At 65.9% G+C, this 57,671-nt stretch carries 47 protein-coding genes (2 of these 47 running past the window's edge); 33 read left to right on the forward strand and 14 right to left on the reverse strand.

Annotation, left to right across the window (positions count from 1 at the left end; translation table 11 throughout):
- The 4 genes in view from ACODSM_RS04155 to ACODSM_RS04170 are tightly spaced (at most 38 nt apart) and all read left to right on the forward strand, a layout consistent with a single transcriptional unit that may run on beyond the window.
- Positions 1–263 carry the 3' portion of a hypothetical protein gene (locus ACODSM_RS04155; RefSeq protein ID WP_488804409.1) on the forward strand. 316 nt of this gene lie to the left of the window's left edge, so 263 of the gene's 579 nt are visible here — the last part of the coding sequence; the start codon falls outside the window, past its left edge; the stop codon is at positions 261–263.
- On the forward strand, positions 260–1,381 hold the full coding sequence (locus tag ACODSM_RS04160) for an efflux RND transporter periplasmic adaptor subunit (protein ID WP_488804410.1): 1,122 nt from the start codon (positions 260–262) through the stop codon (positions 1,379–1,381). The genes ACODSM_RS04155 and ACODSM_RS04160 overlap by 4 nt, the downstream gene beginning before the upstream one ends.
- Before the next feature lie 9 nt (positions 1,382–1,390).
- Complete coding sequence (locus tag ACODSM_RS04165; RefSeq protein ID WP_488804411.1) at positions 1,391–4,510, forward strand: efflux RND transporter permease subunit; 3,120 nt, start codon at positions 1,391–1,393, stop codon at positions 4,508–4,510.
- A 38-nt stretch (positions 4,511–4,548) separates the two neighbouring features.
- Positions 4,549–4,947: a hypothetical protein gene (locus ACODSM_RS04170; protein ID WP_488804412.1), complete on the forward strand. Its 399-nt coding sequence runs from the start codon at positions 4,549–4,551 to the stop codon at positions 4,945–4,947.
- 238 nt (positions 4,948–5,185) lie between these two features.
- Here the strand turns inward: ACODSM_RS04170 and ppsR are convergent, their stop codons facing one another.
- Positions 5,186–6,007 (reverse strand): posphoenolpyruvate synthetase regulatory kinase/phosphorylase PpsR, encoded by an 822-nt coding sequence (gene ppsR / locus ACODSM_RS04175; RefSeq protein ID WP_015013375.1) that lies wholly within the window; start codon positions 6,005–6,007, stop codon positions 5,186–5,188.
- A 265-nt stretch (positions 6,008–6,272) separates the two neighbouring features.
- Here ppsR and ppsA point away from each other — a divergent pair, with 265 nt between their 5' ends.
- The 4 genes from ppsA (at position 6,273) to ACODSM_RS04195 (ending at position 11,812) form a co-directional block, all read left to right on the forward strand.
- The gene (ppsA, locus tag ACODSM_RS04180; RefSeq protein ID WP_343734326.1) at positions 6,273–8,663 is read left to right on the forward strand and encodes a phosphoenolpyruvate synthase; all 2,391 of its coding nucleotides are present in this window, start codon (positions 6,273–6,275) and stop codon (positions 8,661–8,663) included.
- A gap of 76 nt (positions 8,664–8,739) precedes the next feature.
- Positions 8,740–9,084: a DUF4212 domain-containing protein gene (locus tag ACODSM_RS04185; RefSeq protein WP_108626949.1), complete on the forward strand. Its 345-nt coding sequence runs from the start codon at positions 8,740–8,742 to the stop codon at positions 9,082–9,084.
- The gene (locus ACODSM_RS04190) at positions 9,077–11,173 is read left to right on the forward strand and encodes a VC_2705 family sodium/solute symporter (RefSeq protein WP_422849187.1); all 2,097 of its coding nucleotides are present in this window, start codon (positions 9,077–9,079) and stop codon (positions 11,171–11,173) included. The genes ACODSM_RS04185 and ACODSM_RS04190 overlap by 8 nt, the downstream gene beginning before the upstream one ends.
- A 123-nt stretch (positions 11,174–11,296) precedes the next feature.
- The gene (locus ACODSM_RS04195; protein ID WP_015013379.1) at positions 11,297–11,812 is read left to right on the forward strand and encodes a hypothetical protein; all 516 of its coding nucleotides are present in this window, start codon (positions 11,297–11,299) and stop codon (positions 11,810–11,812) included.
- A gap of 143 nt (positions 11,813–11,955) precedes the next feature.
- On the opposite strand, the gene ACODSM_RS04200 is transcribed toward ACODSM_RS04195, so the two are convergent.
- The 3 genes from ACODSM_RS04200 to ACODSM_RS04210 form a co-directional block, all read right to left on the reverse strand.
- Positions 11,956–12,315 (reverse strand): FKBP-type peptidyl-prolyl cis-trans isomerase, encoded by a 360-nt coding sequence (locus ACODSM_RS04200; protein ID WP_056061897.1) that lies wholly within the window; start codon positions 12,313–12,315, stop codon positions 11,956–11,958.
- A 155-nt stretch (positions 12,316–12,470) separates the two neighbouring features.
- Positions 12,471–12,779: a winged helix-turn-helix transcriptional regulator gene (locus ACODSM_RS04205; protein WP_015013381.1), complete on the reverse strand. Its 309-nt coding sequence runs from the start codon at positions 12,777–12,779 to the stop codon at positions 12,471–12,473.
- Between the two features lie 205 nt (positions 12,780–12,984).
- Entirely contained in the window at positions 12,985–13,887 is a 903-nt protein-coding gene (locus ACODSM_RS04210) for a LysR family transcriptional regulator (RefSeq protein ID WP_110959241.1), read from the reverse strand.
- Positions 13,888–14,006: 119 nt separating this feature from the next.
- Between ACODSM_RS04210 and ACODSM_RS04215 the strand changes: the two genes are divergently transcribed.
- The 3 genes from ACODSM_RS04215 to ACODSM_RS04225 all read left to right on the forward strand — a co-directional run bounded on the left by ACODSM_RS04215 (position 14,007) and on the right by ACODSM_RS04225 (position 17,342).
- Positions 14,007–14,984, forward strand: a complete 978-nt coding sequence (locus ACODSM_RS04215) for a hydroxymethylglutaryl-CoA lyase (protein ID WP_488804413.1) — start codon at positions 14,007–14,009, stop codon at positions 14,982–14,984.
- 24 nt (positions 14,985–15,008) lie between these two features.
- Entirely contained in the window at positions 15,009–16,226 is a 1,218-nt protein-coding gene (locus ACODSM_RS04220; RefSeq protein ID WP_488804414.1) for a CaiB/BaiF CoA transferase family protein, read from the forward strand.
- Positions 16,227–16,304: 78 nt separating this feature from the next.
- Positions 16,305–17,342, forward strand: a complete 1,038-nt coding sequence (locus tag ACODSM_RS04225) for a Bug family tripartite tricarboxylate transporter substrate binding protein (RefSeq protein WP_488804415.1) — start codon at positions 16,305–16,307, stop codon at positions 17,340–17,342.
- Between the two features lie 204 nt (positions 17,343–17,546).
- Here ACODSM_RS04225 and ACODSM_RS04230 read toward each other — a convergent pair whose 3' ends face one another.
- The 4 genes from ACODSM_RS04230 to dnaG all read right to left on the reverse strand — a co-directional run bounded on the left by ACODSM_RS04230 (position 17,547) and on the right by dnaG (position 25,250).
- Positions 17,547–19,121 carry a methyl-accepting chemotaxis protein gene (locus ACODSM_RS04230; RefSeq protein ID WP_488804416.1) on the reverse strand — a complete coding sequence of 525 codons (1,575 nt, stop codon included), beginning with the start codon at positions 19,119–19,121 and terminating at the stop codon, positions 17,547–17,549.
- A 49-nt stretch (positions 19,122–19,170) separates the two neighbouring features.
- Complete coding sequence (locus ACODSM_RS04235) at positions 19,171–20,199, reverse strand: Bug family tripartite tricarboxylate transporter substrate binding protein (protein WP_488804417.1); 1,029 nt, start codon at positions 20,197–20,199, stop codon at positions 19,171–19,173.
- 348 nt (positions 20,200–20,547) lie between these two features.
- The gene (gene rpoD, locus ACODSM_RS04240) at positions 20,548–22,926 is read right to left on the reverse strand and encodes an RNA polymerase sigma factor RpoD (RefSeq protein WP_488804418.1); all 2,379 of its coding nucleotides are present in this window, start codon (positions 22,924–22,926) and stop codon (positions 20,548–20,550) included.
- Positions 22,927–23,192: 266 nt separating this feature from the next.
- Positions 23,193–25,250 (reverse strand): DNA primase, encoded by a 2,058-nt coding sequence (dnaG, locus tag ACODSM_RS04245; protein ID WP_444825962.1) that lies wholly within the window; start codon positions 25,248–25,250, stop codon positions 23,193–23,195.
- Positions 25,251–25,308: 58 nt separating this feature from the next.
- On the opposite strand from dnaG, the gene ACODSM_RS04250 reads away from it, so the two are divergent.
- The 3 genes from ACODSM_RS04250 (at position 25,309) to ACODSM_RS04260 (ending at position 29,845) form a co-directional block, all read left to right on the forward strand.
- A complete protein-coding gene (locus ACODSM_RS04250; RefSeq protein WP_488804419.1) occupies positions 25,309–26,415 on the forward strand; it encodes an ABC transporter substrate-binding protein in 1,107 nt (368 codons plus the stop codon).
- Positions 26,416–26,428: 13 nt separating this feature from the next.
- Positions 26,429–28,096, forward strand: coding sequence for a diguanylate cyclase domain-containing protein (locus tag ACODSM_RS04255; protein ID WP_488804420.1), 1,668 nt, complete (start codon positions 26,429–26,431; stop codon positions 28,094–28,096).
- A gap of 102 nt (positions 28,097–28,198) precedes the next feature.
- Positions 28,199–29,845: an acyl-CoA synthetase gene (locus ACODSM_RS04260; protein ID WP_488804421.1), complete on the forward strand. Its 1,647-nt coding sequence runs from the start codon at positions 28,199–28,201 to the stop codon at positions 29,843–29,845.
- Positions 29,846–30,011: 166 nt separating this feature from the next.
- Here ACODSM_RS04260 and ACODSM_RS04265 read toward each other — a convergent pair whose 3' ends face one another.
- Positions 30,012–30,905 (reverse strand): AraC family transcriptional regulator, encoded by an 894-nt coding sequence (locus ACODSM_RS04265; RefSeq protein WP_488804422.1) that lies wholly within the window; start codon positions 30,903–30,905, stop codon positions 30,012–30,014.
- Between the two features lie 151 nt (positions 30,906–31,056).
- Here ACODSM_RS04265 and ACODSM_RS04270 point away from each other — a divergent pair, with 151 nt between their 5' ends.
- The 4 genes from ACODSM_RS04270 to ACODSM_RS04285 all read left to right on the forward strand — a co-directional run bounded on the left by ACODSM_RS04270 (position 31,057) and on the right by ACODSM_RS04285 (position 35,421).
- Positions 31,057–31,602, forward strand: coding sequence for a carboxymuconolactone decarboxylase family protein (locus ACODSM_RS04270; protein ID WP_422849635.1), 546 nt, complete (start codon positions 31,057–31,059; stop codon positions 31,600–31,602).
- A gap of 221 nt (positions 31,603–31,823) precedes the next feature.
- Complete coding sequence (locus tag ACODSM_RS04275) at positions 31,824–32,453, forward strand: pyridoxamine 5'-phosphate oxidase family protein (RefSeq protein WP_488804423.1); 630 nt, start codon at positions 31,824–31,826, stop codon at positions 32,451–32,453.
- Positions 32,454–32,636: 183 nt separating this feature from the next.
- Positions 32,637–33,392 carry a sulfite exporter TauE/SafE family protein gene (locus ACODSM_RS04280; RefSeq protein WP_056743307.1) on the forward strand — a complete coding sequence of 252 codons (756 nt, stop codon included), beginning with the start codon at positions 32,637–32,639 and terminating at the stop codon, positions 33,390–33,392.
- 79 nt (positions 33,393–33,471) lie between these two features.
- Positions 33,472–35,421, forward strand: a complete 1,950-nt coding sequence (locus tag ACODSM_RS04285) for a bifunctional diguanylate cyclase/phosphodiesterase (protein ID WP_488804424.1) — start codon at positions 33,472–33,474, stop codon at positions 35,419–35,421.
- Positions 35,422–35,567: 146 nt separating this feature from the next.
- On the opposite strand, the gene ACODSM_RS04290 is transcribed toward ACODSM_RS04285, so the two are convergent.
- The 5 genes from ACODSM_RS04290 to ACODSM_RS04310 form a co-directional block, all read right to left on the reverse strand.
- Positions 35,568–36,209, reverse strand: coding sequence for a hypothetical protein (locus ACODSM_RS04290; RefSeq protein WP_488804425.1), 642 nt, complete (start codon positions 36,207–36,209; stop codon positions 35,568–35,570).
- Positions 36,210–36,260: 51 nt separating this feature from the next.
- Entirely contained in the window at positions 36,261–38,108 is a 1,848-nt protein-coding gene (locus ACODSM_RS04295; protein WP_488804426.1) for a gamma-glutamyltransferase family protein, read from the reverse strand.
- Positions 38,109–38,372: 264 nt separating this feature from the next.
- Entirely contained in the window at positions 38,373–39,956 is a 1,584-nt protein-coding gene (locus tag ACODSM_RS04300; RefSeq protein ID WP_488804427.1) for an alkaline phosphatase D family protein, read from the reverse strand.
- A gap of 132 nt (positions 39,957–40,088) precedes the next feature.
- Positions 40,089–41,624, reverse strand: a complete 1,536-nt coding sequence (locus ACODSM_RS04305) for a GGDEF domain-containing protein (protein WP_488804428.1) — start codon at positions 41,622–41,624, stop codon at positions 40,089–40,091.
- A 159-nt stretch (positions 41,625–41,783) separates the two neighbouring features.
- Entirely contained in the window at positions 41,784–42,758 is a 975-nt protein-coding gene (locus tag ACODSM_RS04310) for an NADPH:quinone oxidoreductase family protein (protein ID WP_274109002.1), read from the reverse strand.
- Between the two features lie 183 nt (positions 42,759–42,941).
- Between ACODSM_RS04310 and surE the strand changes: the two genes are divergently transcribed.
- The 15 genes from surE to der form a co-directional block, all read left to right on the forward strand.
- Positions 42,942–43,730, forward strand: coding sequence for a 5'/3'-nucleotidase SurE (gene surE, locus ACODSM_RS04315; protein WP_015013404.1), 789 nt, complete (start codon positions 42,942–42,944; stop codon positions 43,728–43,730).
- Positions 43,730–44,512: a protein-L-isoaspartate(D-aspartate) O-methyltransferase gene (locus ACODSM_RS04320; protein WP_116749444.1), complete on the forward strand. Its 783-nt coding sequence runs from the start codon at positions 43,730–43,732 to the stop codon at positions 44,510–44,512. Before surE ends, ACODSM_RS04320 begins: the two co-directional genes overlap by 1 nt.
- 12 nt (positions 44,513–44,524) lie before the next feature.
- Positions 44,525–45,454, forward strand: a complete 930-nt coding sequence (locus ACODSM_RS04325; RefSeq protein WP_291441698.1) for a peptidoglycan DD-metalloendopeptidase family protein — start codon at positions 44,525–44,527, stop codon at positions 45,452–45,454.
- 5 nt (positions 45,455–45,459) lie between these two features.
- Positions 45,460–46,500, forward strand: a complete 1,041-nt coding sequence (locus tag ACODSM_RS04330; RefSeq protein WP_488804429.1) for an RluA family pseudouridine synthase — start codon at positions 45,460–45,462, stop codon at positions 46,498–46,500.
- Between the two features lie 148 nt (positions 46,501–46,648).
- Positions 46,649–47,398 carry an SMC-Scp complex subunit ScpB gene (scpB, locus tag ACODSM_RS04335; protein ID WP_488804430.1) on the forward strand — a complete coding sequence of 250 codons (750 nt, stop codon included), beginning with the start codon at positions 46,649–46,651 and terminating at the stop codon, positions 47,396–47,398.
- Positions 47,398–48,960, forward strand: a complete 1,563-nt coding sequence (locus ACODSM_RS04340; RefSeq protein ID WP_488804446.1) for a pseudouridine synthase — start codon at positions 47,398–47,400, stop codon at positions 48,958–48,960. Before scpB ends, ACODSM_RS04340 begins: the two co-directional genes overlap by 1 nt.
- 83 nt (positions 48,961–49,043) lie before the next feature.
- The gene (ndk, locus tag ACODSM_RS04345; RefSeq protein WP_015013410.1) at positions 49,044–49,469 is read left to right on the forward strand and encodes a nucleoside-diphosphate kinase; all 426 of its coding nucleotides are present in this window, start codon (positions 49,044–49,046) and stop codon (positions 49,467–49,469) included.
- Between the two features lie 90 nt (positions 49,470–49,559).
- Positions 49,560–50,672: a dual-specificity RNA methyltransferase RlmN gene (gene rlmN / locus ACODSM_RS04350; RefSeq protein ID WP_488804431.1), complete on the forward strand. Its 1,113-nt coding sequence runs from the start codon at positions 49,560–49,562 to the stop codon at positions 50,670–50,672.
- 34 nt (positions 50,673–50,706) lie between these two features.
- The gene (pilW, locus tag ACODSM_RS04355) at positions 50,707–51,543 is read left to right on the forward strand and encodes a type IV pilus biogenesis/stability protein PilW (protein ID WP_488804432.1); all 837 of its coding nucleotides are present in this window, start codon (positions 50,707–50,709) and stop codon (positions 51,541–51,543) included.
- Entirely contained in the window at positions 51,536–52,477 is a 942-nt protein-coding gene (locus tag ACODSM_RS04360) for a helix-turn-helix domain-containing protein (RefSeq protein ID WP_488804433.1), read from the forward strand. The genes pilW and ACODSM_RS04360 overlap by 8 nt, the downstream gene beginning before the upstream one ends.
- Positions 52,477–53,757: a flavodoxin-dependent (E)-4-hydroxy-3-methylbut-2-enyl-diphosphate synthase gene (ispG, locus tag ACODSM_RS04365; RefSeq protein ID WP_488804434.1), complete on the forward strand. Its 1,281-nt coding sequence runs from the start codon at positions 52,477–52,479 to the stop codon at positions 53,755–53,757. The genes ACODSM_RS04360 and ispG overlap by 1 nt, the downstream gene beginning before the upstream one ends.
- 154 nt (positions 53,758–53,911) lie before the next feature.
- A complete protein-coding gene (gene hisS / locus ACODSM_RS04370) occupies positions 53,912–55,174 on the forward strand; it encodes a histidine--tRNA ligase (RefSeq protein ID WP_488804435.1) in 1,263 nt (420 codons plus the stop codon).
- Positions 55,175–55,188: 14 nt separating this feature from the next.
- Positions 55,189–55,881 (forward strand): YfgM family protein, encoded by a 693-nt coding sequence (locus ACODSM_RS04375; RefSeq protein WP_488804436.1) that lies wholly within the window; start codon positions 55,189–55,191, stop codon positions 55,879–55,881.
- Between the two features lie 2 nt (positions 55,882–55,883).
- Positions 55,884–57,047: an outer membrane protein assembly factor BamB gene (gene bamB / locus ACODSM_RS04380; RefSeq protein ID WP_488804437.1), complete on the forward strand. Its 1,164-nt coding sequence runs from the start codon at positions 55,884–55,886 to the stop codon at positions 57,045–57,047.
- A gap of 13 nt (positions 57,048–57,060) precedes the next feature.
- On the forward strand, positions 57,061–57,671 hold the beginning of the coding sequence (gene der, locus ACODSM_RS04385) for a ribosome biogenesis GTPase Der (protein WP_295940017.1). The gene runs 733 nt beyond the window's last position; 611 of the gene's 1,344 nt are visible here — the first part of the coding sequence; its start codon is at positions 57,061–57,063; its stop codon lies off the right edge, out of view.

Here is a 57,671-nt window from a genome sequence, read left to right on the forward strand (position 1 = left end):
CCCTGGCTGCGCCGCTGGCCGAGGGCGTGAGCCCCGTCACCGCCACCGTGGCCGCAGGCACGGACACCGACCTGCTCGCAGGCGAGATCGACCTGCATCCCGCCGCCCACACCGATGCCGCCCCCTCGGGGCTGGCGCGCCGCACTACGCTGATGGCAGGCGCCGCAGCCGCTGTGCTGCTGGCGCTGGCTGCCGCATGGCGCCTGCGCCGGGGCCGCGTTGCCCGCATGGGCAACACCCAGCGCGTGGGAGGTGCCGCATGAAGCGCTTGCACCCCATGCCTTCCTTGCTGGCCCTGCTGATGGCCACCGCGCTCAGCGCCCCCCTGCCAGCCCTTGCAGGTCCCGGCCACGACCATGGCGAAGCGCCGCCCGCGCCCACCGGCAACGGCCCCAGCCGCCAGCCGGATGGCAGCGTGTTTCTGCCCAAGCCCGCGCAGCGCCAGTTGGGCGTGCGCACACTGGTGACTGCCGCCGGGCAGCATGCCAAGGCCTTTGATCTGGCGGGCACCGTGGTGATGGACCCCAACGCAGGCGGCAAGGTGCAGGCCGTGTTGGCAGGTCGGCTTGAGGCCGGGCCCAAGGGCCTGCCCGGTGTGGGCCAGGCCGTGCGCAAGGGCGAGGTGTTGGCCTATGTGGTGCCCACGGCGGGCGCCATCGAGCGATCCAACCAACTGGCCCAGCAGGCCGAGCTGCGCGCCGCCCGCGACCTGGCCGCCCGGCGCGTGGCGCGCCTGACCGAGCTGGCCGACACCGTACCGCGCAAGGACATCGAGGCCGCCGAGAGCGAGCTGCACAGCCTCACCCAGCGCCTGGGCGCCGTGGGCGCGGGCCTGGCCACGCGCGATGCGCTGGTGGCCCCCGTTTCGGGCGTGATCGCTTCGGCCAATGCCGTGGCTGGGCAGGTGGTGGATGCGCGCGAGCTGGTGTTTGAGGTGGTAGACCCATCGCGCCTGCGCATCGAAGCCCTTGCATATGATCCGGCCCAGGCCCACAGCGTGGCCGGTGCCACGCTGGCCGTGGGCGGGCAGCGCGTGCCACTGCGCTTTCTGGGCGCGGCGCGCAGCCTGCGTGATCAGGCGCAGCCGCTGCAGTTTGCGGGCGACTCGTCTGCGCTTGGCACCTTGGCCCTGGGTCAGCCGGTGCGGGTGTTCGTGCAGTCCACCGACAAGGTCGATGGCGTGCAAGTGCCCGCTGCCGCGCTGCTGCGCAACCTGGCCAACCAGACCATCGTCTGGGTCAAGGAGTCGCCCGAGCGCTTTGTGCCCCGGGTGGTCACGGCGGTGCCGCTGGATGGCGCCTCAGTGGCCATCACCTCGGGCCTCCAGCCCGGCGATCGCGTGGCCACGCAGGGCGCCACGCTCATCAACCAGGTCCGCTAAGGAGTCGCTATGTTCAAGTGGCTTCTAGAAAACAGCCTGACCAACCGGCTGCTGGTGCTCATCGCCGCCGCCGTGCTCATGGCCTATGGCGCCTTCACGCTTTCGCGCACGCCGGTGGACGTGTTCCCTGATCTCAACAAACCCACCGTCACCCTCATGACCGAGGCGGGCGGCATGGCTGCTGAAGAGGTGGAGCAGCTCATCACCTTCCCGCTGGAGACCACCATGAACGGCCTGCCCGGCGTGGAGAGCGTGCGCTCCACCTCCAGCGCGGGCCTGTCGTTCATCTACGTCACCTTCGACTGGAGCACCGAGATCTACCGCGCGCGGCAGATGGTGTCCGAACGCCTGTCGTCCATGGAAGAGGGCCTGCCCAGCGGCATCACGCCGCGCATGGGGCCCATCAGCTCCATCATGGGCGAGATCATGCAGGTGGCCATCCCCATCGACGCGGGCAAGACCACGCCTATGGCCGTGCGCGAGTACGCCGACTGGGTGCTGCGCCCGCGCCTCATGGCCATCCCCGGCGTGGCGCAGGTGATCCCCATCGGGGGTGAGGTGCGCCAGTTCCAGGTGCTGCCCGACACGGCGCGCATGGCGGCGCTGGGCATCACGCACGAGCAGCTCACGGGCGCGCTCAAGGGCTTTGCGGCCAACACCTCGGGCGGGTTTCTGGAGCTGGGCGGGCGCGAATACCTCATCCGCCACCTGGGCCGCACCTCGCGGCTCGAAGACTTGCAGAACATGGCCCTCACCGCCAAAAACGGCCAGAGCGTGCTGCTGCGTCAGGTGGCCGATGCCACCTTTGCCGCTGCTACGAAGCGCGGCGACGCGGGCTTTGAAGGGCGGGGCGCCGTCATCCTAGGCATCCAGAAGCAACCCACGGCCGACACCATTGGCCTCACGCGCAGCATCGAGGCCGCGCTGGTGGACCTGAAGAACTCGCTGCCCGCAGGCATGGAGTCGCCGCGCGTCACCTTCCGCCAGGCGAGCTTCATCGAGGCATCGGTCACCACGCTGCAGGGCAAGCTCATGGGCGCCTCGGTGTTTGTGGCGGTAATCCTGTTCGTGTTCCTCGGCACGCTCAGGCCCACGGTGATTGCGCTCACGGCCATCCCGGTGTCCATCTTCATCACGGCGCTGGTGTTCAAGTATTTCGGCCTGTCGATCAACACCATGACGCTGGGTGGCCTGGCCATTGCCATTGGCGGCCTGGTGGACGACGCGGTGGTCGATGTCGAAAACGTGCTGCGCCGCCTGAAGATGGACCGCGCCAAGCACCCCCACCACCGCCTGCACCCGATCGAGGTGGTCAAGCTCGCGTCCATGGAAGTGCGCTCGGGCATCCTGTATGCCACGGCCATCATCGTGCTGGTGTTCCTGCCGCTCTTTGCGTTGCCGGGCATCGAGGGGCGGCTGTTTGTGCCGCTGGGCATTGCGTTCATCGTGTCCACGCTGGCATCGCTGCTGGTGTCGGTCACCGTCACGCCGGTGCTGGCCTTTTACCTGCTGCCGCGCATGAAGAACCTCGACCACGGCGACACGCGCGTGGTGGCCTGGCTCAAAGCGCGCTACCGCAACGGGCTCTCGGCCGTGCTGGCGCGCCCGCGCACGGCCCTGGCCGTGAGCGCGGTGGCAGTGGCGCTGTCGGCAGCGGCGGTGCCGTTCTTCCCCACCACCTTCTTGCCGCCGTTCAACGAAGGCACGCTGCTCATCGGCATGCGGCTCAACCCCGGTGTCACGCTGGCCGAATCGAGCGCGCTGGCCCGCCAGGCCGAGGTGCTGGTGCGCCAGGTGCCCGAGGTCACACACGTGGGCCGGCGCAGTGGCCGCGCCGAGCTGGACGAACATGCCGAAGGCGTGCACGTGAGCGAGCTGGACGTGGGCCTGCTGCCTGCGGCCGAACTCAAGCGCAGCATGGCCGAGGTGCAGGCCCACATCCGCAGCCGCCTGGCACACCTGCCTGCGGCCATCGCCATCGGCCAGCCCATCTCGCACCGCATCGACCACATGTTGTCGGGCGTGCGCTCGCAAATCGCCATCAAGCTCTTTGGCGACGACCTGGACACCCTGCGCGGCCAGGCCGAGACCCTGCGCGCGCGGCTGGCGGGCATCCCCGGCCTGGCCGACCTGGAGGTGGAAAAGCAGGTGCTGGCGCCGCAGATCACCGTGCGCGTGGACTACGCCGCCGCTGCACAAATGGGCGTGCCCGCACCCCAGGTGCTGGCCTCGCTGCAGACGCTGGTGGAGGGCGAAAAAGTGGCCCAGGTGGTGGAAGGCAGCCGCCGCTTTGCGCTGGTTGTGCGCCTGCCCGACAGCGCACGCTCCATCGACGGCCTGGCGCGCGTGCTGATCGACACGCCCCGTGGCCCCGTGCCCCTGTCGCGCCTGGCCACCATCGAAGAGGGCGACGGCCCCAACCAGATCAGCCGCGACGATGGCAAGCGCCGCATCGTGCTCTCGGCCAACGCGCAGGGCAGGGCGCTGTCCGACGTGGTGGCCGACATCCGCCAGGCCGTGGGCGACACGCGCCTGCCTGAGGGCTACTTTATCACCCTGGGCGGCCAGTTCCAGGCGCAGGAAGAAGCCAGCCGCCTGGTGGGTCTGCTGGCCATCGTCTCGCTGGTGCTGATGTTTGTGGTGCTGTACACGCGCTACCGCTCGGCCACGCTGTCGGCGCTCATCATGGCCAACATCCCGCTGGCGCTGGTGGGCGCGGTGCTGGGGCTGTGGGTGTCGGGCCAGCCGCTGTCGGTGGCGGCGCTGATCGGCTTCATCACGCTGGCGGGAATCTCGGTGCGCAACGGCATCTTGAAGGTGAGCCACTACCTCAACCTGATGCGCGTGGAGGGCGAGCGCTTTGACACCGCCATGATCGTGCGCGGCTCGCTAGAGCGCCTGAGCCCCGTGCTGATGACCGCCCTGGTCACCGCCTTCGCCCTGGCCCCGTTGCTGCTGGAGGCCGAACGTCCCGGCACCGAAATCCTGCACCCGGTGGCGGTGGTCATCTTCAGCGGCCTCATCAGCTCCACGCTGCTCGACACCTTCCTCACCCCAGCAATGTTCTGGCTGTTTGGCCGCAAGGATGCCGAACGTCTGCTGGACGACAAGAACGCCGAGGCGTTCTGAGCTTTGCTTTTTTTCATCCACCCTTTGAAAGGACTCCCATGAAAACCACCCGCCATCTCTTCACCGCCCTGGCCCTTGCCGCTGTGACCACCACCGTCGCCCATGCCGCAGGCGACCACGGCGCGGGCCACGACCACAAGCCCCAACACGGCGGCATCGTCGCCGAAGCCAACGACATGGACTACGAACTCGTTGCCCAGCCCGACACCCTGACCCTGCACCTGCGCGACCACGGCAAACCCGCCAAGACCGAGGGTGTGAGCGCCAAGCTCACGTTGCTCAACGGCACTGAAAAATCCGAGGCTGTGCTGGCGCCTGCGGGCGAGGGCAAGCTCGAAGCCAAGGGCGCCTTCAAGGTGGCTGCTGGCACCAAGGTGGTGGCGCTGGTCACGCTGCCGGGCAAGAAGGCAGCGAATGTGCGGTTTGCGGTGAAGTAGGGCGGCGTGTGAAGAGGGGCGGTGGCCCATTGCACTGCCTGCCACCGCTGCGTCTTGCGGAACCTGCTGTTCTGCGTTGCAGCGGATTTTTACGCAAAAACGGGCGCAAGCGATAGTGCTACATGCGCCTGTAGCTATAAATTTGATGATAGTTGTAGCAGCATCAATGGAACCGTGAGCGCCGAGCCGAGGGGAAACACAGGCGCCGTGCTGAACCTGGCTGCAGTGCGCGCCAGGGTCAATACACCAGCCGCTCCGGCCGCACTTCCTGCAGGATGGTGGTGGCAATCTCTTCAATGGACTTGGTGGTGGTGGACAGCCACCGTATGCCCGCGCGGCGCATCATGGCCTCAGCCTCGGCCACCTCGGCGCGGCAGTTTTCGATGCTGGCGTATTTGGAGTTGGGACGGCGCTCGGCGCGGATCTCGGCCAGGCGGTCGGGGCTGATGGTCAGGCCGAAGATCTTGCTGCGAAACGGCACCAGGGCTGGTGGCAGCTGGCGGCGCTCAAAGTCCTCGGGGATCAGCGGGTAGTTGGCCGCTTTCAGGCCGCACTGCATGGCCAGGTAAAGGCTGGTGGGGGTTTTGCCGCTGCGGCTCACGCCCACCAGGATCACGTCGGCACCGGCCAGGTCGCGGTTGCTCTGGCCGTCGTCGTGGGCCAGGCTGAAGTTGATGGCTTCGATGCGGTCGGTGTATTCCTTGCTGCGGCTCACGTCGCTGAAGCGGCCCACGCGGTGGTGCGACTTGATGCCCAGCTCCTGCTCCAGCGGGTGCACAAAGGTGCCAAACATGTCCAGCAGCATGCCCTTGCAGCCGTCCTGGATCACTTTAAGCACCTCCATGTTGACCAGGGTGGTGAAGACGATGGGCTTTTTGCCCTCGACCTCGCCGGTGTGGTTGATTTGCCGCACCGCCTGGTGGGCCTTGTCCACGGTGTCGATGAAGGGCAGGCGCACATGGCGCGGCTTCATCTCAAACTGGGCCAGGATGGCGTTGCCGAAGGTTTCGGCGGTGATGCCGGTGCCGTCAGAGACAAAAAATACGGTGCGCGAGTGCATGGAGCCCCTTTTTTTTGGATGCGGCTTGCGCCAGCGGGGTGGACACCACAAAGAAGCGGCGATTCCCCGTTTTGCGTCAGTCGCGTGAAAGCGTCAGCCCGTTGCCAGAAGCTCGGGCCTACAATTGTCACAATTATCCAATTCTCACCATGCACCGCGTCGGCCCACAACCACAACGACAAAGCCTCAGGCCGTGCATGGCCGCCTGCCAGGAGCCATCCAGGGCCCGGCACGCAGACCCAGTTTCAACTTCTGGAGCTTTCCCATGTCTGCACTTTTCAGCCCGACCGCCCTGGTCGTACCGTTTGAAAACCTGAGAATGACCGATGTCGAGGTCGTTGGCGGTAAAAACGCCAGCCTCGGCGAGATGATCTCCCAACTGCCGCAAGGCGTGCGCGTGCCCACCGGGTTCGCCACCACCGCCCACGCGTTCCGTGAATTCCTGGCCTACGACGGCCTGGCCGACCGCATCAGCGCCAAGCTCAAGAGCCTGGACACCGAAGACGTGCGCGCCCTCGCGCAGGTCGGCGCCGAAATCCGCGCCATGGTCGAGGCCCAGCCCTTCCCGGCTGACCTGCAAAAGGCCATTGCGGACGAATTTGCCAAGCTGAGTGCTGGCAACCCCGCTGCCTCGTTTGCCGTGCGCTCGTCCGCCACGGCCGAGGATTTGCCCGACGCCTCCTTTGCCGGCCAGCAGGAAACCTTCCTGAACGTGGTGGGCATCGACGAAGTTATGCACAAGATGAAGGAAGTGTTCGCGTCGCTCTACAACGACCGCGCTATCTCCTACCGCGTGCACAAGGGTTTCGAGCACGATGTGGTGGCCCTGTCCGCCGGCGTGCAGCGCATGGTGCGCTCCGACCTCGGCGCTGCGGGTGTGATGTTCACCATCGACACCGAATCCGGCTTTGAAGACGTGGTGTTCATCACCAGTAGCTACGGCCTGGGCGAGACGGTGGTGCAGGGCGCCGTGAACCCCGACGAGTTCTACGTGCACAAGCCTATGCTCAAGGCGGGCAAGAAGGCGCTGATCCGCCGCAATCTGGGCAGCAAGCTGATCCAGATGGTGTTCTCCACCCCCGAGGAAAAGGCCGCCAGCGGCAAGCTGGTCAAGACTATTGATGTGCCCACCGAGCAGCGCAACCGCTACTCGCTGACCGATGCCGATGTGGAGCAACTCGCCCGCTACGCGCTGGTGATTGAGCAGCACTACGGCCGCCCCATGGACATCGAGTGGGGCAAGGACGGCACCGACGGCCAGCTCTACATCCTGCAGGCTCGCCCTGAGACGGTGAAGAGCCAGGCCAAGGGCCAGGCCGAGCTGCGCTACAAGCTCAAGGGCCACGGCACCGTGCTGGCCGAGGGCCGCGCGATTGGCCAGAAGATTGGCACCGGCCCCGTGCGCCTGGTACACAACATTTCCGAGATGGACAAGGTCCAGCCCGGCGACGTGTTGGTGACGGACATGACCGACCCCAACTGGGAACCCGTGATGAAGCGCGCCAGCGCCATCGTCACCAACCGTGGCGGCCGCACCTGCCACGCCGCCATCATTGCGCGCGAGCTGGGCATTCCGGCAGTGGTGGGCTGTGGCGACGCGACCGAGCGCCTGAAAGACGGCACGCTGGTCACGGTGAGCTGCTCCGAGGGCGACACGGGCAAGATCTACGACGGCCTGCTCGAAACCGAAGTGACCGAAGTGCAGCGCGGCGAGATGCCCCCCATCAAGACCAAGATCATGATGAACGTGGGCAACCCCCAACTGGCGTTTGACTTTGCCCAGCTGCCCAACTCTGGCGTGGGCCTGGCTCGCCTGGAGTTCATCATCAACAACAACATTGGTGTGCACCCCAAGGCGATCCTGGACTACCCCCAGATCGACGCCGACCTGAAGAAGGCCGTGGAATCCGTGGCCCGTGGCCATGCATCGCCCCGCGCGTTCTATGTGGACAAGGTCGCTGAAGGCGTGGCCACCATCGCTGCCGCCTTCTGGCCCAAGCCCGTCATCGTGCGCCTGTCGGACTTCAAGTCCAACGAATACCGCAAGCTCATCGGCGGCAGCCGTTACGAGCCCGAGGAAGAAAACCCGATGCTGGGCTTCCGTGGTGCGGCGCGCTACATCAGCGAAGACTTCGGTGAAGCCTTTGCGATGGAGTGCGAAGCGCTCAAGCGCGTGCGCAACGACATGGGCCTGACCAACGTGCAGGTGATGGTGCCCTTCGTGCGCACGCTGGGCCAAGCCGAGCGCGTGACCAAGCTGCTCGCATCGCACGGCCTGCAGCGTGGCAAGGACGACCTCAAGGTCATCATGATGTGCGAGGTGCCGAGCAACGCCATCCTGGCCGAGCGCTTCCTGGAGTTCTTCGACGGCTTCTCCATTGGTTCCAATGACCTGACCCAGCTCACCCTGGGCCTGGACCGCGACTCGGGCCTGGAACTGCTGGCGCAGGACTTTGACGAGCGCGACCCCGCTGTGGAGGCACTGATCCACCAGGCCATCAAGGCCTGCCTGGCCCAGGGCAAGTACATCGGCATCTGCGGCCAGGGCCCCAGCGACCACCCTGACTTTGCGCAATGGCTGGCCAAGGAAGGCATCTCGTCGATCTCGCTCAACCCCGACAGCGTGATTGCCACCTGGCAGCAACTGGCAGGCTGACGCACCGACCGGGCTGCCCTGTGCACCATGTGCCCACTGCACCACCCGCCATCGCGTCCGTGATGCCGCGCCCGTGATGCCGTTGCAGCAGCCCGCCAACCGCCCCGCCGACGCCGAGATGGCGGGGCCGTTTCCCCCCGATTTGCACGACGTGCGCCACCTGTGGCTCAAGGCAGGTTTGCTCCTGCTCTGGGCCCTGGTGTCATTTGGCGCCACCTACTTCGCCCGCGACCTGCAGGTGCTGGTGGTGGGGGGCTGGCCCCTGGGCTACTGGATTGCGGCGCAGGGTGCGGTGCTGGTGTTCATCGCCATCGTGGTCGCTTACGGCTGGGCCATGAACCACTTTGAGCGTCAGGACCAGCAGCAGCGCGAGGCGCTGGAGCTTTCCGCCCCTGCCGCAGAAGACCGCGCCCATGGCTGAGCGCAAGCCGGGCAGCGCTGCGGCGGACCGCGCCTATTTGTGGCGGTTGCACCGCATTCTGGCGCTGTACGTGGCGGGGGTGCTGGGTTTTCTGGCCCTGATGACCTGGGCCGAGCACCAGGGGCTGTCGCGCCACTGGATCGGCCCGATTTTTCTGTTCCTCACCGTGATGGTGTACGCCGGCATCGGCGTGTACGGCCGTACGACCGACCCCGAGGACTACTACGTGGCGGGGCGGCGCATTCCGCCCATGTACAACGGCATGGCCACGGCGGCCGACTGGATGAGTGCGGCGTCCTTCATCAGCCTGTCGGGCGCGCTGTACCTGCAGGGCTTTTCAGGCACGCCAGGGCAGGCCGGTGGTTTGGCCTATCTGCTGGGGTGGACAGGGGGCTTCTGCCTCGTCGCCATGCTGATTGCGCCGCACCTGCGGGCCATGGGGCTGTACACCATTCCCGATTTTTTCCATGTGCGTTTTGGCGGGCGCTGGCCGCGTGTGATTGCAGCGCTGGCGGCCGTGTTGTGCTCGTTCACTTACGTGGTGGCGCAGATTTATGGCGTGGGGCTGATTGCGTCGCGCCTCACCGGCGTGCAGTTCGAGATCGGCATCATGCTGGGCCTGGGCGGGGTGCTGCTGTGCTCGTTCCTGGGCGGCATGCGGGCCATCACCTGGACGCAGGTGGCGCAGTACGTGGTGCTGCTGCTGGCGTTCATGATCCCGGTGTCGTGGCTGGCGTACAAGCAGCTGGGCAACCCGCTGGCGCCGTTGGTGTATGGCGCGCAGATCAGCAAGATTGCCGACCTGGAGGCGCAGCTGCTCGACTCCCCGGCCGAACACCAGGTAGTACAGGCCTACCTGCAGCGCGCCAAAGACTTCGAGGCACGCCTGCAGGATGTGGAGGCTGCCCTGGAGCGCGAGCGCGAAAAGGGGCGTGAGCGCATCCGGGCGCTGCGTGCGCAGAACGCGGATGTGGGCCTCATCGTCTCCGCCAGCCGCGAGCTGGCCGCGCTGCCGCGCGATGCGGCTTCGGCCCGCGAGCGCTGGACCCGCGAGATGCGTGAGAACTACGAGCGCGCGCGCCCCCTGGGCGGGCTGCCCCCCCACAGCCAGGCCTACGCGGGCGACCCCCACGGCACCCCAGAGGAGCAACGCGACTACGAGCTCACCCGCCGCAACTTCCTCGCGCTGATGTTCTGCCTGATGGTGGGCACAGCCGGGCTGCCCCACCTGCTGACCCGGTACTACACATCGCCCACAGTGTCGGCGGCGCGCGCATCGGTGGGCTGGTCCCTGTTTTTCATTGCGCTGCTGTACCTCAGCGCGCCCGCGCTGGCGGTGCTGGTGAAGTTCGAGGTCATGCAGAACCTGGTGGGCAGCAGTTTCGAGGCCCTGCCCACCTGGATGGCCCAATGGGCGCGGGTGGACAGCTCGCTGCTGTCGGTCGAAGACGTGAATGGCGATGGCTTGATCCAGTTTGGCGAGATCCGCCTCGGGGCCGACCTCATCATGCTGGCTACGCCCGAATTGGGCGGGCTGCCCTATGTGGTGTCGGGCCTGGTGGCGGCGGGGGGTTTGGCAGCGGCGCTGTCCACGGCCGACGGTTTGCTGCTCACCATCAGCAACGCGCTGGTGCGCGATCTCTATTTTCAGGACACGCGCCGCCAGGCGTCGCCTGAGCAGCGCGTGATCTTGACCAAGTTCACGCTGCTGGCCGTGGCCTTGTCGGCTGCGTTTGTAGCAGCGCTCAAGCCGTCCGAAATTTTGCCCATGGTGTCGGCCTCGTTCTCGCTGGCGGCGTCGGCCTTTGTGCCGGTGATGGTCCTGGGCATCTTCTGGCGGGGCACCACGCGGCAAGGCGCGGTGGCCGGCATGCTGGGCGGACTGGCCATCACGGTGTACTACATGCTGTCGCATGTGCCGGCCATGCAGGTGCTGCCGCGTTGGCTGCTGGCCGACGGGTTGTGGTTTGGCATCCAGCCCATCTCGGCGGGGGTGTTTGGGGTGCCGTGTGGCCTGCTTGTGACCCTGGTGGTCAGCTGGATCACCCGGCCTGCGCCGCCGCTGCCCCGCATCCGCTCGGAGATGTGAGGGTGGGCACTGCGCGGGGGTTATGTGTAAACCCCGATTTGCAGAGGTGCCAAAACATGGGATTCTGGTTTGCGGGTGATAGCCTTGCGGCCTTCCCCACCCTTGCTCATAACTAGGAGACTCATGGTTCTCGTCAAAACCCCCGCAGGCCAGGAAGCACTCAAGGACCGCCACGGCAGCCTGAGTTCACGCCAGCGCTCGGCCTTCATTCTCTTTGACGGCAAGCGCACCACGGGGGAGATTTTGGCGGCCACGGCGGCCATGGGCATCACGCAGGACGACGTGCAGGCCATGATCGCCCAGGGGTTGCTGGCACCGGTGGGTGGGCAGATGCCTGCGGCAGCAGCCAACCCGGTGGCCGGCCCCGCCGCCGCTGCGTTGGCAGAGGCTCCCGCCACCGATCTGGGCACGGTGGCGTCGCCGGTTGAAGGCTCGGGACGCTCTCCCATGGAGCGCTACAAGGCGGCCTATCCCATCGCCACCGAGCTGACGGCGGGCCTGGGTCTGCGCGGTTTTCGCTTGAATCTGGCGGTAGAAGGTGCTGGCAGCTTTGAAGACCTGGCCGCCCTGGCCCCCAAGATCCGCGAGGCGGTGGGTGATGCCAAGTTCGAGCGACTGGACAAGGCGCTGTTTGATTGATGCTCTGGGATTTTGGCGCGCTCTGGCTGGATAGGAGCGTGGGGACTCAAACTCTGCAGACCGTTCGCCAGACAGGTGAGCATGAAAAAAGCGGCCCGAGGGCCGCTTTGTTTTTGCCGATGCAGACCGGAACGGCGCTGAGATCAGCGGCCCACCTTGAGCAGTTCCACGTCGAACTTGAGCGTGGCGTTCGGGGGGATCACGCCGCCCGCACCGCGTGCGCCGTAGCCCAGGGCGGCGGGGATGATCAGCGTGCGCTGGCCGCCGATCTTCATGCCTTGTACGCCTTCGTCCCAGCCCTTGATGACCATGCCGGCGCCCAGTGCAAATTCAAAAGGGTCGTTGCGGTCGCGGCTGGAGTCGAACTTGGCACCTTGCTCACCGTTGTTGTACAGCCAGCCGGTGTAGTGCACCGACACGTTCTGGCCCTTGGTGGCTTCGGCGCCTTCGCCCACGGTGGTGTCTTCGTATTGCAGGCCGGATGCAGTGGTGGTCAGTGCCATGGGAGTTCCTTAGTTGCTATTAAAAATATAGCTTCAGGCGCATGTTTTGATTGCGCTTGAAGCTATTTTGACCCTTATTTTAACGAAAGCCCCGCGCGGAGGTCCGGCGGGGCTTTTCCCTGCGGGGCAGGGCGAGCAGGGGGAGGGAAGAGGGCTCAGGCCTTCTTGGCGCGGCCTGCGACCCAGCGGGTGGCAAAGGCCTGCACGTCCGACAGACGCTTGAGCAGGTCAGCACCCGAGGGGGTGACGGTGTAGCCGTCGCTGCCATGGTCCACAAAACCGGCTTCGCGCAGCTCTTTGATGCGGGTGTTGAGCGTGTTGGGGGTGATGCCACCCACGCTGTCCTGCAGCAGGCGGAACGTCTGGGGGTGGCCGTCCTTCAGGGCCCACAGCACGCGCAGCGCATAGCGGCATTCAAGTTTCTCGAAAAGCTGGTTGATGGAAGCATTTTCTTTGGAGCTCATGGACGCTTCTCCTCGCGCAAGTGTTGGATCTGGATTCAGTGCGGGCGGCCGTCAACCGGGCCCGCTGATGCGCTGAGACTATAGCGCGGAACCCATTTTGCTACAAGTTTAGTAGCTCAGAACGCACAGCACACATGCGCTAGTGGCGAAAAATACAATGTTGCGTATCAAACTGTTGCGACAGGGCCACGGTTTTTGGCCCTGGTCAGGCACGCCCCAGCCCCGCCAGATGCCCCACCAGCAACTGGGCCGCAGGGGGCAGCCACTGGGCGCTGCGGTAGCAGATGGCAAAGCGCCGCTGGGCCCAGGGGTCGCTCAGCGGGACGATGCGCACCGGCGCCAGCTGGGCAAACGGCTGGGCCACTTCGCGCGGCACCACGCTGATGGCGAGGTTGGCGCGCACCACCCGCAGCGCGGCGTCAAAGTTGGACACCAGCACGCGGTGGGCCAGCATTTTCCCTTCCACGGCAGCGGCGCGCGCCAGCAGCACCTGCACCGCGCTCAGTGCGGGCATGCTGACGAATTCATGCTCCAGCACATCGGCAAACCGCACGCTCTGCAGCTGGGCCACGGGGTGCGACTCGTGCGCCACCACGGCCAGGTGGTCGCTGCGGTAGGCGCTGGTTTCCAGGCCCGACAGGTCGGCTGCGTCCCAGCAGATGCCGATGGACGCGCTGCCGTCGCGCACGCCTTGCACCACGTCCGGGCTCACGCGTTCTTCCAGGCTGATCTGGATATTGCGGTGCGCCGGGTCTTGCAAGAAGGCCGCCACATCGTCGGCCAGCGACTCAGCCATGACCGAGGCCGTGACCAGCATGCGCACATGGCCGCGCGTGCCGGTGGCGTAGGCCGCCATGTCGCGCTCGATCTGCCCCACGCTGGCCAGCATGGTGCGGGCGTGCTCCAGCAGCGTCTCGCCCGCCGGGGTGGGCACCACGCCCCGGCGCTTGCGCAGCAGCAGCGGCGTGCCCACGGTGTCTTCCAGCTGCGCCAGCCGCTTGCTGATGGCCGAGCCCACGATGGACTCCTGCTCGGCCACGCGCGCAATGCTGCGCTGCTCGCACACGGCGGCAAAGAGGCGCAGGGTCTGCAAGTCCAGGTCGCGCACGGCAAACCTCCAAGTGTTGTGATATTCCGTTTGGGAATGTTATGGCTTCCGAGATGTATTTTCTGATTCTTTTGGGAATTTTTAGAATCTTGCCCAGACCCACCCCAAAGAGACATCCCGTGCACACCTCCCCGATCCCGTCCGACCTGCAGCCCCCGGTGGCCCGCGCCATCGTCCGCGAAGTGGGCCTGCGTGACGGCCTGCAAAGCATTGCCACGGTGGTGTCCACCGCGCAAAAGATCGACTGGCTCAACGCCGCCTACGCCGCCGGCCAGCGCGAGATCGAGGTGGGCTCGTTTGTGCCCGCCCGCTTGCTGCCCCAGCTGGCCGACACGGCCGAGGTGCTGGCCCATGCCAAAACGCTGCCCGGCCTGATGGCCTCGGTGCTGGTGCCCAATTTCAAGGGCGCCGAGCGTGCGCTGGACTGTGGTGCCGACCTGATGGTGGTGCCTTTGTCTGCCAGCCACGCCCACAGCCTGGCCAACCTGCGCAAGACGCCCGATGAGGTGGTGGCCGAGGTGGCGCGCATCCGTGCGCTGCGCGATGCCAGCGGCCGCCGCACCGTGATCGAAGGCGGCGTGGGCACGGCCTTTGGCTGCACCCTGCAAGGCGAGGTGGCCGAGAGCGAAGTGCTGCGCCTGATGCAGGCGCTGCTGGACGCAGGCGCCGACCGAGTGAGCCTGGCCGATACCGTGGGTTTTGCCGACCCGGCCTCAGTGGCCCGGCTGTTTGAAAAGGCCCGCGCCCTGGTGGGCAACCGCTTGGCCTGCGCGCACTTCCACGACACGCGCGGCATGGGCCTGGCCAATGTGTATGCCGCCTGGCAGACCGGCATCACCCGCTTTGACGCCTGTCTGGCGGGTATCGGCGGCTGCCCACACGCGCCGGGCGCCAGCGGCAATGTCACCACCGAAGACCTGGTGTTCATGCTGGAGCGCATGGGCGTTGCCACCGGCATCGACGTGACCACGCTGCTCGCACTGCGCCAGCGTGTGGCCGGATGGTTGGCGGGCGAGACCCTGCATGGCACGCTGTGGCAAGCGGGGCTGCCGCAGAATGCCGCACCCGCCGCGCTGCGTGAAGCCGCAACGGCCTGAACCCTTTTTCGGAACGCCCTGAACATGAACGACCACACACCCGCTACCCCCTCGTCCCCCCGCCTGCCGCTGGAAGGCCTGCGCGTGGTGGAGTTCACCCACATGGTCATGGGCCCCACCTGCGGCATGGTGCTGGCCGACCTGGGCGCCGAGGTCATCAAGGTCGAGCCCGTGGATGGCGACCGCACGCGCCACCTGCTGGGCGCTGGCGCCGGTTTCTTCCCCATGTTCAACCGCAACAAGAAGAGCATTGCGCTCGACCTGCGCAGCCCCGAGGGCCTGGCGGTGGCACGCAAACTGGCCGCATCGGCCGACGTGGTGGCGCAGAACTTCAAGCCCGGCGTGATGACGAAATACGGCCTGGACTACGCCGCGCTGAGCCAGGTCAACCCGCGCCTCATCTACGTCAACCACACGGGCTTTTTGCCGGGCCCGTACGAGCACCGCACAGCGCTCGACGAGGTGGTGCAGATGATGGGCGGGTTGGCCTACATGACCGGCCGCCCCGGCGACCCGCTGCGCGCAGGCAGCAGCGTGAACGACATCATGGGCGGCATGTTCGGCGCGATTGGCGCCATGGCCGCGCTGATGCAGCGCGGCATCACCGGGCGCGGGCAGGAGGTGGACTCAGCCCTGTTCGAGAACAACGTGTTCCTGGTCGGCCAGCACATGATGCAGTACGCCGTCACCGGCAAACCGGCCGCGCCCATGCCCGACCGCATCTCGTCCTGGGCCGTGTACGACGTGTTCAGCGTGAAAGACGGCGGGCAGATCTTTTTGGCCGCCGTGAGCGATGCGCAGTGGCAGACCTTCTGCGACGCCATGGGCTACGCCGACCTGAAGGCCGACACCGGCCTGGCCACCAACAACGACCGCGTGCGCGCCCGCCCCACGCTGATGCCGGTGCTGCGCGAGCGCCTGGCGCAGCACACGGCTGACGAACTGGCGGCCATCTTTGAGCGCCACGGACTGCCGTTTGCGCCCATCCGCCGGCCCGAAGAACTGTTTGACGACCCGCACCTGCAGGCCACCGGTGGCCTCGCCGACATCACGCTGCCCGACGGCGAGCGCGCCGGGCAGACCGCGCAGATCACGCTGATGCCGTTGCGCATGGACGGCCAGCGTCTGGATGTGCGCTGCGACCCGCCGCGCCTGGGCCAGCACACGGCCGAGCTGCTGCAGGGCCTGGGCTACACCGCCGATGAAGTGGCCGCACTGCAGGCCAGCGGGGCCATTGCCTGATTTTTCCTTGACGACCGGGGCTCATCACGCGGCGCAGACCGCAGGCCCCGGATTCCAACCCCACCACCGGAGACAACCGTGCCCCAGCCCACCCCTGCTTTTGACTCGCCCCGCATAGCGCCTGCCCCGCACGGCCTGCCCACGCGTCGCCAGGCCCTGGCCACCGGCGCCGCCGCGCTGGCGGCTGCGGCCTGGGGCCTGCCGCGCGTGGCCCGTGCCCAGGGCGACGGCAAACCGCTGCGCGTGATCCTGCCGCTGTCGGCGGGCTCCGGGGCCGACGGCGCCATCCGCGCCATCAGCACCAGCCTGGCCAAGGCACTGGGCCAGCCCATCGTCATCGAGAACCTGCCGGGCGCGGGTGGCATCACCGGCACCACGCAGATCGTGCGCGCGCCCAAGGACGGCTCGCTGATCGGCGTGGTGTCCAACAACCACGTGGTCAACCCCAGCGTGTACAAGAACATCCCGTTCGACTCGCTGGCCGACATCACACCCATCACCATCCTGGGCGCCACGCCGTTTGTGCTGGTCGCGCACCCTGCGGTACCCGCCAAGACGGTGCAGGAGCTGATCGCACTGGCCAAGTCCAAACCCGGCGTGCTCAACTACGGCTCGTCCGGCAACGGCACCATCCTGCACCTGGGCGCGGCGATGTTTGTGGACCAGGCCAAGCTCGACATCAAGCACATCCCCTACCGGGGCATGGGTCCGCTGATGAACGACATCCTCGGCGGCCAGGTGCAGCTGGGTGTTGTGGCGGTGGCGCCGGCGGCTGCGCACATCAAGGCGGGCTCATTGCGCGCTCTGGGCGTGACCACGGCCACCCGCGTGGCGGCACTGCCGGGCGTGCCCACCATTGCCGAACAAGGCCTGCCAGGCTACGAGCTGGATGGGTGGATCGCCCCCGTGGCGCCTGCGGGCCTGCCCAAGGCCGAGCTGGCGCGGCTGTACAACGGCTTCAAGGCTGCCATGGAGATGCCCGAGGCCCGTGATGCGCTGATTGCGCAGGGCTACGAGATCAAGCTCACCCCGCCCGAGCCGGCCGCCGCCTTCTTCCGCAGCGAAGCAGCGCGCATGGCGCAGGTGGTGAAGAACGCGAACGTGAAGATCGACTGACGCAGCGCAGAGAGAGGCCGCCTGCGGCGTGTTTTTGCAGGGCGTCAGGCCGGTTTTGAGGGTTTTTCGGCGCATGCGCAAGTGCAATATGCCTGAGCAGCTATCGTATTAATAGCATTCGCGTGAACGCTAGGGCACTGCCTCCGCAGGCCTGCGGTGCCATCGCAGGTCAGCGTGAGGGGCAACTGGTCTGCGCGCCCGATGTCAGGCGCGCGGCGCGGGCAGTGCAGTGTGGGCGTGGCGCAGGCGGAACACCTCCACGGCCTCCACCAGTTGCTGCGCTTGCCCGCTCAGGCTGCCTGCAGCAGCGGCGCTTTCTTCGACCAGGGCGGCGTTCTGCTGTGTGGCCTCGTCCATGCGCACGATGGCCTGCGTCACGCGCAGCATGTCGCTGGTCTGCGCGGCGCTGGCCTGGCTGATCTCTTCCATCAGCGCGCTCACGCCCTGGATGGACGACACCACCTCGGCCATGGTGGTGCCTGCATTGCGCGCCAGATCCGAGCCGGCCTGCACGCGCTCCACGCTGGTCTGGATGAGCTGCTTGATCTCGCGCGCGGCGCTGGCGCTGCGGGTGGCGAGGTTGCGCACCTCGCTGGCCACCACGGCAAAGCCCCGGCCTTGTTCGCCCGCGCGCGCGGCCTCGACGGCGGCATTGAGCGCGAGGATGTTGGTCTGGAACGCGATGCCGTCGATGACGCCAATGATGTCGGCAATGCGGCGCGAGCTGTCCTGGATGCCCTGCACCACCTCCACCATCTGCGTGACCACATCGCCCCCCCGCTGCGCCACGGTGGCGCCGTTGCGCGCCAGTTCGTTCGCGCGCTGGGCGTTGGAGGCGTTCTGCTGCACGGTGGACTGCAGCTGCTGCATGGACGAGGTGGTCTCGTCCAGCGACGAGGCCTGTTCTTCGGTGCGATGGCTCAGGTCGGCGTTGCCCTGGGCGATTTCAGCGCTGGCGCTGGCCACGCCTTCGGCATTGCTGCGCACGCCGGAGACCACGTTTTCGAGGTTGTCTTGCATGGCCCGCAGGGCTTCCAGCAGGCGCGCGGGCTCATCCTTGCCCTCCACCTCGATGCGGGTGGTCAGGTCGCCCGCCGCCACCTTGTGCGCCACCGACACCGCCACACCCAACGGGCGCACCACCGACCGCGTCAGCAGCCAGCCCGCGCAGGCCCCCAGCGCCGTGACCAGTGCAAGGGCGACCAGACTGCTGAACAGTGCGCGCCGGGCGTCTTGCGCTGCCTCCTGGGCGATGGCCGCGCTGCTCGCTGCCACCTGCTGGCTCAGCTCGGTGAGCAGCTTGGCGGGGCCCTGGTCGATGTCGGCCACATCCGCATCGCCGGCCGACGGCACAAAGCCGAGCGACTGGAACACTTCAAAGCCTTTGCGGTAGCCCTGCGCCATCTGTGCGTGGGCCTGGGTGAACTTTTGCAGCGCGGCCTTTTCCTGCGCGTCGGTCAGCTGGGGCTCCAGCGCCTTGGCGGCATCGGCCACCCGCTTTTCACTGGCCTGGAACGCGTTCCAGTGCAGCTCGCGCTTGCGCGAGTCCTCGCCCCGCAGCAGGGTGTTCTTCCACTCCAGCACCTGGGTCTTGAACTCGCTTTCCATGCGGCTCACGGCACGCTCCTGCGCCACGCGCTGTTGCACCGTGGTGTCGTAGGTGCCCAGGGTTCGGTACAGGGCGGCAATGCCGAACAGCGCGGCCCCCAGCAACAGGGCCAGCACCAGACCCAGGGCCGTGGCCATGCGTGCGCCGATGGAGTAGTGGGACATTTTCATCAGAGGCTCCAAAGGTTCTGCAGTGGGCCCGGAGGGCCTGGTGGTGAGATCAGGCCTTCAGCTTGAGCAAATAGACCATCACGCGGGCGGTGGTGAGGTCCAGTTCCATGAACTCTGCCAAATCCTTGCCGGTGAGCCAAGAGGGTTCCCACCGGTTCTGCTTGAGCGTGCGCAGCCAGGATTCGTGGTGGGTGGCGGCCTCGACAGCAGCCAGCATCTCCGCCGCGCGCGCGGCGGGCACGCCCTTGCCGGTGAACACGCCCCGCCAGTTCGCCATCACGGCGTCCAGCCCTTGTTCGCGAAACGATGGCAGGCCAAAGACGCTGCGGCGCGACGACACGCCCACCGCGCGCAGTTTGCCGCTGGCAATCGCATCGTTGAACTCGCTGTATCCCGACAGGCCCAGCGCTGCGTTGCCTGACAGCACGGCCTCGACCACCTCGGCACCACCGGGGAAGGGCTTGTAGACCAGTCCTTCGGGGTTGGCCTTGGCCGCACGCGCCAGCACGCCCGCGTAGATGTGGTCCACGCCACCCGCAGAGCCGCCGGCAATCGGTACGGCCTTGAGGTCAGCGCGCATTGCGTCGGCCAGGTCCTTGGTGGTCTTGATGGGCGAATTGGCTGCCACAGCGGCCACCAGGTAGTCGCTGGTGAGTCGCGCCAGGGGCTGGATGTGGGTCATGTCCACCGCAGGCTTTTGCAGCGCCACGGCGCCCACCATCACCATGCCGCCCATCAGCAGCGTGTTGGGGTCGCTGCTGTACTTTTCGGCGTACTTGGCCAAGCCAATGGTCCCGCCCTTGCCGCCGATGTTTTCGTACTCCACCTGGTCCGCAGCGCCGGCAGCGACCATGGCGGCGCCCAGGGCGCGGCCTGTCTGGTCCCAGCCGCCACCGGCATTGGCCGGGATCACGATGCGCACGGTGCCCGCCAGCTTGGCTGCCTTGGCGGCCGCGGGGGCAGGGCGGGCTGCCCCGGCAGCGCTCTGCGCCCAGGCGGAAGGGCCAAGCGTGCTCCAGGCCAGGGCGGTAGCGACAGATTGGGCGATGGCCCGGCGGCGGTCGATGGCTGCAGACATGGAAAGTCCTTTGACAAGTGGGGAGGCAGGAAAGGCGTCGGGAATCAGATATTCAAGCCGCTGCAAGAGCGCCCTGAGTGTGTCGTTTGCGCGTTGCCACGCCGAGGCAACGCCGTCAGCCGGTGGGGCATGCGCAGGGAAGGGATCTGCACACCACCACCTGGGCTGCGCGCAATGGTCGCCAGCCAAGCTGTCAGTCTGCTGTCGCTGGCATCAGGGTAAACGCGGGGTTTCGGGCCCAGTGCAGAGCGGCTGCGCTGACCAGTGCGCCATGAATAACGCCCTGCGCCGCAGGTGCGGGGCAGGGCGTTGGAGCCAGTAGAGGCTGGGTTGCGAGGCTTACGGCGCTTACAGCGAGTCGATGAAGCTGCGCAGCTTGTCCGAGCGGCTGGGGTGCTTGAGCTTGCGCAGCGCCTTGGCTTCTATTTGGCGGATGCGCTCGCGGGTCACGTCGAACTGCTTGCCCACTTCTTCCAGCGTGTGGTCGCTGGTCATCTCGATACCGAAGCGCATGCGCAGCACCTTGGCTTCGCGCGGCGTGAGGCCGTCGAGAATGTCCTTGACCACGTCGCGCAAGCCGGCCTGCATGGCGGCTTCGATGGGGGCGGTGTTGGCACCGTCCTCGATGAAGTCGCCCAGGTGGCTGTCGTCGTCGTCGCCGATCGGCGTCTCCATGGAGATCGGCTCTTTGGCGATCTTCATGATCTTGCGAATCTTGTCCTCGGGGATTTCCATCTTGGCCGCCAGGATGGACGCATCGGGCTCGAAGCCAAACTCTTGCAAGTGCTGGCGGCTGATGCGGTTCATCTTGTTGATCGTCTCGATCATGTGCACCGGGATACGGATGGTGCGCGCCTGGTCGGCGATCGAGCGGGTGATGGCCTGGCGAATCCACCAGGTAGCGTACGTCGAGAACTTGTAGCCGCGGCGGTATTCGAACTTGTCCACCGCCTTCATCAGGCCGATGTTGCCTTCCTGGATCAGGTCGAGGAACTGCAGGCCACGGTTGGTGTACTTCTTGGCAATCGAGATCACGAGGCGCAGGTTGGCCTCGATCATTTCCTTCTTGGCATCGCGCGAGGTGGCTTCACCTTCGTTCATGCGCTTGTTGATGCCTTTGAGCTCGGCCAGCGGCACCACGACGCGCGACTGCAGGTCGATCAGCTTTTGCTGCAGGTCCTGGATGGGCGGAATGTTGCGCGCCATCACGGCCGACCAGGGCTTGCCAGCGGCGGCCTGCTTCTCGACCCACTGCAGGTTCAGCAGGTTGGGCGGGAAGTCCTTGATGAAGGTCTCCTGGGGCATGCCGCACTTGTCCACGATGATGCGGCGCAGTTCGCGCTCCTTCTTGCGCACATCGTCCACCTGGCCGCGCACCATGTCGCACAGCTTCTCGATGGTCTTGGCGGTGAAGCGGATGGTCATCAGCTCGGCCGACAGGGCCTGCTGAGCCTTGATGTAGGCAGGCGTGCCATAGCCTTCCTTGTCGTACACCTTGTGCACTTTTTCAAACAGCTCGCGCAGCTTGTCAAAGCGCTCCAGCGCCTGCTTCTTGAGTTCTTCGAGCTTCTTGGTCAGCGCCTTGCTGCCGCCCTTGCCGTCGTCGTCGTCGGCTTCGTCGAATTCGTCGAAGTCTTCTTCGGCCACATAGTCGTCGGCCTCATTGGGGTTGGAGAAGCCGTCCACGATGGTCGAGATGACGACCTTGCCTTCGCGGATTTCCTCGCCCATGTTGAGGATCTCGGCGATGGTGGCGGGCGATGCACTGATCGCCTCCATCATGGCCATCAAACCGCCTTCGATGCGCTTGGCGATTTCGATTTCGCCTTCGCGGGTCAGCAGCTCCACCGTGCCCATTTCGCGCATGTACATACGCACGGGGTCGGTGGTGCGGCCGAATTCGGAGTCCACGGTGGACAGCGCGGCTTCGGCGGCTTCTTCGGCTTCTTCCTCGGTGGCGCCAGCGGGAGCGTTGTCCGTGATGATCAGCGCTTCGGCATCGGGCGTCTGCTCGTACACCGCCACGCCCAGGTCGTTCAGGGTGGTGATGACGGCTTCGAGGGTTTCGGCATCGACCAGCTTGTCGGGCAAGTGGTCGTTGATTTCAACGTGCGTGAGGTAGCCGCGGGTCTTGCCCAGCTTGATCAGGGCCTTCAGGCGCTGGCGGCGCTTTTGCATGTCCTCTTCGGACAGGACGGTTTCGTCCAGGCCGAATTCCTTCATCAAGGCGCGTTCCTTGGCCTTGCTGATCTTCATGCGCAGGGGCTTGACCTTCTCGACCGTGGCGGCTGCCTCGGGGGTCTCTTCGATCTCGCCTTCGAGATCGGCCTCGATGTCCGACAGGTCGGTATCGTCCACGCTCTCATCGCCGCCGGTGGCTGCCTTGGGCTTGCGGCCGCGCTTGGCGGGGGCTTTGGCTTCGGCAGCACCAGCAGCCTTGGCGGGGCGGCCAGGCTTTTTCTTGGGCGCTTCTTCGTCGTCGGCGGCTGCGGCGACGGCCTTGGCGCGGGCAGGTTTCTTCTTCAGCAACTCATCGGCAGCTTTGATCAGCTCGGCGGTACTTTTCACGGGCACAGTTTTCACTTTCTTGGCGACCGGGGCGGGCGCAGCGGCAGCGGCCTTTTTGGGGGCCGCCTTGGCCGGCGCTTTGGCCGCGGTTTTGGAGACAGCCTTTGCGGCAGTGCCTGAGGCAGACTTGGGCGACTTCGCGGACTTTTGAGCGGGCATGGAGCAACCTCAGAATCAAAAACGGACACAAAGAAAACGCAAGCGCCTCAGATCCCGGCGCGGGTGGCAACGCAAAGCAACAGGGGCTTTGCGCTTGAGGGGGAGCCCTCAGCGGCAAGATGTCTGGGCGATCATTTGGTGTGCAGTCCTTGCGATAAGTGGGCCCATCAGCGCATAGGTGCGCGTTTGTCACGGTGGCCCGGCTCGGAGGTGCTGCTGTCGCTCTTGCCAATAACTAACCTTATATTATACCGCCCGCACCCGATTCAAGTGGTTTTTGGCGCTATTTGCTCCAGCTCCTTGCGCTTTTCGGCCAGCGCCCGGTAGCGCTCCAGGGCCGACGGGTCTTGGGCCACCTGCAGCACCAGCACTTTTTGCTGCTCCTTGATGTCTTCGATCTGCATGCGCGTGAGCAGATCGCGCAGCTCCAGCCGCAATTCGTGCAGTTCGCCCTCGGTCTGCGCATGCGAGCCGGTCATCACCTTGACGGCCAGCTCTTCGCACTCGTGGTCGCGCAGGCTCTCGCGCAGCACGGCCCACGCCAGGGGGCCATGTTCGTGGAACTGCGCCTCCAGCCACGCAAACAGTGGCCCATGGGGCGCTGGTTGGGCCGCCAGTGTGGTGTGGTCGTCGTGCGTCAGCTCTTCCAGAAACGCCATGTGCGACAGCAGCAGCCGCGCCGCGTGGTCCGCCCGGCCCATGGCCGGCGTGCGGGGCAAACGGGGCTGGGGCGGCCAGGGAGCGTCCTTGTCGCGCTTTTTCCAGCCTCCGCCGCTTTTCCAGTCGCCTCCCTTGCGGAACGGAGGCTTGCCGCCGCTGCCATAGCCATTTTGGCCTCCGTAGCCTCCCTGGTTGCCGTAACTGCCGTAGCCGGGGTCGTAGGCCGTGCCTGTCGACTCGCTGTGGGGTTGCCAGCCATCGGTGTCGGGCGGGGCATCCCAACTGGGGGCGTCATCAGGGGCGGTACGGGGCGGGTGGCGCTGCGGGGGGGCATGGTGTGCAGCGCGCAGGCCGTCGCGGGCGGCGGCCTGGCCCCACAGGTCGGACAGGTCGCGGGCATTGAGCTGGGTCAGCTCGGCCAGCTCGCCCAGCAGCTGGCGCTTGAGCACGCCGTCGGGCAGCGCCGTCCACAGCGGGCGTGCATTGCTGGCCATGTGCGCGCGGCCTTCGGCGGTGGCCAGGTCGCAGCCCTCGCTGGCCGACTCGACCAGGAAGCGGCTCAGCGGCATGGCGTCACTCACGTGGCGCGCAAAGGCGTCGGTGCCATGGTCGCGGATGAAGCTGTCCGGGTCGTGCTCTGCGGGCAGGAACAGAAACTTGATGCTGCGCGTGTCGGTAGCGTGGGGCAGGGCGCCGTCCAGGGCCTTGCGCGCAGCGCGCCGCCCGGCGTTGTCGCCGTCAAAGCTGAACACCACCGCGTCGGTAAACCGCAGCAGCTTTTGCACATGCTCTGGCGTGCACGCCGTGCCCAGTGTGGCCACCGCGTTCGGAAAACCCAGCTGCGCCAGGGCCACCACGTCCATATAGCCCTCGGTGACCAGCGCGTAGCCCGCCTCGCGGATGGGCGTGCGGGCCTCGAACAGCCCGTACAGCTCGCGCCCCTTGTGGAACACCGGGGTTTCGGGGGAGTTGAGGTACTTGGGCTTGTCGTCGCCCAGCACCCGGCCGCCAAAGCCGATGTATTCACCTTTGACGTTGCGGATGGGGAACATCACCCGGTCGCGGAACCGGTCATAGCGCTTGCCACCGTCTTCGTCGTTGACGATGACCAGGCCGCTTTCCTCCAGCAGCGGGTCGTCGTAGCTTGGGAACACGCTGGCCAGGCTGCGCCAGCCCTCGGGTGCGTAGCCCAGGCCGTAGCGCTTGGCCACCGCGCCCGAAACACCCCGGCCCTTGAAATACCCAATGGCGCGCTGCGACTCGCGCAGGTGGCGGCGGTAGGCGTCGGCGGCTTTCTCCAGCACCTCGTTCAGCGTGGCTTGTTTCTGTCGCGCGGCGGCGGCGCGTTCCTTTTCCTGCGGGGAGATGTCGTCATCGGGCACCTGCAGGCCCACGCTCTGGGCCAGGTCCTGGACGGCCTCGACAAACCCCATGCCCGCGTGGTCCATCAGAAAGCTGATGGCATTGCCGTTCTTGCCGCAGCCAAAGCAGTGATAGAACTGCTTGGCGGGGCTGACGCTGAAAGACGGCGACTTTTCCCCGTGAAATGGGCACAGTCCCATGAAGTTGGCGCCGCCTTTTTTCAGCTGGACGTAGCGCCCCACGATGTCCACCACGTCCACACGGGTGAGCAGTTCCTGAATGAAAGACTGAGGGATCGTCACGCGCCCTATTGTCCGCGTAAACTCTTTGTAACCAGTTATTGCTGGAAAGGCATTTGGCATGGGGTTCGCGGCAAGGGGGCGGGCGTGGTGGGGCAGGGCGCTGCACAGGTGGTGCGCCAGCCTGCCCGCCTGTCTGCTGGCCCTGGTGGGGCTCACGCTGCTACTGCCGGGGGCTGCGCGGGCCGAGGCGGTGCTGCGGGTGCTGGCCTGGCCGGGCTATGCCGATCCGGACTTTGTGGCGGTGTTCGAGAAGCGCCATGGGGTCAAGGTCGAGATCACCACCGTGGCGTCGGACGATGTCTTGCGCGCCAAGATGGAGAGCGCCGAGGGGCCGGGGTTTGACCTGGTAGCTGCCAACACGGCAGAAATTGCGCGGCTGATCCTGCATGACAAGCTGGCACCGTTGCCGCTCGGCAACATCCGCAACACTGCGGGGCAGCTGCCCCGGTTTCGCCAGCTGCACACCATCTCGGGCATTGGCTGGCGGGGCGAGGTTTACGCCATGCCCTTCACCTACTCTGAAATGGGGCTGGTGTACGACCGCCAGCAGTTCAGCACGCCCCCGCAGTCGATTGCCGTGCTGTGGGACCCGCGCTGGCAGGGCAAGGTGCTGGCGTTTGACGGCAGCAGCCACGGTTTTTCGCTCGCGGCCATGCGACGGGGCCTGCCGCCGTTTCGCATCGACCCCGACCGCTTCAGCCCCCTGGCCAAAGACCTGGTCGCACTGCGGCGCAACGTGCGGTCGTTCTACAGCCTGCCGGAGGAGTCGGTGGAGCTGTTTCGCAAGCACAAGGTGGCGGTGATGCATGCCAACTACGGCCAGCAGCAGCTCAAGCAACTGCGCGATGCAGGGCTGGATGTGGGCTACGTGGTGCCCAAGGAGGGCGCGCTGGCCTGGCTGGACTGTTGGGCCATCACCCGCCGCTCCACCCAGGTCGCGCTGGCTGCCGAGTGGATCAATTACATGCTCGACCCGGCCGTGAGTCGTGAATTCACCCGGCGCCAGGGCCTGGCCAACACCCTGGACGAACCGCCGGCGCTGGCGGGCGATGTGCCCGGGGGGACCATGGGACCCATCGTGTGGCTGGAGCCGGTGGAAGACGAGGCCCTGCGCGCCCGTCTGTGGCAGCGCATCGTGTCGGGCGACCGACCCAACCGGTTCTGATCGGTCCTGACCCATGGCCCGTATGAAATGGAGCATCGCGCTGAGGCTAGGAGCCCTGCTGGCCTCGTTCAGCGTGTTCGCAGCCATTCTGGCGGGCTACTACACCTTCGACTCGAGCCGCGAGCGTCTGCAGGGGCGGGCCGAGCGCTCGCTGCTGGCCACCACGCAGGTGCTGGCGCGCCACATGCAGGCGGGCTTTGGCACGGTGGCGCGCGACACGGCCTTTCTGGCCGACGCCGCTGCCGTCGAACAAGACCAGGGACGGCTGGCCGACCTGTTCAAGGCCAACCTGCAGGCCCATCCCGCCTATTTGCAGATCCGCTTCATCAGCGCCAGCGACTACGGGCTGGAGCTGGTGCGCATCGACCGCCAGGGCGACAAGCTGGTGCGCGTGCCCGATGACCAGCTGCAGGAGAAGTCGCACTTTCCGTTCGTTTTCGAGGCCCTCAGCCTGCCCGATGGGGAGGTTTATGTGTCCGAGTTCGGCATCAACCATGAAGACGCCGCGCAGGAGGCGGCCGTGCCCGTGTTCAACATGGCGTCGCCCGTGGTGCAGGGGGGGCAGCTGCGGGGCGTGGTGGTGGTGCGTGTGGCGGCGGCGCCGTTCTTGCACAACTTCAATGCCGCGCTGCCCACCCCCTACGGGTTTTATCTGAGCAACCGCTGGGGCGACTTTTTAGTGCACCCGGACGCCACGCAGACCTTCGGCTTTGACCGGGGGCAGCGCATCCTGATCCAGGAGTCGTTCCCGCAGGTGGCCGCGCTGGTCGATGGCCGTGCCGAAGAGGCGGTGCTGAGCCAGCCAGGCACCGACGACGAAGAGGCGCGTGTGTTCGCCTTTGTGCGCATGCCCTTTGGCAATGCGGACGAGGGGCGCTTCATGGTCGTGGGGCTCTCGCAGCCGCTGGCCGTGGTGCAGGGCGAGGTGCTGGACCTGGGGCGCAGCATCCTCAAGATCCTGCTGGTGCTCAGCGTGGTGGGCGTGGCCCTGGCGGCGGGGGTGTCGCGCCTGGTGACCCAGCCGCTGCAGGCCATGGTGAAGGCGGCGCAGGCGTTTTCGCGCGGGGAGTCTCACGGCGCGCTGCCGGTGCATCGGGGCGACGAGGTGGGCGAGCTGGCCCGCAGCTTCCAGGACATGGAGCGGCAGATCAGCCGCCAGCTGGCCGAGCTGAACCTGAGCCGCGACGCCATGGCCCACCTGGCGCACCACGACGCGCTCACCGGCCTGCCCAACCGCCGCATGTTCGAGCAGCGCCTGGGCCAGGTGCTGGAGCTGTCGCGCCGCAGCGGCCGCAGCTGCGCCCTGCTGTTTGTGGACCTGGACGACTTCAAGGCCATCAACGACACGCGCGGGCACGCCGTGGGCGACCTGGTGTTGCAGGCCGTGGCCCGCACCATCGTCGGCGCTGTGCGGCAGGTGGACACCGTCGCCCGACTGGCCGGGGACGAGTTCACGGTGCTGTGTGAAAACGTGGATTCCGATGAGGCCGCGCTGCAGATCGTGACCAAGCTGCAGCATGCGTTCGAGCCGCCGCTGGACATCGACGGCGAGCCGCTGGCCGTGCGCGCCAGCATCGGCCTGAGCCTGTTTCCCCGCGATGCGCAGGATGCGCGCACACTCATGGCCAGTGCTGACGCGGCCATGTACCGCATCAAGCAAGACCACAAGCGCAGGTTGTGAGACTGCGCGCTGCGGCCCACCTTGTCCACGCGCCGGCCCGTGTTGCTTTCGTGTCAGCCTGCGGCGCTAGGCTGTGTGTCGTTCACCTTCTTGCACTGACCCATGACCTCCATCTTTGACCAGCACCTGCCCCGCAACGAAGCCAACTTTGCCGCCCTGTCGCCCCTGTCGTTCATCGAACGCACGGCCGAGGTCTACCCCGACCGCCTGGCCATCGTGCACGGCGAGCTGCGCCAGACCTGGGCCCAGACCTACGCGCGCTGCCGCCAGCTGGCCAGCGCACTGACCCAGGCGGGCATCGGCAAGAACGACACCGTGGCCGTGATGCTGCCCAACACGCCCCCGATGGTGGAGGCGCACTTTGGCGTGCCCATGGCAGGCGCCGTGCTCAACACCCTCAACACCCGGCTGGACCCGGAAGCCATTGCCTTCATGCTGGACCACGGCGAGGCCAAGGCCGTGATCGTGGACCCGGAGTTCAGCGGCACCATGGCCAAGGCGCTGGCCCTGCGCACTGCCACCACGCCCTTGCGCGTGATCGAGGTGCAGGACGCCCTCTACGGCTCCGCCGTACAAAGCCTGGGCGGCACTGACTACGAAGCCTTTGTGGCCAGTGGCGACGCCACCTTTGCCTGGAGCCTGCCTGCCGACGAGTGGGATGCGATTGCGCTCAACTACACCAGCGGCACCACTGGCAACCCCAAGGGCGTGGTCTACCACCACCGGGGCGCCGCCACCAATGCCATCAGCAACGTGCTGGAGTGGGACATGCCCAAGCACGCGGTGTACCTGTGGACGCTGCCCATGTTCCACTGCAACGGCTGGTGCTTTCCGTGGACCATTGCGGCGCGTGCGGGTGTCAACGTGTGCCTGCGCCGCGTGGACGCGCAGGCCATCTTCGACGCCATCCGCAACCATGGCGTCACGCACTACTGCGGCGCGCCCATCGTGCACGGGCTGCTGGTGAATGCGCCCGACGCCATGAAGGCGGGTGTGCCCGCTGGCGTCAAGGCCATGGTGGCGGGCGCTGCGCCACCGGCGTCGATGATCGAAGGCATGGAAAAAATGGGCTTTGACCTGACCCATGTGTACGGCCTGACCGAGGTGTACGGCCCGGCCACCGTGTGTGCCAAGCACGAGGCCTGGGACCAACTCGACATCGGCGAGCGCGCCCGCCTCAACGCCCGCCAGGGCGTGCGCTACCACCTGGAGCGCGACGTGCGCGTGCTGGACCCAGAGACGATGCAACCCGTGCCACAGGACGGCGAAACCATGGGCGAGATCATGTTCAAGGGCAACATCGCCATGAAGGGCTACCTCAAGAACCCCAAGGCCACCGACGAAGCCTTTGCGGGCGGCTGGTTCCACAGCGGCGACCTGGCGGTGCAGTACCCCGACGGCTACATCAAGATCAAGGACCGCAGCAAGGACATCATCATCTCGGGCGGCGAGAACATCTCGTCCATCGAGGTCGAAGACGTGCTCTACCGCCACCCCGACGTGCTGGCCGCTGCCGTGGTGGCCAAGCCCGATCCCAAGTGGGGCGAGACGCCCTGCGCGTTTGTAGAGCTGAAGGCCGGCGCGCAGACCACGCCCGAAGACATCGTGGCGCACTGCAAGAAGCACCTGGCGGGCTTCAAGGTGCCGCGCGCCGTGGTGTTTGGCGAGCTGCCAAAGACCAGCACCGGCAAGATCCAGAAGTTCGAGTTGCGCAAGCAGGCCGGGTCGGCAGCGGCCATCAACGTCTGAGAGGCGCGAGGCTCCTTTCAGGAAGAGACCGCGTGCAGTGGGTTATCAAAATGCTATTTAATTGATAGCTGGTGGCGCATATTCCACTAGCGCATCCACCGCTTTTGGTTTGAAGACCAGTGCCAGGGGCTCCTGGGCGACCCGGCGGCGCTGCCAGGGATGCGTGTCAACGTCCTTCGTCCACCGCCTCGCGCCAGTCCCGCGCTGACATCCCCAGCTTTTGCGCAAACACGCGCGACAGCGCTGAGGGGTTGGCATAGCCCAGTTCGTGGGCGATGGACTTGAGCGACCGGCCCGCGCGCAGGTGGGCCTGCGCCAGTGTCAGCCGCCAGTGCGCCAGGTAGTCGGCGGGGGTGTCCCCCACCACGGCCTTGAAGCGGGCGGCAAACGCGCTGCGCGACATGGCCGCCTGCTGGGCCATCTGCGCCAGGCTCCACGGCTCGCCGGGCGCCTCGTGCAGGGCCGTGAGGGTGCGCGAGAGTTGCGGGTCGGCCAGGCCCGTCAGCAGGCCCGGCGGCATCTGCGCCTGCTGCGGGTGGTCCAGCAGCCAGCGCAGCAACTGCAGCAGCACTACTTCAAACAGCCGGTCGGCCAGCACGCGGTGGCCGCAGCGCAGGCGGTCGGTTTCGACAAACAGCAAGTCCAGCGACTGCTGCAGCCCGTCCACCGCGCCCAGCGGCAGCACCACCAGCGAGGGCAGGGCGCGGGCCAGCGGGTGGCTGGCGCCGCCGTCAAAGTCCAGTGCGGCGCAGGTGAAGTCTGAGCCCTCGGTGGGCGCGTTGTGAAAGAAGTGCTCCAGCGGCCGGGCATAGAACAACAGGCTGGGCTCGCACACCTGAAGCCGTTCGGGCGGGCCCGCCTGGGGCTGGTGCGTCACCACCATCTCGCCCCGGCGCAGCACATGCAAAAAGCCCCGGCCCGGCGCCGCCGCAAAGTGCGTCACACCACACAGCGGCCCGTTGTGGAACAGGTGCGCCCGCACCCGAAACCGCTCCAGCAGCGGCGACAACCGGTCGAGCGGGGTGGAGGCCTGCGCAGGTGTGGTGATGGGTGTTGGCATGGTTTTGGATGATTTGGTATGAATTTTGGATTTTAGGTGCCAAATGGTACGAGCTGACACTGGACACTGCAGGGGTGCCGAGAACAGGCACAAGTTCTCAATCACCTTCATGACCTTCAAGGAACACACCATGTCCGCTACTTCTTCCTCCATCGCCCGCGTCCCCCTCGTTGACCGTACCGCCGCCACCGGCACTGTGCGCGCCGTGCTCGACCAGGTCCACGGTGCCTTTGGCGCCACGCCCAACATGTTCCGCGCCGTGGCCAATTCGCCCGCCGCGCTGCAAAGCATGTGGGGCGCGTTTGGTGCGCTGGGCGGGGGCGTGATCGGCGCCGCCCTGGGTGAGCAGATCGCCGTGGCCGTGGCCAACCGCAATGCCTGCGACTACTGCCTGGCCGCCCACACGGCCCTCGGCCGCAAGGCGGGCGTGAGTGGCGAGGCCCTGGCCGCCGCGCAGGCGGGCGAATCGGCCGACCCGCGCACTGCCGCCGTGCTGCGCTTTGTGCTGCAACTGGTCAACGAACGTGGCCAGGTTGATGCGGCCGATGTGCAGGCTCTGCGCGACCAGGGCGTGAACGACGAGCAGATCGTCGAGATCGTGGCTCACGTGGCGCTCAACCTGTTCACCAACTATGTCAATGTGGCACTGGGCGTGCCGGTGGATTTCCCCGGCGTCAAGCTGCGCCCGGCCCGTTAAAGGGCGTAGCGGCGCGTGTCTGGCCCGTAGGCCGGATGCGCGCCGCTTCTGGTGCCGCTGCTCGCTCGGTCCTGCGGCGGCGCAATCGCAGTCAGTTATGCGCGACGACGATGCGTGCGTTTTCTGCACGCATCACCGGCGGCAAAGTCGTTTGTCAGCCCCGGCAGGCCTGCTGCACCATGGCCGCTCCCTTGCCACCCCACCCGAAGGAAGCCGCCCCCATGAACCCCGCCCACGACGAGCACGCCATCGACACCCTGCCACGCCTGGAGGCGCTGCTGGGCCCGCTGAGCGATGCCTCCATCCACAAAGAGCTGCCGTATGTGCACCCTGCCTACCGCGCCATGATCGCGGCATCGCCCTTTGCCGTGCTGGCCACCACCGGCCCTGGGGGGCTGGACGCCTCGCCGCGCGGCGACCCGGCCGGCTTTGTGCAACTGCTGGACGACAAGACCCTGCTGCTGCCCGAGCGCCGTGGCAACAACCGCGCCGACAGCCTGCGCAACATCGTTGCCGACCCGCGCGTGGCGCTGCTGTTCCTCATCCCCGGCGTGGGCGAGACGCTGCGCGTCAACGGCCACGCGCGCATCAGCGTCGCGCCCGACCTGCTGGCGCGTTTCGTGGTCAACGGCCAGCCGCCAAAGTGTGTGATCGTGGTGGATGTGCAGGCGGTGTACTTCCAGTGCGCTCGCGCCATCCAGCGCTCGCGCCTGTGGCATGCCGTGCCGCCCGGCACCCCGCGCCCCGTGCCCACCCCGGGCGCCATCCTCGCGTCCATCACACAGGGCGCATTTGACGGCGCTGCCTACGACCGCGAACTGCCTGCGCGCCAGCAGGCCACGCTGTATTGAACCGGCACCGCGATCCGTCGCCACAGCGTTGCCCCTGCCGCCAGCGCACACAATGGCGGCTGGGTGCGCAGGGCTTGCGCTTCATGGGCTCACCGGCTGAACGCGCAGATGCGTGAGGAGCGTGGAGCTCCGTGGGGCGTGAAGCCCACTCACGCGCACGTTCACACCAAGTGAGGGGGAGACATGGATTCCGTGCTGTTGATCGTGGCTCTGGGCGCAGTGGCCGCCGGGTTTGTGCAGGGGCTGTCGGGTTTTGGTTTTGGCATGGTCGCCATGTCGTTCTGGGCCTGGACGCTGGAGCCCCGCCTGGCCGCGCTGCTGGCGGTGTGCGGCGCGCTCACCGGCCAGCTGGTGGCGGCGGCCACGGTACGCCGGGGGTTTGACCGGGTGCGCCTGCTGCCCTTTGTGCTGGGTGGCCTGGTGGGCATCCCCATTGGCGTGGCCGTATTGCCCCGGCTGGACATGGACGCGTTCAAGGTCATCCTGGGCACGCTGCTGGTGCTGTGGTGCCCGGCGATGCTGATGGCCAAGCAGTTGCCCCGCATCACGCGCGGCGGGCGCGTGGCCGACGCGCTGGTGGGCATGGCGGGCGGCGTGATGGGCGGCCTGGGCGGCTTCACCGGCGTGCTGCCCACCCTGTGGTGCACCTTGCGCGGTCTGGACAAGGACGTGCAGCGCGCCATCATCCAGAACTTCAACCTGGCCATGCTGCTGGTGACCTTCATCACCTACCTGGCCACCGGTCTGGTCACCCGCGAGGCGCTGCCGCTGCTGGCCATTGTGGTGCCCGCCATGCTGGTGCCCGTGCTGCTGGGAGCGCGGCTGTACCACGGTATCAGCGACGCGCGGTTCCGGCAGATCGTGCTGGGCATGTTGACCCTGTCGGGCGTGGCGATGCTGGTGGCCAGCCTGCCCAAGGTGCTGGCGCGGCTCGCGTAGGGTTCCATTTGCGTGGGCCGCGGCTGGTGGCCATCCTGTTGTCGACTTGCCGCACATGCCCCGTTACATTGGGAGGGGCATGCACCAGAAAGATGACACCACGCGGCCACCGGACGCGGACGACCGTCTTGAGGCCGGGGCCCCGCGTCGCCGCTATCGCCTTGTCACGCCGCTGAGCCTGGCGATTGCGCTGGGCTGCATCGTTGCCGTGGCGGGCTTGTGGCTGGTCACGCTGCAGCGTGTGGCGTTCGAGCGCGAGCAGGCCGTGGCCTCCGCCATGCAGTCCAATGCCAACCTGGCCATCGCCTTCGAGCAGCAGGTGTTCCGCACCCTCAAGGCGGCCGAGCAGGTCGCCGCCTTTGTGCGCGAGCAGTACCTGCAGCAGGGCACCGACATCGACCTGCGCGACTGGGTGGAGCGGGGCGTGATCCGCGAGCCCATGTTCACCATCATCAGCGTGGTGAACGAGCAGGGCGACATCGTCAGCAGCAGCCAGGAGACCGGGGCCGTCAACTACAGCGACCGCGCCTTTTTCAAGGCGCTGCGTGCCAGCGATCGCGATGACCTGTTTGTGAGCGAGCCTGTGCTGGGCCGTGTGTCGGGGCAGTGGCGCATTCCGATGGCGCTGCGCATCGTGAGCGAGGGAGGCCGCTTTGGTGGTGTGGTGGTGATGTCGGTGGACCCGACGAACTTCACCGACTTTTACCGCCAGGCCGACCTGGGTGCACAGGGGCTGCTGGAGCTGACAGGGCTGGACGGCGTGGTGCGCGGCCGCAAGGCCGGGGGCAAGATCAGCTTTGGCGGCGATGCGCGGGGCCTGCCCTGGTTTCAGCTCCGCGCGCAAGACCCTGAAGGCGAACTGATCGATGAGAACGGCGCGGTGGACGGTGTGCCGCGCATCCTCAGCTACCGCAGCATGGCGGGCTACCCGTTGATGGTGACGGTGGGGTCGACCTCCGATGAGGTGCTGGCGCCTGTGATGCAGCGGCGCGTTGACTACCTCGCCCTGGCGGCGGGGGCCAGTGTGGCGCTGCTGTGTTTTGGCGCGCTGCTCATTGTGGTGCTGGCACGCCAGCGGGCCGTGGCCGATGCATTGGCGTCGAGCGAAGGCTTGTTCCGCGCCACCTTCCACCAGGCGGCCACCGGCATCGCCCACATCACGCCCGAAGGCCGCATCCTGCGTGCCAACGACAAGTTCTGCCGCATGCTGGGCTATTCGCTGGAGGAGCTGCGCCAGCGCGACCTGTTTGCGCTGAGCGACGAGGGCGAGCGTGAAGCCCTGCGCCGCTTTCTGGCGCGGCGCCTGGTGGCGCACTCGCCCGTGTTCTCCCCTGAGATGGAAAAGGCCTACCGGCGCAAGGACGGCGGCCTGTTGTGGGTGTACGAAGCGCTGGGCCTCGTCAAGGACGCCCAGGGTCACCCGGACTTTCTGGTGGTGGTGACGCAGGACATCAGCGCGCGCAAGGAGCTGGAGATGCGCCTGTCGCACGATGTGCTGCACGACGCGCTCACGGGCCTGTCCAACCGCGTGATGTTCCATGACCGCCTGGCGCGTGTGCTCGAAACGGCCCGGCGCCACGGGCGGCACGCTGCTGTGCTCTATGTGGACCTGGACGGGTTCAAGTCCGTCAACGACCAGTGGGGCCATGCAGCGGGCGACCTGTTGCTGCAGCAGGTCGCCCGGCGGCTGGAAGACTGCGTGCGCGCCGAGGACACCGTGGCGCGCCTGGGTGGGGACGAGTTCGGCATCGTGCTGGCCACCATCGAGCGTGCAGACCACTGCGAGGTCGTGGCGGGCAAGGTGCTGTTGGCGATGGAGCAGCCTTTTGTGCTGGAGGGGGCTGTTGCCCACATCTCGGCCAGTGTGGGCGCGGCGCTGTACCCGCGCCACGGCGCTGACGCCGATGCGCTGCTGGCCCAGGCCGATGCAGCGATGTATGCGGCCAAGCAGGCGGGCAAGAACCGCTTCAACATCGACACCGCATTGAGCCCGCTGGCTGATGGGGGTGTTGCAGGTCCGCCGGGCTGACTAAGGCCTGGTGGTGATTCGCAGCAGATGCTGGTGCTATTTATTTGGGAGCTATTGGCGCTTTATTCATATGCGCTAGCAGCCTTTTCCACTCAGATCACGACGTCGGAAGCGTAACGCTGGGCGCGTGATGGCCCGGCCGCACATCACAGCTCGCTGGCGTCCTTGCCCTCGCTCTGCTTGATCACCCACCGCACCGTGGCGCGCGGTGCGGGCACGCGCTGGGCGTACACCTCCAACCCTCCGTGGGTCCACGCGGCATAGCTGCCGCTGGGGTCGTTGGCGGCAGTCTCCGGCCCGTAGGTGCTGCGGCCAAACGCGAGCAGGGCGCCAAATGCGGCCGCGCCGCCATCGGCCTGGTCACTGGCATCAGCGACGAATTCGACCCGCCGCAGCTCCCGCCCGCTGAAGAAGAAGGTTTGCGCACCGGACAATCCGGCAATCACCACAGGCTCCAGCCGCCAGAGGCCCGCCAGCCCTCCGGCCAGGCGCTGCGGGCGCAGCACGCGGGCCGCGCCGGGTACCGCGTCGCGCAGGGCGTCCGCGCCCATGCCCAGTTCAACGCCTGCGGGCAGCGGTTGTAGCTGGGCCGGTGTGGGCGATGGGATCGGCGCGGCCATGGCCAGTGTGGTGGGCCACTGTGCGGGGTGCTGTGCAGCAGTCGCACGCACCTGGGCCTGGGCGGGCGCCATGCCCAGGGCGCAGGCAAGGGTTGCGCCCTGGACGCTGCGCCACAGGTGCCGGTACATGGTCAGCGGTAGCGCGGGGATGAATCGGTAGAGGTTCATGGTGAGGATTTTCGCTGGCGCGCGTGCAGGCCAGCGTTGCAGCGCAGGCGCTCAGTCGCCCATCACCACGCCCTCGCGGCGCGGGTCGGCACCGCCCATCCACAGCTTCTTGCCATGTGCCTGCCCGCGTGTGATGGCTTGCAGGCCGCTGGTCATGTTCATCTCACGCACTTCGGCGCCCCGTGCGCGCAGGGCTTCGACGGTGGCGGGCGGGAAGCGTTTTTCTTCCAGCAGCGTGGGGCCGTTCATCGAGCCGAAGTTGGGCAGGTTGATGGCTTGCTGGGGCATCAGACCCCAGTTGAAGACGCCATACAGCGTCTTGGCCGTGTAGTGGATGATGGCCGCGCCGCCGGGGCTGCCGCCGCTCATCAGCAGCTCGCCCGTGGCTTTGTCGAACACCAGCGTGGGCGACATGGACGAGCGCGGGCGCTTGCCAGGTTGCACACGGTTGGCAATGGGCTGGCCTTGGGCGTCGGTGGGGGCAAAGCTGAAGTCGGTGAGTTCGTTGTTGAGCAGGAAGCCTTTCACCATTTGCCGTGCGCCGAACTGGTCTTCGATGGTCGTGGTCATGGCCACCGCGTTGCCAAAGGCATCGACGATGCTGATGTGGCTGGTGCCGTATTCGGGTTGGTCGGGCATGGGCGCAAAGCCCGTCTTGACAGCGCCGGGGTTGCCGGGCTGGGCGACCTTCATGCTCTGCGTGCCGATGAGCTTGGCGCGGTCGGCCAGGTAGGCGGGCGCGAGCAAGCTGGTCCAGCTGCCGGCGGGGGGCTGCACAAAGTCGGGGTCGGCCACGTACTGGGCGCGGTCGGCAAAGGCCAGGCGGGCGGCTTCGGTGTACAGGTGCAGCCAGTCTGCGCTGGGCAGGCCGTCTTGCAGGGGCTTGGCGGCGGCGTCGGTGTTCTTCAGGATGCCCAGGATCTGCCCGATGGCGATGGCCCCGGAGCTGGGGGGCGGAAAGCCGCACACACGGTAGTCCTTGCTGGCCACTTGGTAGTCGTGGCACAGCGCATCGCGCTTCTTGGGCTGGTAGCCGGCCAGGTCGGCCAGGCTGAGCTTGCCGGGGTTGGTGGGGTGCTTTTGCACCTTGTCCACGATGGCCTGGGCGATCTCGCCTTCGTGCAGGGCCTTGCTGCCTTCGGCGGCGATGCGGCGCAGCACGGCGGCTAGCTCGGGGTTGCGCAGGTTCACGCCCACATCGCGTGCGTCGCCATCGGCCTTGTAGAAGTAGGCGGCGGCCACCGGGTCCTTCTTGAGGTGGGCGTCGGCCTTGACCAGGGTGTGGAGCCGCACGCTGACCTTGAAGCCGCCTTCGGCCAGCGTGATGGCGGGCTGGAACAGCGTGGCCCAGGGCAGCTTGCCGTGCTGCTTGTGCGCCATCTCCAGCATGCGCACGGTGCCGGGCACGCCCACCGAGCGGCCGCCCACCACGCCGTCGTAGAACGGCACGGGCTTGCCGTCGGCGCCCAGGAAGAGTTTTTCATCGGCGGCCGCGGGCGCGGTCTCGCGGCCGTCGTAGGCCTCTACCACCTTGCCGTTGCTGTGCAGCAAAAAGGCGCCGCCACCGATGCCGCTGGACTGGGGCTCCACCAGCGTCAGCACCATCTGCACGGCAATGGCCGCGTCGACGGCCGAGCCACCGGCCTTGAGGATCTGGTAGCCCGCGTCGGTGGCCAGCGGGTTGGCCGCGGCCACGGCGAACTTCTCGGTGGCCCAGCCCGGTTTTTCGGTGTAGCCGGACGAGCCCTCGGGCTGGGCGGGCACGGTGTAGGCGAACTGGGAGGGAGCGCTGGCGCAGCCCGCCAGGGCCACCAGGGTGGCAAGGGCCGCAGGGGCCAGCAGGTTGTGACTGAACGGGCGGCGCAGGGGCGGCGTGGCAGGCAGGGCAGTGGGGGACATGCGGGTCTCCTGTAGGTGCAAGCAGCGAAGCGGCCATGGTAAGGGGCCTTGCTGCAGCCTGCGAGGGCGTGCCAGGGGCTGCTGGAGGGGTTTGCGCAGCGATTGAAGGTATTTTGTGGTGGTAGCGCTAGTGCAATATGCCTGAGCAGCTATCAAAAAGATAGTTGTTACCGACCGTCAGCGGCTGTTCTCTGGCCATCTCTGAGCCCTGGTGCGGCATAGTGACAAGGGGCCCCCGGGCCTGGAGGCTTGCGCCACGCCCACTCAGGCTGCCTGGGGCCCCGCGCGGCCGTCTTCCACCACAAACCGGGCGAGCGTGGATGCGCTGCTGTCCGCGCGCAGCGGGTCGTCCACCACGCGCAAGGTGGTGGTCCAGCGCGCGGGGGTGATGTCGGCCAGGCCGTAGCCGCGCTGGTCGCAGCGTGCCAGCAGCACATGCGGGTTGTGGCGGACGATGGCGTCCACCTTGGCCTGTGTGGTGCCCGACCGCGAACAGATGGAGGTGCCGCAGAACTCGCTGGCTACCACGGCTGAATCGGCGCGCGCGGCGTCGGCATGCACACGGCAGACGTAGTTCTGGTGGATGTCGCCGCCCAGCAGCACCGTATTGCGCGGCGTATGCCGGGCCACCGATTGCAGCAGGCGCTGGCGTGCGGCGGGGTAGCCGTCCCAGGCGTCGGTGGGCACAGTGCCGGAGGGGTAGTGGCGCGGCGAGAAGAGCGTCTGCTGTGCGATCACGCTCCAGCGCGTGGCCTGTGCGCTTGCTGTGTCGGCGGCCAGGCCTGCGTCCAGCCAGCGCTCTTGCGCACTGCCCAGCAGGCTGCGCTGTGGCTGGGCCAACTCGGCGCAGTCGGCGGGGCGAACGGTGGGAGCGCTGCTGGCCTCGGGCGTGCGGCAGGCTTGCCAGCTGCGGTACTGGCGGCTGTCGAGCAGGTGGATGTGCGCCAGCCGGCCCCAGCGCAGGCGGCGGTAGATTTGCAGCGTATCCCAGCCGGAGGTGGACGCGGGGCGCTGAAGGCTGGCCGCGCGCAGCGGCATGTTTTCGTAGAACGCCTGCCACGCCGCGCTGCGCTGGGCCAGAAAGGCGGCGCTGCCCGCAGCCTCGCCGCGGCCTGCATCGGCGGCGTAGTCGTTTTGCACCTCATGGTCGTCCCACGTCACGGCCCAGGGGCAGGTGGCGTGGGCCAGCTGCAGAGCGGGGTCGCTTTTGTGCAGGGCGTAGCGGTCACGGTAGTCGGCCAGCGTGGTGGCGTGGCGCAGGCTGTGGGTGCGCGCCAGGTCTGTGGTGGCTTTGGGGGTGGCGTATTCGTAGATGTAGTCGCCCAGGAACAGCACCAGGTCCGGCTGGTCGGCGGCCAGATGGCGCCAGGCCGCGTAATGCCCATGCTCCCAGCGCTGGCACGAGGCAAACGCTACCCGCAGCGCCCCTGGCAGGTCACCCACCGCCGGCGCGGTGCGCGTGCGGCCTGTGGCGCTCACCGCGTCGCCCAGCATGAAGCGGTAGTGGTACCAGCGCGCGGGTTGCAGTCCTTGCAGCTCTACATGCACGCTGTGGCCCAGCGCGGGCAGCGCGGGGGCCTCGCCCTTTTGTACGATCTGGGCAAAGCCTGCGTCGTGTGCCACCTCCCACCGCACGGTGTGTGTGGCCAACATCTGCGCCGGATCAGTCAGTGCGAGCCGCGTCCACAGCACCACGCCATCAGGCGCCGGGTCGCCGCTGGCGATGCCCAGGGCAAAGGGGTTGTTTTGCAGCGCGGGCGGGGTGCTCCAGGCCCAGCGGGGGAGGGTGGCAGCGGAGGCAGCCAGGGCTGCATTGCGCAGGAACTGCCGTCTTTGCTCGGATGTCAATTCAGCTGCCCTTTGCGTCGGGCGCCGTGCTCAGAAACTGACGCAACCCAGACCAGTGGCTGCCGCGCAAGGGCCGCCCCGCCGCGCTGGCGGCGTCCCCCTGCCCGCAGCGCCTCAGGGGGGTGTTCCTGCTCAAGCCGCCATCACCCGGTTCTTGCCCGAGCGCTTGGCGAGATACATCGCCTGGTCGGCCCGCACGATGGCGTCGGTGGCGCTCTCGCTGTCACTCAACTGGGCCACGCCCGCGCTGAAGGTGATAAGCACCTTCTCGGTGCCTTGCAAGAAGAAGCGCGTGGTCAGCTCGCGCTGCAAGCGGGTCATGGCCGCAACGCCGGCTTCGACCGTGGTGTCGGGCAGCACGATCACGAACTCTTCGCCGCCATAGCGGGCCAACAGGTCCTGCGGCCGCATGACTTCGCGCGTGACCTGTGCCAAGTGCACCAGGGCTGCGTCGCCCCCGGCATGGCCCAGCCGGTCGTTGATGGTCTTGAAGTTGTCCACGTCTAGCAGTGCCAGGCACAGTGACGAGCCCAGGCGGCGGGCGCGAGCGATCTCGCGTTCCACCGCCTCGTCCAGGCCCTTGCGGTTGAGGCTGCCGGTCAGCGGGTCGTGGCGCGCCTGCGCGCTGGCGCGGTCCAGTTCTTCCTGCAGCTTGGCGACCTCGGCGCGCTTGGCCTCGGTGCGCTCGCGCAGGTCTTGCAGTTCGTCGTGCGTCACGCGGCTGTCCAGCGCCATGGCGCGGGTGGCGCTCATCACTTCCTGCAGCACCGGGGCGATCTCCTGCAGGGTGCTGGCCTTGCCGATCAGGTCGGCGCAACGCTCCATGGTGCCCTGGTAGCTGGTGCTGGATGCGGTGATGCGCGCCAGCCGCTCGATGAAGGTGGCCAGCATTTCCTTCATCTGCTCTTGTGCCTCCAGCGACCGGGCCTTGGCTTCGGTCTGCTTGAAGATCACGTCCTTGAGCCGGCGCTGCACATCGTCCAGCCGCCGCAGCGTCAGTGGCGGGGTCGAGGCACTCATGAGCGCCTCGGCCTGGCCCTGCAGCCAGCGGTCGTCCACGCTGAGCACGGCGATGTTCTCGAAGATCATGTGCAGCAGCTCCAGCAGGCTGGTGCGGATGGAAGCTTGTTCTTCGGTGGCGAACGACAGGCGGTAGCTGAAGTTGCCGAGCATGAGCTGGGCGGTGCTTACCAGCGGGGCGGGCTCGCGCAGAAAGGTGATGAGCTGCTGGGCCATGTCGATGACGCGGGGGTCGTCGTCGCCCAGTGCGGGCAGGGTGTTGTCGATCAGGCGGGCCAGGGCCTCGGCAAACTCGGTGGGCAGTTCGCCCAGCGCGGTGGGGGCATCTGCCACCTCGATGGGTTTGGACGCCGTGGCCGGGTGCAGCCCCAGGTTGGCATAACCCACCATCACGCTTTGCAGCGACGTCCAGTCCTTGGTAATGATGGCGCGTTCGAACTGTCCCAGCAGGCGCTTTTGCGCGGGTGTCTGGCCGGGCAGCACCCGCTGGATGCTGCTCAGCGGCCCTTCCGGGAACGGCTGCGGGCTGCGGATGCCCGCTATTTCATCGTAGATCGCGAGGTAGTTGTCTGGCGTCGGGGCCAGTCGGCGTGCGGCCAGTTGTTTGAGCGTCTCGCGCGCGATCTCGGAAGGTGGTCGGTCGGCCATGGAGGGGCACCAGTGTCAGGGGGGCTGGAATGCGCAAGTGTGACACAGGCAAGGCCTGGAAGGGGCTGGCATACCGCGCCACACGGGTATGCCAGCCGGGACCGTGGCGGCGGCCTTGCAGCGGGGCCTGCCGTACGTTCCGAGGGGGGCAGCCAGCCGTCAGTTCACCATGACCAGCTTGCCCATCACGCCGCGTGAGCCCATGTGCGCGTAGGCAGCGGGCAGTTCGGCCATGGGCATGGTGCGGTCGATCACGGGCTTGATCTTGCCCTGGGCGTACCACTGGGCCAGCTCGCCCATCATGGCGGCGTTGGCCTTGGGTTCGCGCTTGGCAAAGTCGCCCCAGAACACGCCGACGATGGACGCGCCCTTGAGCAGCGCCAGATTGAACGGCAGGGCCGGGATGGGGCCGGATGCAAAGCCGACCACCAGATAGCGGCCGCGCCAGGCGATGGAGCGGAAGGCGGGCTCGGCAAAGTCGCCGCCCACGGGGTCATAGATCACATCGGGGCCCTTGCCGTCCGTCAGGGTCTTGATGGCCTCGCGCAAGTTGTCCTTGCTGTAGTTGATGGTCGCGTCGGCCCCGATGGAGGTGCACAGCGCGCACTTTTCGTCGCTGGAGGCCGCAGCGATCACGCGTGCGCCCATGGCCTTGGCGATCTGGATGGCCGCCGTGCCCACGCCGCCGGCAGCGCCCAGCACCAGCACGGTCTCGCCCGCCTTGAGTTGCGCGCGGTCCACCAGTGCGTGGTGCGACGTGGCGTAGATCATGATGAAAGCGGCCGCATCGACATGCGAAAAGCCGTCTGGCAGGGGCATGCACAGGGCGGCGGGGGCGATGGTGTGGGTGCCGAATCCACCGGTGCCCGACAGGCAGGCCACGTTCTGGCCGACCTTGAGGTGCGTGACGCCTTCGCCCACAGCGGCCACCACGCCCGCGTATTCCGAGCCGGGCACAAAAGGCAGCGGCGGCTTCATCTGGTACTTGTTCTGCACGATGAGCAGGTCGGGGAAGTTCAGGCTGGCGGCCTTGATTTCGATGAGCACCTCGCCCGCCTTGGGGGTGGGGGTGGGCAGCTCCGTCCAGGTGAGCGCTTCGACGCCGGTGGGGTTGGTGCAAAGCCAGGCATGCATGGGGAAGTCTCCTGTCGGTCGGTCTTGTCAATGATGGCCCGCATGATAGGTGGGACGCCGGTGTGCTGGATGTCCCACGAGCGACGGGCCCCGGGGTGCCGTCGGTGCAATGTGGTCAACGGGCGTCCCTCCGCGGTGCAGCAGTCCAGCCACCTACAATCCGTTGCAACCGCTACCCAGACCATGAAGATCCTGATATCCAATGACGACGGCTTCCAGGCCCCCGGCATCGTGGCGCTGCATGATGCGCTCAAGACCCTCGACGGGGTCGAGGTGGAGGTCGTTGCGCCAGAACACAACAACAGTGCCAAATCCAACGCGCTGACGCTGCATTCCCCGCTGTACGTGCACAAGGCAGCCAACGGCTTTCGCTACGTGAATGGCACCCCGGCAGATTGCGTGCACATTGCGCTGACCGGCCTGCTGGGCTACCGGCCCGATCTGGTGGTGTCGGGCATCAACAACGGCGCCAACATGGGCGACGACACCATCTATTCAGGCACGGTGGGGGCGGCCATGGAGGGGTATCTCTTCGGCATTCCGGCCATTGCGTTCTCGCAGGTGGACAAGGGATGGGCTGAGCTGGAGGCCGCTGCGGCCAAGGCGCGAGAGCTGGTGGCGCAGATGCGTGCGCAGCAACTGGTCAACGAAACCCCCTGGCTGCTCAACGTGAACATCCCCAACATGCCGCTGGAGGCCTTGCGCCCTGCCAAGCTTTGCCGCCTGGGGCGCCGCCATGCGGCAGAACGGGTCATCGTGCAGGAAAGCCCCCGGGGCGAAGCCATGTACTGGATCGGCGGTGCCGGTGCCGCCAAGGACGATGCCGAAGGCACGGACTTTCACGCCACGGCGCAGGGCCATGTGTCCATCACGCCCCTCAAGGTGGACCTGACCGATCACGACAACCTCGGCTACTGGGCGCAGACCGCCGCCCGGTTGGCGACAGGGGCGGCTGCCGCCCCTGGGGCGTGATGCAGCGCCGCCCAGGGTTCCCGGCCAAGCTGCCGGTGTCGGGCAACGCCGCCGCGGGCAAGCCGGTGACGGCGCCTCCGTCTGTTGCTCTGCGCAAGCCGGCCGTCGCCCCGGCGCCCGCCGGGGTGGGGCTGGACTCGTCGGCTGTCCGTGCCCGCATGGTGCAAAAACTGGCGGCGGGCGGCATCACGTTGCCCCCCGTGCTGCAGGCCATGGGCGCTGTAGAGCGTCACCGGTTTGTGGACAGTGCACTGGTCAACCAGGCCTATGAAGACACCAGCCTGCCGATAGGCTTGGGCCAGACCATCTCCAAGCCCAGCGTGGTGGCGCGCATGTGCGAGCTGCTGCTGGGGGCCGAGAGCGCACGCCATGGCGGGCTGGGCCGTGTGCTGGAGATTGGCACGGGCTGCGGCTACCAGGCGGCCGTGCTGAGCCTACTGGCCCGCGAGGTGTACACGCTGGAGCGCCTGCGCGGCCTGCACGACAAGGCGCGTGACAACCTGCGGCCGTTCCGCCTGGCCAATGTGCATCTGCTGTTTGGTGACGGCATGCTTGGCTATGCCAAAGGTGCTCCGTACGCGGCCATCATCGCGGCGGCCGGCGGCGATGCCGTGCCGCTGGCGTGGTGCGACCAGCTGGCCGTGGGGGGGCGTCTGGTAGCGCCCATGGCGCTGTCGGGCGGGCAGCAGATGTTGCTGGTGATCGACAAAACCCCGCACGGATTGAAACAAAACGTGCTCGAGCCCGTGCATTTTGTCCCCCTAAAATCGGGGATTGCGTAAAGGGAATTGCTTATGTTCGTATCGCGTGGTCTTGTGGTGGGTTTTACCGTGGCAATGGCGGGTCTGGTGCTCTCCGGCTGTGGCACCCGCATGAACAAGGCTCCTGTGGAAGATCGGGGCACCTCTTCGTCGACTTCCGCGCCCGCCCCCGCAGCCCAGCCCGGCGTGGTGGTGGCCACCCCCATCAAGCCGCTGCCAGGAGCCGAAAACGCTGGCAAGCCTGGTTACTATACGGTCAAGCCTGGGGATACCCTGATTCGCATTGGCCTGGAGTCCGGGCAAAGCTGGAAAGACATCGCCCGCTGGAACAATCTGGAGAATGCCAACCTGATCGAAGTCGGTCAGGTGCTGCGTGTACTGCCACCTTCTGCAGCCCCGGCGGCTGTGGCGGCTTCCGAAAATGGCGTGGTGACACGCCCGGTCACGTCTTCTTCCGTCGCGCCTGCCAGCACGCCGGCTGCGGCGCCTGCATCGGCCGCCAGCGGCGCCAAGCCTGCGGCTTCTGCCGCGTCGGGCACGGTGGTGGCAGTAGCTCCTGCTACGCCCGCGCCTGCGGCAGCGCCAGCAGGCGAGGACGAGCTGGCATTCATCTGGCCTGCGTCGGGTTCGCTGATCGCTGGCTTTGACGAGGCGCGCAACAAGGGCTTTGACATTGCCGGCAAGGCAGGCGACCCCGTGCTGGCGGCGGCGGATGGCCGCGTGGTGTACGCAGGTGCAGGCCTGCGCGGCTACGGCAACCTGATCATCCTGAAGCACAACAACACCTTCCTGACCGCCTACGCGCATAACCAAACACTGCTCGTCAAGGAAGATCAGGCGGTGCGCAAGGGCCAGAAGATCGCCGAAATGGGCAACACCGACGCCGACCGCGTCAAGCTGCACTTTGAAATCCGCCGGCAGGGCAAGCCGGTCGATCCCACGCGCTATCTGCCCTCCCGTTGAGGCCGATGGCGGATCACTCGCCGGGCGGTGGTCCGGACGCTCCCGAGACGACCGGGCAGGAGGGCGACTCCCTCCTGCTGGCCGATGAGTCGGAAGCCCTGGCTGACGCGGACAGTGAGCTACGTGCCTTGCAGATGGGCCCTGGCCAGCACGCAGAGCGGCTGGACCGCGCGCTGGTGGAGCTGGTTCCTGAGTTCTCCCGCAGCTATCTGCAGCAATTGCTGGCCCAGGGGCTGGTCAGCCTGAATGGCAAGCCCGCTCTCAAAGCCGCCGCGCGGGTCAAGGCCGGCGACCAGGTGGTGCTGGAAATGCGGCCCACGCTCCAGAGTCAGGCCTTCCGGCCCGAGCCCATGGCGATTGATGTGGTGTACGAAGACGAGCACCTGCTGGTGGTGAACAAGCCTGCAGGTTTGGTCGTGCATCCTGCGCCCGGCAACTGGAGTGGCACCCTGCTCAACGGACTGCTGGCCCGCGACGACAAAGCCTTGCGGGTCCCCCGTGCGGGCATCGTGCACCGTCTGGACAAGGACACCAGTGGCCTCATGGTGGTGGCCCGGGACCGCGCGTGCATGGACGCCCTGGTGGCGTTGATTGCCGAGCGCAAGGTCAAACGCCAGTACGTGGCCATGGCTCATGGTGCCTGGACAGGTGCCCCCACCCGCTCGGTGGACGCACCCATCGGGCGAGACCCTCGCAATCGTCTGCGCATGGCGGTGGTGGACTTGGCGGTGCACCCGGGCAAAACCGCTCGGACGGATTTCCTGTGTCTTGAAGGCGGTGAACGAGGGTGCTGGGTGCAATGCACCTTGCACACCGGGCGCACGCACCAGATCCGTGTGCACATGGCGTCTTTGCGTCATCCCTTGGTGGGCGATACCCTGTATGGCGGTGCGCCCGTCGGAGCCTTGCAACGCCAGGCCCTGCACGCCTATCGTTTGGCTTTCGCGCATCCGGTCACGGGAGAGTCTTTGGAGTTCCGTGCCCCCGTACCCGACGATATGCGCCAGGCGCTGTCAGAATGGGGTCTCGGCTACAATGCGCCGTAAAAGGCCGTGACGGCCCCAGCCCGCAGCCGGAATCCCGCCGGGCTCTACCCAACGCATCAGCGCCATTGCGCGGTGCACCAATGATTGCCCCTGCTGTTGATGTGACACCCGTTGCAACGCGTGGCACTTTTCCAGGAATCGCTGAACCATGAACACGGTGGATGCCAAGAGGGTCCTCGAAACTGCGCTGATCTGCGCGCAGCAACCCGTGCCTGTGCGCGAGCTGCGGGTGCTGTTCAATGATGCGCTGGGGTCCGACACCCTCAAGGTGCTGCTGCAGGAATTGCAGCTTGATTGGGCGCAACGCGGCGTAGAGCTGGTGCAGGTAGCGACAGGGTGGCGATTTCAGAGTCGCCCCGAAATGCGGGAGTATCTGGACCGGCTGCACCCCGAAAAGCCGCCACGCTACACCCGTGCCACCATGGAAACCTTGGCCATCATTGCCTACCGGCAACCGGTCACGCGTGGGGATATTGAAGACATTCGCGGTGTGACGGTCAACAGCCTGATCATCAAGCAGTTGGAAGATCGGGGTTGGGTGGAGGTCATCGGCCACCGCGAAACGGTGGGGCGTCCGGCGCTGTTTGCCACCACCCGTCAGTTTCTGGACGATATGGGCTTGCAGTCCCTGGACCAACTGCCGGTGCTCGACGACCCGACAGGCAATGCCAATGTGCTGGAAGCCATGGCCGCTGTGACCCAGGAAGCCATGGATGTCGAACCCGATCTGCTGGCGGCTTTGCCCCAAGATGCTGGTTTGCAGCCGTCTGTGGAGGTTGCCGAGGTGGTGCCGGATGCGGGCGCTGTCCGGCCCGTGGATGATTTTTTTCAGGATGTGGAGATGGATCTCCATGACGACGATGTGGATGCCCCGGGTGGTATCCAGGGAAATACTTGATGAACGACTCGACTTCCGAAAAGCCGGCAGATCTGCCTGGGTTGAATACCGCCGACGCGGAGCCTGTTGCCAAGAAGCCTGCCGCCAAGCGGGCTCCCCGCAAAAAGGCGGTGGCTGCCCCTGCTGAGGTGGCGGCGCCTGAGGCCGCGACTGCTGCGCAGGTGGGTGCACCAGACCCTGTGGTCGAAGCCCCCGCGCCTGAGGCTGCTGCGGTTGAGGCACCGGCAGTCGCTCCGGAGTCGCCCGCTGCGGATGTGGCAGCGGTCGTGGGTGACGGCAGTTCGGAGCAACGGGAGCGTGGTGCTCGGGGAGAGCGCCGCGAGCGGCCCCCTCGCTCTGAAGGTGCGGGGCGCGACAAACGCAAGGCCGCGCCGGTAGTGGAGGGTTACCAGTTCGAAGACGTGGTGTCCGGTCGTTTTGACGAAGAGGACGCGTCTGCAGATGCAGTACCGCCAAAGCGCGTGCTGCTGCCGCAGGTTGAAACCCCCAAATTGCACAAGGTGTTGGCCCAGGCGGGTCTGGGTTCGCGCCTTGAAATGGAACAGCTGATTCTGGAAGGGCGGATTTCGGTCAATAACGAGCCCGCTCACATTGGTCAGCGCATCCAGTTTGGTGATCAGGTCAAGGTCAACGGCAAGCCGATCCGTTATCGCATCGACCCACCCCCAGCGCGTGTGATCGCGTATCACAAGCCGGTGGGCGAAGTCGTGACCCATGACGATCCTCAAAACCGACCCACCGTATTTCGCAAACTGCCCCGGCTCATGCAGGGCAAGTGGCAGTCGGTTGGGCGTCTGGATCTGAATACCGAAGGTCTCCTGCTGTTTACCAGCTCAGGGGAGTTGGCCAACAAGCTGATGCACCCCCGCTTCGGGCTGGAGCGTGAGTACGCCGTTCGGGTGCTGGGTGCTTTGAGCAATGAGGAGAAGCAAAAGCTGCTGGACGGTGTGCGCCTGGACGACGGCATGGCATCTTTCGGCTCCATCGAAGACGGCGGTGGCGAAGGGTCCAATTGCTGGTACCGAGTCACCATCTCCGAAGGCCGCAACCGAGAAGTGCGTCGCATGCTGGAATCGGTGGGTCATGCGGTCAGCCGCCTGATCCGCATTCGCTATGGCGCCATGGTGCTTCCGCGCGGTCTCAAGCGCGGAGCCTGGCTGGAACTCGACGAGAGTGATATCCGCGCCTTGGTGCAGGCCGCGGGGGCTGGCCGCCCCGAGTCGGGGGAGGGGCGTCCGGAAGGTGCGGCTGGTGGTGCGCGCAATGGTAAGTCGCGCAACCGTGGTCGTGGCGGCCCACGGGGTGATGGTTCGCGCCGCGACATTCCCCAATCAGCAGCCCCTGGCGGCCCCCGTGGTCAGAAGCCGCGCCGTGATGGTGGTCCAGGTCCGGCCCGTGGCAACAATGCGGCAGGCGGAGATCGCCAGCGGGGAGGCGCAGCCCAGCCCGATCCGATGAAGACCTCGGTGGGTTACATCGGTATGGACAGCCTTTCACGGCACCGCCAGGACAAACGCCGTCCGGGTGGTGGTGGCCCTCGGCGTGGCGGAGGCGGGCGCTGAGCGCCACTCCCGTCACACTCCCCGGTTAGAATCGAGGGCTTTGTCCGGTGGACAAACGAATCACAGCAACAAAGGAAATCAACATGGCAATCGAACGCACTCTCTCCATCATCAAGCCTGACGCAGTCGCCAAGAACGTCATCGGCCAGATCTACGCCCGTTTTGAAGCCGCTGGCCTCAAGATCGTGGCGGCCCGCATGGCCCACCTGTCGCGCCTGGAAGCCGAGCAGTTCTACGCAGTGCACAAAGAGCGTCCTTTCTTCAAGGACCTGGTGGACTTCATGATCTCGGGCCCCGTGATGATCCAGGCCCTGGAAGGCGAGAACGCCATCCTGAAGAACCGTGAACTCATGGGCGCAACGGACCCCAAGAAGGCTGAAGCCGGCACCATCCGTGCAGACTTCGCAGACAGCATCGATGCCAACGCAGTGCACGGCTCCGACGCCGCTGAAACCGCACAAGCCGAAGTGGCATTTTTCTTCCCCGGCCTGAACATCTACTCGCGCTGAGATGTCGACGCTCCCCATGCCCGCACCCGCCTCGGTGGGAATTCCGTGCCATGGGGGTAGCTGTGCCTGGTCTACGGTGGGTTCGGCACCATGAGTACGAATCTGCTGGAATTCGATCTGGACGGCTTGGCTGCGTTTTGTGAGCGGCTGGGGGAAAAGCGCTTTCGCGCCACCCAGCTGTTCCGCTGGATACACCAGCGCGGGGCCAGTGATTTTGACGCCATGAGTGACTTGGCCAAGGCCTTGCGCGACAAGCTCAAAGGCTGTGCTCGGGTCGAGGCGCTTCCCGTTATCTCTGAGCACGTGTCTTCAGATGGCACGGTCAAGTGGCTGTTTGATGTCGGTGATGGCAATGCGGTGGAAGCCGTGTTCATCCCCGAGGATGATCGCGGGACGCTCTGTGTGTCATCCCAGGCTGGCTGCGCCGTCGGTTGCCGTTTCTGCTCGACGGGTCATCAGGGTTTCAGTCGCAATCTGACGACGGGTGAGATCGTTGCCCAGCTGTGGTTTGCAGAGCATTCGCTGCGCAAGCGCCTGCAGACCGAGGAGCGTGTGATCTCCAACGTGGTCATGATGGGGATGGGAGAGCCGCTACAGAACTATTCGGCACTGGTCCCTGCGCTCAAGGTCATGCTGGATGACCACGGCTATGGCTTGTCACGCCGCCGCGTGACGGTGTCCACGTCGGGCGTGGTGCCCATGATGGACCGTCTTTCGCAAGATTGCCCTGTGGCGCTGGCGGTGTCACTGCATGCGCCCAACGACCCGTTGCGCGACAACCTGGTGCCGCTCAATCGCAAGTATCCGATCAGCGAGTTGCTGGATGCTTGTAACCGCTACTTGCAGCATGCGCCCCGTGATTTCATCACCTTCGAATACTGCATGCTCGACGGCGTCAACGACCAGGTGGAGCACGCGCGCCAACTGATCGAGTTGGTCAAGCGCACTGGTATTCGCTGCAAGTTCAATCTGATTCCTTTTAATCCGTTTCCCGCATCAGGGCTGTTGCGGTCTCCGCACAATCAGGTGCAAGCCTTTGCAAAGTTGCTGAGTGACGCGGGCATCATCACCACCGTGCGCAAGACGCGAGGGGATGACATCGACGCGGCATGCGGTCAATTGGCGGGGGACGTCAAAGATCGCACCCGTGCCGCAGAGCGCATGGCAAAGCAGCGCACAATCGTGCTCAAACCGGTGACTTGATCAGGCTAGTTAGCAAACTTCAAGGAGGCTCTACATGGCGGGAATGGTTGGACGCTGGCGGCAGATTGGCCGCTGGACACTCACGGCATGCAGTGCGGTGGTTTGCATTTGGGCGCTTCAGGGGTGTGCAAACAACACTTCTTCGCCTGGAGTCAGCGACGCCGATGCCGGTCTGGTAACACCGTCCGATGAGCCAGAGTCGCGGCGCCGCGCGCGCATTCGGCTGGAGTTGGCTTCCAACTATTTCGAACTGGGGCAGACAGCGGTGGCTTTGGATGAGGTCAAGCAGTCTCTGTCCGCAGATCCTTCTTACGCGGATGCCTTCAACCTGCGTGGTCTGATTTACATGCGGTTGAATGACTATCCGCAGGCGGAAGACAGTTTTCGCCGCGCTTTGTCGCTGCGCGCAAACGACGCCAACATACTGCACAACTATGGCTGGCTGATGTGTCAGCAGCAAAAGTATGCAGAGGCTGACGCATATTTTTCGCGTGCCATAGCCAACCCCGCCTATGCAGCGCGTGGCAAAACCTGGATGGCGCGTGGCCTGTGCCAGTCGGGAGCAGGACAGTTCCCTGAAGCGGAGCAGTCTCTTCTGAAAGCTTATGAATTCGATGCGGCGAACCCGGTGGTCGGTTACCACTTGGCAGCGCTTTTGTTGCGTCGCAATGAGCTTTCTCGTGCGCAGTTTTACATCCGGCGGCTCAACAACAGTGATTTTGCAAACTCCGAATCTTTGTGGTTGGGCATCAAGGTGGAGCGGGCTTTGGGCGACGTCGTGGCAATGAGGCAACTGGCGGCTCAGTTGCGCAAGCGTTTCCCGGATTCCCGGGAGTTGAGTGCATACGAACGCGGGGCTTTCAATGAGTGAGGTGGTGGAGAGTGGAATGACGGCGGGCGGTTTGCTCAAGGAAGCCCGGCAGGCGGCCGGCATGCACATCGCGGCCTTGGCTGTGGCGCTGAAGGTGCCCGTGAGCAAATTGGAGGCGCTGGAGGCAGACAACTACGCGGTGTTGCCTGATACCGTCTTTGTGCGTGCCCTGGCGTCGAGTGTGTGTCGCACCCTCAAGATAGACGCGGCGCCGATTCTGTCGTTGTTGCCCCAGAGTCAGAGCCCCCGGTTGTCTGTGGACAGCGCCGGCATCAATGCGCCTGTGAAGGGAAGTGCTGGCAAGTCGTCCGCATCTTCTTCCGCATCGTTTGCGGGCTCGGGTTCTGGCTCGCGCTCCATGGTCTTGGTGGTCCTGGCACTTCTGGTGGGGGCGGTCGTGCTGTTTTATGTCCCGCGGCATTCCGCCTCTAGCGATGCGGTAGATCCTGCGCCGGTCGCGGTGCCAGATGCTTTGCCTGCAAACACTTCCGAGGCTGCGCCTCCTGTATTGGCAGCGCCATCGGCGACAGAGCGCCCCGCTGATTCATCTGCTTCTGCGGCGCCCGCCGCTGCGGTGGCAGCTTCATCGCCCGTGCCCGCTACCCCTTCCGTTGCAGCATCTCCTGCGCCTGCTGCAGCGGCCAGTGGCGCGACGACGAGTAACGTATCTGCTGCTGATGGCGCGGCAGGTGCCGCCGCCGGCCCGCTTGTATTGCGTGCGCGCAGCGCGTCGTGGGTGCAGGTCCGCGATGCCAATGGAGCCCTGGCGCTGCAACGCAACCTGGCGGCCGGAGAGACGGTGTCGGTGTCAGCGCCCACACCTTTGGCGGTGATTGTGGGACGCGCGGACGCCACCGAGGTGACTGTGCGTGGAAAGCCGTTTGATCTGACGGCTGTTGCCCGTGAAAACGTAGCGCGTTTTGAGGTGAAGTAGTGCAAAACTCCCCGCATGATTTTGGGCCGATAGCGATTGCCTCGCCCTTGCCTCGGCGCTCGCGTCAGGCCAAGGTTGTCTGGGGTTCACGTGTGGTGACGGTGGGCGGGGATGCCCCCGTGCGCGTGCAGTCCATGACCAACACCGATACCGTCGATGCCATCGGAACGGCGATTCAGGTCAAGGAACTCGCCCAGGCGGGCTCGGAGTTTGTCCGCATCACGGTCAATACCCCCGAGGCGGCTGCGGCGGTGCCCTACATCCGCGAACAGCTGGACCGCATGGGTGAAAGTGTTCCGTTGGTTGGTGATTTCCACTACAACGGCCACCGCCTGCTCACCGAGTTTCCCGACTGTGCCCAGGCCTTGTCCAAGTATCGGATCAACCCTGGCAATGTGGGCAAGGGGGACAAGCGCGACAAGCAGTTTGGCCAGATGATCGAAGCAGCCATGCGATGGAACAAGGCTGTGCGCATTGGTGTCAACTGGGGCAGTCTCGACCAGGAACTGTTGGCCGAGCTGATGGATACGAACAGCCGTCGCAGTATCCCCTGGGAGGCTCGTCAGGTCATGTACGAGGCTCTCATCACATCGGCCATTGAATCTGCGCGTCGTGCGGAGGCCATGGGGATGGACGGCAACCAGATCATCTTGTCGTGCAAAGTCAGCGGAGTGCAGGATCTGATTTCGGTGTACCGCGAGTTGGCACGCCGTTGCGACTATGCTTTGCACCTGGGCCTGACCGAAGCGGGTATGGGTACCAAGGGAACGGTCGCTTCGGCGGCCGCTTTGTCCGTGCTGCTGCAAGAGGGCATTGGCGACACGATTCGTGTGTCGTTGACACCCCAGCCCGGTGAGGCGCGTACCCAGGAAGTGGTCGTGGCATCTGAAATCTTGCAGGCCTTGGGGATGCGGGTTTTTGTGCCCAGCGTTACCGCTTGTCCTGGATGTGGCCGTACCACCAGCACCACTTTTCAGGACTTGGCCAAGCAGATTGACGATTTCCTGCGGGCACAAATGCCTGTGTGGCGTGTGCGATATCCGGGCGTGGAGACGTTGCGGGTGGCGGTCATGGGTTGCATCGTCAACGGCCCGGGTGAAAGCAAGCACGCGGACATCGGTATCAGCCTTCCGGGCACGGGAGAGGCGCCAGCCGCCCCGGTCTTTATCGACGGGGAAAAGGCAATGACCCTGCGCGGCGACGACATTGCCAATGAATTTCATCGCATCGTCGAGCAGTACATCGAAAAGCGTTTTGGCGCTGGAGTCGCTGCTGCTTGAACGATGGCGCTGCCATGGCCTGTCCTGGAATGTATTCAGGAACAGGGCCAGAGCAGTTTTGGTTAGTTTCTGCAAGACATAGAAAAGAAGCGCTGTGAGCAACGAAAAAAGCACCCCCTCGCCCAAGCCGGAGAAGCTGGTGGCGGTGAAGGGCATGAACGACATCCTGCCGCCAGAATCCGCCCGCTGGGAATGGTTGGAGGCCAAGGTGCGCGACCTGATGGCGCGCTATGCCTACCGCAATATCCGCACTCCGATTGTCGAGCCCACGCCCCTGTTTGTGCGTGGACTGGGCGAGGTCACCGATATTGTGGAGAAGGAGATGTACTCGTTCGAGGACCGCCTTAACGGAGAGCACCTCACCCTTCGCCCCGAAGCGACGGCCGGTGTGGTGCGCGCCGTGGCGGAGCACTCCATGTTGTACGACGGTGGCAAGCGGCTGTATTACATGGGTCCCATGTTTCGTCATGAGCGCCCCCAACGTGGACGCTACCGCCAGTTTCACCAGATCGGCGCCGAGGCACTGGGTTTTCCCGGCGCCGAGGTTGACGCAGAGCTGATTCTGCTGGCCAGTGCACTGTGGCGCGATCTGGGCCTGCAGAATGTGCGCCTCGAACTCAACAGCTTGGGGCAGCCGGACGAGCGCAAGGCTCACCGGGCAGCATTGATTGCGTATCTGGAAAAGCACATCGATCTTCTGGACGAAGAAGCACGCCGACGGCTGCACAGCAATCCGCTGCGCATCCTCGATACCAAGAATCCAGCAATGCAGTCAGTGGTGGAGGCTGCCCCCCGGTTGATTGACTTCCTTGGCGAAGAGTCTTTGGCCCACTTCAATGCGGTCAAGGCCATTCTCGACGCCAATGGCGTGGCCTGGAAGGTGAACCCCCGTCTGGTGCGCGGCATGGACTATTACAACCTCACCGTGTTTGAGTTTGTGACTGATCAGTTGGGCTCGCAGGGCACGATCTGCGGTGGAGGTCGCTACGACTATTTGATCGAACAGATCGGCGGCAAGGCAGCGCCCGCAGTGGGTTGGGCGCTGGGGGTGGAGCGCGTTCTGGAGTTGCTCAAGGAGCAGCAAAGTGCCTCCCCCTCTTTGGCTCCTGATGTTTATGCCATTGTTCCCTCGACGGCCGTGTTGCCCCGGGCGGTGACCACCGCCGAGCAATTGCGTCGACACGGTATTCGCGTCCAAATGCATGCGGCGCCTTCGTTGGATGGCATGGGCAGTATGAAGTCGCAGTTCAAAAAGGCTGATGCCAGTGGCGCCGCGTACGCCCTGGTGTTTGGTGATGATGAGCTGTCTCGTGGCATGGTGACCGTCAAAGCCTTGCGAGATGGCGCAGGGGAGCAGACAGAGCGCCCGCTGGAATCAGTTGCCCAATGGGCGGCCACCCTACAATCCACCCGCTAAACCAATCACATTCCATGGCAAATCATCTCGACCTTGAAGAACAAGAGCAGTTAGACCAGCTCAAACATTTTTGGAATACCTGGGGCACTTTGATCAGCTCTGTGGCGATCGTCGTTGCGGGCGGAGCGGCAGCATGGAACGGTTACCAGTACTGGCAAACCCGTCAGGCCACGCAGGCCGCCGCTTTGTTTGATGCTGTGGATGCGGCTGCACGGTCTGCAGACAATGCCCGCATGGGGCAGGCGTTTGCGGATTTGAAGGCCAAATATGCAGGGACCGTGCAGGCTGGACAAGCGGGTCTGACGCTCGCCAAGGCCATGCAGGGGGCTGGCAACGCCGATGGTGCCAAAGAAGCGCTCGCCTGGGTCGCAGAGCAATCTTCGGATGAAGGCCTCAAGGCTTTGGCCAAACTGCGGCTGGCAGGTGTGCTGATGGATCAGAAGAATTACGACGAAGCGCTCAAGCAACTGTCTGGCAGTTTTCCGCCCGAGTTCTCGTCCGTTGTGGCAGACCGGAAGGGTGATGTGCTGGCACTCCTGGAAAAGCGCCCGGAAGCGATTGCCGAATACACCAAGGCATACAAAGGGTTCGAAGACAGTGTGGAATACCGCCGCCTTGTGGAAATCAAGCTCAACGCACTGGGGGTCACGCTGCAAGGTGTGACTGTGGCCGCTGCGGCAACCGCAACCCCTGCAGAGTCCAAATAACCATGACATCGCCTATCAACACAAGGTCTGGGCACCTGTTTTTCGTCCGGGGGCTGTTGGCGGCATTGGTGGCCACCACGTTGGCTGGTTGCTCTTTGTGGAGTGCAGACAAGGCAAAACCGGTGCCTGCGGACCTTGGCGCCAATGTGGCTGTCCTGGGGGTGAGGCAGGCGTGGACGGCGCGCGTCGGTAGCGTGGCGGGCTTGCCTCTTGAGCCCCATGTTGCTGGAAATGTCGTGACGGTGGCGTCCGCTGATGGTGCTGTGGCGGCCTTGGACGCGCGCACCGGTGGAGACATCTGGCGTGTGGCGCTGGCCGAGCCCTTATCGGCAGCTGTGGGCAGTGACGGCAAATTTGCGGCGGTGGTATCGCGCAACAACGCACTCATCGTGATGGATGGTGGCCGTGAGCGTTGGCGTGAGACGCTTGCCGCACAGGTCTTCACTCCCCCCTTGGTCGCAGGCGGTAGGGTGTTTGTGCTGTCGGCAGATCGATCAGTGTCTGCCTTCGATCTTGCCACGGGCCGTCGTCTGTGGGCGCAGCAGCGCCCAGGGGAACCGTTGATACTGCGTCAAGCGGGCGTATTGCTTGCGGTAGGCGACACCCTGGTGGTGGGCTTGTCGGGCCGCTTGGTCGGATTGAATCCTGACAACGGCAGCGCGAGGTGGGAAGCGCCCATCGCCAGCCCTCGCGGCACGAACGATGTTGAGCGCTTGGTCGAATTGGTGGGGCGCACCAGCCGTGTGGGTGAAATCGTGTGCGCTCGGTCTTTCCAAGCCGCTGTCGGCTGTGTGAACACGGCCCGGGGCACGACGCTCTGGACGCAGCCCGCCAGCGGGTCTGAAGGCATTCATGGCGATGCGGACGCCATTTTTGGTTCGGAAAGTAATGGGACGCTTGTCGCTTGGCGCCGTGCGGATGGCTCGCGCCTGTGGAGTATCGACCGACTCAAACACCGCAAACTCACGGCACCGCTGCTTTTGGGGCGCTCGGTTGTCGTCGGTGACGATGCTGGTTTGGTGCATCTGCTGTCTCGCACCGATGGCTCCCCTCTGAACCGACTGGCAACAGATGGTTCAGCCATTGCGGCTGCCCCGGTGGTGGCTGCAGATACGCTGGTGGTGGTTACCCGCAACGGCGGTATCTACGGATTCCGTCCAGATTGATCGGTCTTATTCAATGAAGCCAGTAATCGCCCTCGTGGGGCGTCCGAATGTCGGTAAGTCCACGCTTTTCAATCGCCTGACCAAGTCGCGAGACGCCATCGTCGCCGACTTTGCGGGACTTACGCGTGACCGACACTACGGGAACGGCAAGCAAGGAAAACACGAGTACATCGTCATCGATACGGGGGGCTTTGAGCCGGATGCCTCCAGCGGCATCTACCGCGAGATGGCCAAGCAAACCCAGCAGGCGGTCGCCGAAGCGGACGTGGTGATTTTTGTGGTGGATGCCCGTGCGGGTGTCTCGGCGCAAGACCACGACATTGCCAACTACTTGCGTCGCTTGGGCAAGCCCTGCGTGCTTGTCGCGAACAAAGCAGAGGGCATGCTCCAGGGCGTCCAACTGGCGGAGTTTTACGAGCTGGGGCTGGGCGAGGTTTATCCCGTGTCCGCGGCCCACGGGCAAGGCATACGCAGTTTGGTGGACATTGCACTGGAGCCGCTCAATTTGCCCGAGCCAGACGATTCGGATGCGACGCTGGACAAGGGCGTGATCAAGCTCGCCGTGGCGGGACGTCCTAATGTGGGCAAGTCCACCCTCATCAATACATGGCTTGGTGAAGAGCG

The sequence above is a fragment of the Acidovorax sp. FG42 genome (genome assembly GCF_057809195.1).

Bases quoted from the DNA above. Each gene is read 5' to 3' on its own strand.
- ndk (WP_015013410.1), top strand. From the start codon at position 49,044: ATGGCAATCGAACGCACTCTCTCCATCATCAAGCCTGACGCAGTCGCC.
- ACODSM_RS04320 (WP_116749444.1), top strand. From the start codon at position 43,730: ATGCAGCGCCGCCCAGGGTTCCCGGCCAAGCTGCCGGTGTCGGGCAAC.
- ACODSM_RS04205 (WP_015013381.1), bottom strand. From the start codon at position 12,779: ATGAGCTCCAAAGAAAATGCTTCCATCAACCAGCTTTTCGAGAAACTT.
- ACODSM_RS04340 (WP_488804446.1), top strand. From the start codon at position 47,398: ATGAACGACTCGACTTCCGAAAAGCCGGCAGATCTGCCTGGGTTGAAT.
- ACODSM_RS04165 (WP_488804411.1), top strand. From the start codon at position 1,391: ATGTTCAAGTGGCTTCTAGAAAACAGCCTGACCAACCGGCTGCTGGTG.
- ppsA (WP_343734326.1), top strand. From the start codon at position 6,273: ATGTCTGCACTTTTCAGCCCGACCGCCCTGGTCGTACCGTTTGAAAAC.
- ppsR (WP_015013375.1), bottom strand. From the start codon at position 6,007: ATGCACTCGCGCACCGTATTTTTTGTCTCTGACGGCACCGGCATCACC.
- bamB (WP_488804437.1), top strand. From the start codon at position 55,884: ATGACATCGCCTATCAACACAAGGTCTGGGCACCTGTTTTTCGTCCGG.
- ACODSM_RS04305 (WP_488804428.1), bottom strand. From the start codon at position 41,624: ATGGCCGACCGACCACCTTCCGAGATCGCGCGCGAGACGCTCAAACAA.
- ACODSM_RS04190 (WP_422849187.1), top strand. From the start codon at position 9,077: ATGGCTGAGCGCAAGCCGGGCAGCGCTGCGGCGGACCGCGCCTATTTG.
- ACODSM_RS04290 (WP_488804425.1), bottom strand. From the start codon at position 36,209: ATGAACCTCTACCGATTCATCCCCGCGCTACCGCTGACCATGTACCGG.
- ACODSM_RS04275 (WP_488804423.1), top strand. From the start codon at position 31,824: ATGAACCCCGCCCACGACGAGCACGCCATCGACACCCTGCCACGCCTG.
- ACODSM_RS04170 (WP_488804412.1), top strand. From the start codon at position 4,549: ATGAAAACCACCCGCCATCTCTTCACCGCCCTGGCCCTTGCCGCTGTG.
- surE (WP_015013404.1), top strand. From the start codon at position 42,942: ATGAAGATCCTGATATCCAATGACGACGGCTTCCAGGCCCCCGGCATC.
- ACODSM_RS04295 (WP_488804426.1), bottom strand. From the start codon at position 38,108: ATGTCCCCCACTGCCCTGCCTGCCACGCCGCCCCTGCGCCGCCCGTTC.
- ACODSM_RS04260 (WP_488804421.1), top strand. From the start codon at position 28,199: ATGACCTCCATCTTTGACCAGCACCTGCCCCGCAACGAAGCCAACTTT.
- ACODSM_RS04285 (WP_488804424.1), top strand. From the start codon at position 33,472: ATGCACCAGAAAGATGACACCACGCGGCCACCGGACGCGGACGACCGT.
- pilW (WP_488804432.1), top strand. From the start codon at position 50,707: ATGGCGGGAATGGTTGGACGCTGGCGGCAGATTGGCCGCTGGACACTC.
- ACODSM_RS04250 (WP_488804419.1), top strand. From the start codon at position 25,309: ATGGGGTTCGCGGCAAGGGGGCGGGCGTGGTGGGGCAGGGCGCTGCAC.
- ACODSM_RS04230 (WP_488804416.1), bottom strand. From the start codon at position 19,121: ATGAAAATGTCCCACTACTCCATCGGCGCACGCATGGCCACGGCCCTG.
- ACODSM_RS04375 (WP_488804436.1), top strand. From the start codon at position 55,189: ATGGCAAATCATCTCGACCTTGAAGAACAAGAGCAGTTAGACCAGCTC.
- ACODSM_RS04235 (WP_488804417.1), bottom strand. From the start codon at position 20,199: ATGTCTGCAGCCATCGACCGCCGCCGGGCCATCGCCCAATCTGTCGCT.
- ACODSM_RS04265 (WP_488804422.1), bottom strand. From the start codon at position 30,905: ATGCCAACACCCATCACCACACCTGCGCAGGCCTCCACCCCGCTCGAC.
- ACODSM_RS04255 (WP_488804420.1), top strand. From the start codon at position 26,429: ATGGCCCGTATGAAATGGAGCATCGCGCTGAGGCTAGGAGCCCTGCTG.
- scpB (WP_488804430.1), top strand. From the start codon at position 46,649: ATGAACACGGTGGATGCCAAGAGGGTCCTCGAAACTGCGCTGATCTGC.
- ACODSM_RS04280 (WP_056743307.1), top strand. From the start codon at position 32,637: ATGGATTCCGTGCTGTTGATCGTGGCTCTGGGCGCAGTGGCCGCCGGG.
- ACODSM_RS04185 (WP_108626949.1), top strand. From the start codon at position 8,740: ATGCCGTTGCAGCAGCCCGCCAACCGCCCCGCCGACGCCGAGATGGCG.
- ACODSM_RS04160 (WP_488804410.1), top strand. From the start codon at position 260: ATGAAGCGCTTGCACCCCATGCCTTCCTTGCTGGCCCTGCTGATGGCC.
- ACODSM_RS04325 (WP_291441698.1), top strand. From the start codon at position 44,525: ATGTTCGTATCGCGTGGTCTTGTGGTGGGTTTTACCGTGGCAATGGCG.
- rlmN (WP_488804431.1), top strand. From the start codon at position 49,560: ATGAGTACGAATCTGCTGGAATTCGATCTGGACGGCTTGGCTGCGTTT.
- hisS (WP_488804435.1), top strand. From the start codon at position 53,912: ATGAACGACATCCTGCCGCCAGAATCCGCCCGCTGGGAATGGTTGGAG.
- ACODSM_RS04200 (WP_056061897.1), bottom strand. From the start codon at position 12,315: ATGGCACTGACCACCACTGCATCCGGCCTGCAATACGAAGACACCACC.
- ACODSM_RS04195 (WP_015013379.1), top strand. From the start codon at position 11,297: ATGGTTCTCGTCAAAACCCCCGCAGGCCAGGAAGCACTCAAGGACCGC.
- rpoD (WP_488804418.1), bottom strand. From the start codon at position 22,926: ATGCCCGCTCAAAAGTCCGCGAAGTCGCCCAAGTCTGCCTCAGGCACT.
- ACODSM_RS04220 (WP_488804414.1), top strand. From the start codon at position 15,009: ATGAACGACCACACACCCGCTACCCCCTCGTCCCCCCGCCTGCCGCTG.
- ACODSM_RS04330 (WP_488804429.1), top strand. From the start codon at position 45,460: ATGGCGGATCACTCGCCGGGCGGTGGTCCGGACGCTCCCGAGACGACC.
- ACODSM_RS04360 (WP_488804433.1), top strand. From the start codon at position 51,536: ATGAGTGAGGTGGTGGAGAGTGGAATGACGGCGGGCGGTTTGCTCAAG.
- ACODSM_RS04310 (WP_274109002.1), bottom strand. From the start codon at position 42,758: ATGCATGCCTGGCTTTGCACCAACCCCACCGGCGTCGAAGCGCTCACC.